The sequence below is a fragment of the Luteibacter sp. 9135 genome (assembly GCF_000745005.1).
Lineage (GTDB): Bacteria > Pseudomonadota > Gammaproteobacteria > Xanthomonadales > Rhodanobacteraceae > Luteibacter.
In genome coordinates this window covers 2,243,182-2,300,852 of sequence record NZ_JQNB01000001.1, presented here as the reverse complement: position 1 = coordinate 2,300,852, position 57,671 = coordinate 2,243,182, and the positions used below count along the sequence as shown (strand labels likewise).

The following is a 57,671-nucleotide window of genomic DNA, read 5'->3' as shown; positions in this document are numbered from 1 at the left end:
ATCCATCTTCGCGCGACATCGCTATCGCGCGTTCAAAGCGGATTACGCAGCCAGACTGGCCTTGGCCTTCTCTGCGATCACGCCAAATGCCTTGATGTCGTGCACGGCGAGGTCGGCGAGGACCTTGCGGTCGACGGCGATCTCGGCCTTGGTCAGACCGTTGATCAGGCGGCTGTACGACAGACCGAACTGACGGGCAGCAGCGTTGATACGGACGATCCACAGGGCGCGGAACTGGCGCTTGCGCTGCTTGCGGCCGATATAGGCGTACTGGCCAGCCTTGATGACGGCCTGGTTGGCTACGCGGAATACCTTGCGACGGGCGTTGTAGTAGCCCTTCGCACGGCCGAGGATTTTTTTGTGACGACGACGGGCGGTAACGCCACGCTTAACACGAGCCATGGTTCAACCCTCCCTTAGAGATACGGCAACATGCGAGCTACACCCTTGGTGTCGCAAGCTTTGACGTGATTGGGAGCGCGCAGGCCGCGCTTACGCTTGGTCGACTTCTTGGTCAGGATATGTGACTTGAAGGCATGACCGGCTTTGAACTTGCCGGATGCGGTCTTGCGAAAACGCTTCGCTGCCGCCCGGTTGGTCTTGATCTTGGGCATCGGAATGCTCCGTATTCGGTTGCTGACTGATCCGGCGGCAAGCCCTTGCGGGACAAGCACTTTCCTTCCTGCCGGGTACGGTGGTACGGCCCATCCATGCGGGCCGAGCCGGCGATGATACACGAAGAACGTGTAGGAGCGCACGTTGTGCGCGAAAAGCCGACAACGCGGGGATGAGGAAGAGGTGGGGCGAGCCCGGATCGCGCACAGCGTGCGCTCCTACACACCCCCCGTCTGGTTCGCAAAAAAAGGCGCCCTGGGGCGCCTTTCTGGGTTCAGATCTTCTTCTTCGGGCCGATCATCATGACCATCTGGCGGCCTTCGAGACGGGGGAAGGACTCCACCACGCCATCTTCGCCGATGTCCGTCTGGACCCGGCGCGCCAGGTTCTGGCCGAGGTCCTGGTGGGACATTTCGCGGCCGCGGAAGCGGATGGTGACCTTGACCTTGTCGCCTTCTTCCAGGAACTCGCGCATCTTGCGCAGCTTGATCTGGTAGTCGCCCTCGTCGGTGACGGGGCGGAACTTCACTTCCTTGATCTCGACCTGCTTCTGCTTCTTCTTCGCAGCCGAGGCCTTCTTCTGGGCCTCGAACTTGAACTTGCCGTAATCCATGATCTTGCAGACCGGCGGATCGCCGTTCGGCTGGATTTCGACCAGATCCATGCCCAGCTCTTCGGCGGCCTTGATGGCGTCTTCCGTCCGCATGATGCCGAGCTGCTCGCCTTCCGCGCCAAGCACGCGGACCTGCGGGACACGAATGTCTCTGTTCTTGCGATTGCCCTTGTTATCGGTCGTAGCGATACCGCTATCCTCCAGAAGATTGATCCCAATACCGGACCCGTGGCGTCAGCGACGGGTCTCGGCTTCCAAACGTTCGACGAACTGGGCCAACGGCATGCTGCCGAGGTCCTCGCCGCCGCGGGTACGTACGGAGATGGTACCTGTTTCTTTCTCGCGGTCACCGACCACGATCAGATAAGGCACCTTCTGCAACGTGTGCTCGCGGATTTTATATCCGACTTTTTCGTTGCGCAAATCGGAGTTTACCCTGAACCCTTGTCCGACAAGGGCTTGGGTTACCTCTTGCACGTAATCGGCCTGAGCGTCGGTAATGCTGAACGCAACCGCCTGAATGGGGGCAAGCCACGTCGGAAGCAAGCCCGCGTGGTGCTCGATCAGGATACCGATGAACCGCTCCATCGAGCCGACGATGGCCCGATGGAGCATGACCGGGTGCTGCCGCTGGCTGTTTTCGTCGACATATTCCGCACCCAGGCGCTCGGGCATCATGAAATCGACCTGCATCGTGCCCACCTGCCAGGCGCGGCCGATGGAATCCTTCATGTGGTACTCGATCTTGGGGCCGTAGAAGGCACCCTCGCCCGGCAGCTCCTCCCAGGCCACGCCGGCCGCCTGGAGGGCGGCGCGCAGGGCGTGCTCGGCCTTGTCCCAGACCTCGTCGGCGCCGATGCGCTTGTCCGGGCGCAGGGCGATCTTCATGGCGATCTCGTTGAAGCCGAAATCCTCGTAGACCTTCATGGCCTGGGCGTGGAACGCCGCGACCTCGCCTTCGATCTGCGCCGGGGTGCAGAAGATATGGCCGTCGTCCTGGGTGAAGGCGCGCACCCGCATGATGCCGTGCAGGGCACCGGAGGGCTCGTTGCGGTGGCAGCCGCCGAACTCGCCGTAGCGGACCGGCAGGTCGCGGTAGCTGTGCAGGCTGGTGTTGAAGATCTGGATGTGGCCCGGGCAGTTCATGGGCTTCAGGGCGTACGTGCGCTTCTCCGACTCGGTGAAGAACATGTTTTCCTGGTAGTTGTCCCAGTGGCCGGACTTCTTCCACAGGCTGACGTCCATGATCTGCGGACCGCGCACCTCCTGGTAGCCGCTGCTCTTGTAGACGCCGCGCACGTATTGCTCCACCGCCTGCCAGATGGCCCAGCCCTTGGGGTGCCAGAAGATCATGCCCGGCGCTTCTTCCTGCATGTGGAAGAGGTCGAGCTGCTTGCCGATGCGGCGGTGGTCGCGCTTCTCGGCCTCCTCCAGCTGGTGCAGGTAGGCCTTGAGGTCCTTGTCGTTGAGCCAGGACGTGCCGTAGATGCGGGTCAGCATCTCGTTGTTGGAATCGCCGCGCCAGTAGGCGCCGGCCACCTTCATCAGCTTGAAGGCGCGCAGCTTGCCCGTGTTGGGCACGTGCGGGCCGCGGCAGAGGTCGGTGAACTCACCCTGCGTGTAGAGCGACAGCGTCTCGCCCGCGGGGATGCTCTCGATGATCTGGGCCTTGTACTCCTCGCCCAGGCCACGGAAGAAGTCGATCGCCTCGTCGCGGCTCTTGACCGAGCGCGTCACCGGGATCTGTTCCTTGACGATCTTTTCCATCTCCGCCTGGATGGCCTCGAGGTCGTCCGGGGTGAAGGGACGTTCGTAGGCGAAGTCGTAGTAGAAACCGTTGTCGATCACCGGGCCGATGGTGACCTGCGCGCCGGGGAACAGGCGCTGGACGGCCTGTCCTAGCAGGTGGGCCGTGGAGTGGCGCAGGATGTCCAGCGCCTCGGGGCTCTTGTCGGTGACGATCTCGAGCGCGGCATCGTGGTCGATCGTGAAGCTGGCATCCACCAGCGTGCCGTCCACCTTGCCAGCGAGCGTGGCCTTGGCAAGGCCCGCACCGATGGAGGCGGCGACGTCCTGCACGGACACCGGGTGATCGAACGGGCGCTGGCTGCCGTCGGGTAGCGTGATCTGGATCATGAATGCGAATTCCGGACAAACAAAAAGGGCGCCATGCGCCCTTCGAAGATGACGAAGACGTGGCGTGGAGTCAGAGGGAGGGGCGCGTAGTCCGCATGTCGCACACTCGGCCAGCGTTACCGCGGGCCACCTTCGTCGGCTGGATACCCGCAAAAGCTAGATCAGGCACGCGGCCGTGTCAATCCGGGCGTCCGTTACACTGTGTCATTCGCTAGAGAACAGGTCTTCCCCATGCGTATCCTAGTCACCGGCACCGCCGGTTTCGTCGGCTCGGCCCTCACCGAGCGCCTGCTGGCCCGCGGCGACACCGTGCTGGGCTTCGACAACCACAACGATTACTACGACCCCGCGTTGAAAGAAGCACGCGTGGCCCGCTTCATCGGCCACCCGAACTACAGCCATGTGCGCGCCGATCTTGCCGAGCAGGCCGCAGTGGACAAGGCTTTCGCCGATTTCCAGCCGGAGCGCGTGGTCAACCTCGCCGCCCAGGCCGGCGTGCGTTATTCGCTGACCCACCCGCACGCGTACGTGCAAAGCAATCTGGTCGGCTTCGTCAATATCCTGGAGGCATGCCGCCGGCACGCGGTCGGCCACCTGGTTTACGCGTCGTCCAGCTCGGTCTACGGCGCGAACCGGAAAATGCCCTTCGCCGTCGAGGATGCCGTGGACCACCCGGTCAGCCTGTATGCGGCGACCAAGAAGTCCAACGAGCTGATGGCGCACACCTACAGCCACCTGTTCGGGCTGCCCACCACGGGGCTACGCTTTTTCACGGTGTACGGCCCGTGGGGCCGGCCGGACATGTCGCCGATCCTGTTCGCCCGCCGCATCGTGCAGGGCGAGGCCATCGACGTGTTCAACCACGGCAACCACAGCCGCGACTTCACCTATATCGACGACATCGTCGAGGGCGTGGTCCGCACGCTGGATCACCCGGCCCAGCCAGACCCGGGCTACGACCCGGTGGCGCCGCATGCCGGCAGTTCGTCGGCGCCGTATCGCGTGTACAACATCGGCAACGACGAACCCGTCCAGCTACTCGACTTCATCGGCCTGCTCGAGAAACACCTGGGCCGCACGGTCGAAAAGCGCCTGCTACCGATGCAGCCGGGCGACGTGCCGGATACCTGGGCCGACGTCTCGGCGATCCGCCGGGACGTCGGTTACGCACCCAGCACGTCGATCGACGCGGGGCTGGCGAAGTTCGCCGAGTGGTACAAGGCGTACTACCGGGTGGACTGACACCTCGCTGGCTCGCCGCCTTCAGACCAGGCGGCGGAGCAGTCCCGAAGCGCGATGGGTCTTGCGACCCACCGCGTAGGCAACGATGTCTGGCGAGGCCAGCAGGGTGAACGCGGCGCGGGCGCGCGTCACGCCGGTGTAGACCAGCTCGCGCGTGAGCACGGGCGACGGTTCGGCCGGCAGCGCCAACGCCGTGTGTTCGAATTCGGACCCCTGCGACTTGTGCACCGTCATCGCGAACACGGTATCCACCGCGGAGAGACGACTGGGCACCACGAAACGGATGCGTTCCCCACCCTGCTCGTGCATGACGGCGAACGCCACGCGCAAGGCCATGCCGCCCTGCCCGTCCGGCACCCACAGGGTCAGGCCGACGTCGCCGTTCATCAGGCCCAGCGCGTAGTCGTTACGCGTCACCATCACCGGCCGCCCTTCGTACCAACCGCCAATGGCCTCGACCAGCCCGCGCTCGAGCAGGCCTTTGGCGATGCGTTCGTTCTGCGCGTCAACCCCGGCATCGCCATGACGCGTGGCGCACAGCAACTGGAATCGCGCATAAGCCGTCAGCGCACCCGCCGCCCATGCCTCGAAGGCCGCGAGGTTAGCGCCGAGCGGGGGCCGGTTCGCCTCCAGCCAGTCCAGGTAATGCCTATAGCCCGGGGCCTGGTCGCGCCCGTCGATCGCCAAGGCGGCAATGGACGCGGCCGACGCCGGCAGCAAGGCCAATTCGCCGCTCGACGTGGAAAACGCTGCTGTCACGGCGGTCATGTCGCCGTGGTTGATGCCCAGCGCCAGCGCGCCGATGCCGCTGTGCTCGCCGAAGCGGCGGCTACGCCGCAGCATGGTCACCTGCTGGTCCAGCGGCCGTGCCTCGTCGTCCGTCGCGGACCAGGGACCTACGTCGACACCGAGCGTTCCGGACAGCCAGGCCCGCGTGCCGGCATCGTAGTAGCCCCGGTCGGCCCGCGCGCACAGGTCGCCGAGGACGGCCCCGGCTTCCACGGAGGACAACTGATCCTTGTCGCCCAGCAGCACCAGCCGTGCCTGCGGCGGCAGCGCGTCGAGGGTGGCCGCCATCATTTCGAGGTCGATCATGGAGGCCTCGTCGATGACCAGGACATCCAGGTGCAGCGGATGGTCGGCATCGTGGCGGAAGCGGCGGCTGTCGGGACGGCTGCCCAGCAGGCGGTGCAGCGTAGTGACTTCCGCGGGTATCGCCTGCTTGACGGAGGCATCCACCTGCAGCCGATCGATCTGCACGGCGATGGACGCGTTGAGTCGCGCAGCCGCCTTGCCGGTGGGCGCGGCGAGGCGTATGCGCAGGCGCGGCTGGCCGGCACGCTGCGCCATCGTCTGCAACAGCCCCAGCAGGCGAATGACCGTTGTGGTCTTGCCCGTGCCCGGGCCGCCCGTGATGACGGCGAACGCGCCCCGCGCCGCGATGGCACAGGCGATCTTCTGCCAGTCGGGTCCGCTCTCCACGACAGGAAACAGGCGATCCAGCTCCGCGGCCAGGTCGTCCGGCACCGGCAGCGGCGCCAACCGGCCGAGCACGGCCTCGGCCACGCGTGCCTCGTCACGCCAGAAACGGCGCAGGTAGAGCAGATCGCCATCGAGGACCAGCGGCGCGGCGGCGTCCCCCGTGGGACCGGCCACCAGCGGCGAGGCTGCGAGGACAGGCCGGATATCCGCCAGCGCGGCGTCGGCGGCGGTGTTCCAGGTGCCGATGTCGACGCAGATATGTCCATCGCCCAGCTCGCGGCTGGCCTGCGCCGCCGCCAGCAGGACCCGCGGATCACCCTGGGGATCGAGGCTGCCGAGGAAGCGCGCGAACGCGCGATCGACCGGACGAAGACGATCCTCCGCCACCGCGTTGTCCATCCAGCGATCGAGGTCGTCGCGTGTCGGCACGGTGTTCATGCGTCCGCTCCCCGGAACAAGGTGTCCAGCGCGTCGATCATCGCCCGCGGCGGACGCTCGGCATGCACGCCGTGACCGCGACCGTCCACGCCACGCAGGTAAAGATAGATGGCGCCGCCGATATGGGTGTCGTAGTCGTAGGCGTCGCCCAGGCGTGTACGCAGCTGGCGATGCAGCGCAAGCAGGTAGAGCGCGTATTGCAACTCGTAGCGGGCGTCGAGGATGGAGCGGCGCATGGCCTCCGGCGTGTAGGCGTGCTGGTCGGCGCCCAGCCAGTTGGACTTGTAGTCCACGACGTACCAGCGTCCTTCGTGCTCGATGATGAGATCGATGAAGCCCTTGAGCATGCCGTTGACGCGATCGGACGCAAGCGCCGGCCTTGCCGCGCCGTCCAGCGTGTGGGTGCGGACGATGCGGTCCAGCGCAAGCGTATCGACACCCTTCGCTTCGAACAGGAATTCCAGCTCCGCGCGATAGCGGCGGGGATCGTCCAGTGCACCGAGCGCAAGCGTGCGGCCGTCAGGCAAGGACAGCGGCGTGGACAGCAACCCGAGCAGCCAGATCGTCAGCAGGTCGATCGCATGCGCCCAGCCGCGACGCTCGCAGCGGCGTGCCACGGTATCGCGCAGGCGCTGCGGATCGCGGGCGACCGCCGCAAAGCCTTCCTCCGCCATCCACTCGAGCAGGTCGTGCAGGAAGGTGCCGGCCTCCGCGCCACGCTCGAACGCATGGATGCTGCCGGCCTCCGCCAGCGCCGCTGGACGCTCGCTCGCGTATTCGACGATCACGTCGTCGGTGGCGGTCTCCGGCGCGACGATGTCGTCCTCCGCATGGCGCAGTGCGCTGTAGCTGGCGATCCACCAGGGCTCGGCACGCGCGATGTACGCACGGCGCGCCGGCGCGGGATGTTCCTGCTGCACCGGGGGTTCGTAGCGGTTGTCTTCCGGCGCGGGCATGTAGTCCACGGCGATGCAGGCATGACCGTCCGCAAGGCGCCGCAGAAGACCCTCTATCGCGCCGTTGTCTATCTCCGCGCCACCGGTCAGCAGGTGACCCAACGCCGCCTTGTGCAGCTGCGGTTTTTTCGCGGACGCATGACTGACCGGCGCGACACCGATCCAGCACGCGTGACGCGCACGGGTCAGGGCGACGTAGAGCAGGCGCAGGTCTTCCTGCAACACCGCGCGCTCGGCGGCCTCCTTCGCGTCACGCACGGCATCGCCCGCACCCTGGTGGCTGGCCGCGACCAGTTCCAGCTGTGCCCCGTTGCCGTCGTGGTAGCGATACCCCTGCCCCGGGCGCATGCCTGCCACGGCGGCCGCGAAGGGCAGGAAGACCAGGGGATATTCCAGGCCCTTCGACTTGTGGATGGTCACCACCTTGACCAGGTCGTCGTCGCTTTCCAGGCGGACGATCTGGTCGTCGCCCGTGTGACCGGCGGTGTCGGCGATACGCTCGGCCAGATGACGGATGAGCGCCTGCTCACCCTCGATCGTGGACGCGGCCTGCTGCAGCAGCTCGGCCAGGTGCAGCAGGTTGGTCAGGCTGCGTTCGCCGCCGCGCTGCGCCAGCAACCGCGCCGGCAGGTCGAACAGGTGCAGGAAACGGTGCAGCATGGCCAGCACCCCACCCCGGCGCCACGTCTCGCGCAGTTCGAATAGCTCCTGCCCACGCCGCTCCCAGTGCCGCTCGTCCACATTGAGGCGCTCCAGTTCGCCATAGCCCAGATCGAGGCTGCGGGTGGCCAGCGCGGCACGCATGGCCGTGTCGGAGGATGGCTCGGCCACGGCACGCAGCCAGAGCAGGATGTCGTGGGCCTCGATGCTTTCGAGCACCGAGTCGCGATCGGACAGGAACACGCTGCGCACGTGGCGCTGCGCCAGCGCATCGCGTATCTGGGTCGCCTCGCTGTGGCTACGGACCAGGACGGCGATATCCGCCGGCTTCAACGCCGTGAAGTGGCCTTCGACCGAAACGAAACCGCAGCGGCCACGACCCGCGGCATTCAGCAGTTCGACGATGTGCGTGGCGCAGGCGCCTGCCATCTGCTCGCGATAGATACGCACGCCCACCGGCTGTTCGTCGTCGAGCAGCCAGACCTGCAAGGCCGCGGGCACAGCGTCGTCGATAACGAGGCGTTCGCTGCGACCACGGGACCGCACCGGTGCGAAGGGTAGCCCGCGGTCGGCGAAGTGGAACGCACCCGTGGCGTGGCCTTCGGCATGCCCGAACAGCGCATTGACCGCCGCCACCATGGCCTCACTGGAACGATGGTTGGTATCCAGGCTGTAATGCGGGGCGAGGGCTTCCGCCCTGGCCCCGAGGTAGGTCTGGATATCGGCCCCGCGGAAGGCATAGATGGCCTGCTTGGGGTCGCCGATCAACAACAGTCCGGTACCTTCCGCCGCGGCGTAGATCGCGCGGAAAATCCGATATTGCAAGGGGTCGGTGTCCTGGAACTCGTCGATAAGGGCGAGCGGGTATTGCTGGGCAATGGTCTGCGCCAGTCCCGTTCCGGTATCGGCGGCGAGCGCGCGGTCCAGGCGCAGCAGGAGGTCGTCGAACCCGATCTGCGCGCGACGCAGCTTCTGCGCGGCGAACCGCTCGCGCACCCAAGCCAGGGCGTCGGCCAGCACCACATGGCGAATGCCTACCTTTCCCGCCTGCCAGGCCTGCCAGTGTTCCAGTGCCGCGAACGCCGGATGCTCGGGCCGATGCTTGCCCTTGCCGGTGGCCTTGCCCAGCCGCGTCACGGAATACCGCGCGATATCGAAGTCGACGCGCTCCGCACGTTCCGCCCAGTAACGCATGGCGGCAAGATCGGCGGGAATACGGTCCGGTTTGTACCAGCCGTTGTGCAGGGTCTTGTCGCCTACCGCGGCGGTGACGATCGCCTCGATGCGATCGATATCGGCGAGCCATGTGCGCGCCGCATCCGCGTGGCGTCGCTCATCCTCCTCGTCCCATGCGGCACGATCGAGCAGGGCCGCATCGAGATCGCCGCCGGAGGCCAATACCTCGCCGTTGACGCGCAACGTGGCCTCGCCGCCGAACAGCAAGGGGCGCAGTGCGCGCGCAAGCGCATCGGGCGTCTGCCATTCCTCGAGGATGGGTGCGAGACGCGCCTCGTCGAGCAGGTAGAACGCCTTGCGCCAGTAGTCGCGTACGCACTCGGCGAGCAGTTCGCTCTCGTCCGGCTCCAGCGTCTGGGCGAAGGCGTGGCCACTGCCGAAGGCATGCTGGATCAGCATCCGCTGGCTCCAGCCATGGATGGTGAAGATGGCCGCCTCGTCCATCCATTGCGCGGCGAGTTCGAGCCGGCGCGCGCATGCGCCATGGCGATCCGCCTCGCAGGCATCCATCAGCGCGGCGAGGAAGGGCTCTTTCGTCGTGCCGGCCCGGAACGCGGCAGCCGCCTCGACGAGACGCGCCCGCACGCGTTCGCGCAGTTCCTGCGTGGCCGCCTCGGTAAACGTCACTACAAGGATCTGCGGCGGCAGCAAGGGCTGCGCCACGCCGTGGCCCAACACAGCGCGCACGTAAAGCGCAGCGATCGTCCACGTCTTGCCCGTGCCGGCACTGGCCTCGATCAGGCGCACGCCGTCCAGCGGCATGGTCAGTGGGTCCAGCGTCTGGAAGTCGAGGGTCATGCGCGCTCCACGTGAAGCGCGCCCAGCAGGTCGCGATAGGGCTGCAGCCAGCGGGTGAAGCCGGCGCGCTCGAGCGCATCGAACTCCGGCCACGCGCGCATCAGGTACGGATCGCCGTCCACTTCGCCCCGTACGCGGTCGTGGACGCCCTCGTAGGCGCTTCGTGCCGCCTGCATTGATGATTCCTCCGGGGCCAGGAGCGCCGAAAGCGCGGTGCGCGCGGCCACCGGCAGCGGCGCACGCATGCCCTCGCGCCACGCCAGCAGCAGTGTCTCCAGCATGGACGTGGCGCGGTCGGTCGGAATCGGAGCAAGCACGATCGTGGCGTCCGGCCCGACATACCGGGTCTGCACGGCAAGCCCGGCGGCCTGGGCCACCAGGTGATCGATCCATGGCATCACCAGCCGGTGCGTACGTGGCGAGCCGTCCGGCTCCAGCACGTTCGCGGGCGAAAGCAGGAAAGCGGCGAGGTTGCCTTCCGTGTCGGACCGGAGTTCGGCCAGCCAGTCCTCGACGACCACACCCGCGGCCTCGACACGCACTTCCCGCTTGCCGGCATCGATCGGCCAGCGGCGGCGCTCGGTCACGAACCGGGCGAAGATGGCCGACGCCGTGGCCGTCAGTTCACGGCGCACCGGCGCAGCGAACCCGCCCATGGGCAGCAGGCCGCTGCGTTGCAGCCGCGACGCCGCCATATCGATCGCGCCCGCGGCGTCATCGCCGCTGTGGACGGCGGCACGCAGCAAGGCGTCGGTCATGCCGAACCGACCCAGCGCATCGACCGCGAACGGCTCCTGGTCGTCGCCCGCGATGTCGCCCAGTTCGAACCGCACGCCGAGCCGTGCCTGGAAAAACTCCCGCACCGGATGACGCAGGAAACGCCGCAGCACGGCAAGCCCGATGGGCCGTTCGACGAGCAGCGCCGGCAAGGTCGACGCGTCGGCGGACGGGGTGATGTCGTGTGCCTGGCGCCACTCGCTGGCATAGGTGAACAACCGGGTGTCGCCCTCACGAAAGTAAGCACGACTGAAGGGCTGCAACGGGTGCTCCACCGAAAGACGTGCCAGGAGCGGCTTATCGTCGGCGCACCGCCATGCCGATGCCAGGTAATCCCGCAGCTGACCCACCAGCACCGATGGCGCGCGCTCGCTGTTGTCGCGGGCGCTGCGCGCGACCCAGCCGATATGCAGTGCATCGCGCGCGGACAGCAGGGCCTCGAGGAAAAGGTAGCGATCGTCCTCGCGACGCGAGCGGTCGCCCGGCCGCCACGCACCCGACCGCGACATCAGGTCGAAATCCATGGGCGGACGGGCACGCGGGTAGTCGCCGTCGTTCATGCCCAGCAGGCAGACCACCCGGAACGGGATGGCCCGCATGGGCATCAGCGTACCGAAGCTGACTGCACCGGCGAGGAATCGCTTGGAGAGTCCCGCGTCGTCGAACTGACCCAGCCAGGCCTCGCGCACCACATCGACCGGCAAGGGCTCGTCGAACCGGGCTTCGGCGCAAGCGCCTTCCCAGGTATCGAGGGCATCCAGGAGGCGTTCCAACTGCTTGGCATCCTCGGCGTCCGAACGATCGAAGAAATCGTCGATCAGCCGGCGCAGGCGTGCCCCCCATACCGCTGCCGGCGCCGGGTCGGCCATATCTTGCCAGTGGCGACCGAGTGCGGCGAGGAGGTCGGACAACGGGCCGACCAGCGCCGCATCGAGCCCCCCCACCTCGTCGAAGGGCTCGATATCGCCCCATGCCTCCCCTTCCCCCACGGCATAGCCCAGCAACATGCGCCGCAGACCGAACGCCCAGGTGTTCTGCTCCAGGGCCGGCAGCCCCAGCGAACCGCGCTGCGTGGCATCCAGCCCCCAGCGGATACCAGCGCCGCCGATCCAGCGATGCAGCAAGGGCAGGTCGTCCTCGGCCAGGCCGAAACGCGTGCGCACCGCCGGGACATCGAGCAGATCGGCCATCTCGCCGGCCGTGAACCGCGACTCGGTCATGCCCATCAGCATGTCCAGCGCCATGACCAGCGGAACGGTGCCACGCGCCGCACGATCCGCCACGCTGAACGGAATGAATCGCGGGTCGTCGCGCGGCACGCGGCCGAAGACGGCGTCGATGTGCGGGCCGTAGGTTTCGATATCGGGCACCATCACGATCACGTCGCGAGGCAGGATGGGATGGCCGTCGCGGGCTGATGCCTCGAACCGGGCAAGCAGCTGGTCGTGCAGGATCTCCACCTCGCGCTGCGGCCCGTGCGCGAGATGGAAGACGATGGAGGTGTCGTCCGCCGCCACCGGCCGCGGTTCTTCCGGCAGGGGCTCCAGGTCGAGGATGGCCGCCTGCACCTGCCCGAGCAGCGTGTTGCCGGTCGGCTCGGCGAACAGGTCGATGCGCTGGTCCCACGCGGTGAAATGCTCGCGATAGGTATCCGGATGGTCGAACTCGTCGAGCAGGCGGATGTAGTCGCGACCCTGCTTGCCCCAGGCGGCCAGCAGGGGGTTGGCGTAGAGGTGCATGTCCTCGTCGGAAGGCAGCAGGGGCATGCCGGGCTTGCTTTCCTGACGCCTCCGCTCGGCCCGCAGCAACTCGCGGTCGTCGACAATGTCCGCCCAGTAGTGGCGACAGGGATTCATCACCACCAGCACCACCTGCGACCAGCGTGCCAGCGCGGACAGGGCCTCCAGCGTTTGCCGCGGGAGCGAGGACATGCCGAACACCACGATGCGACGCGACAGGGCCGCCGGGCGCTCCGACACGGAGGCCACGGCCCGCAGGAAGCGCTCGTGCACCGCGGCACGGTGACCGTCGGCCTCGTCCGGGCCGACATCGTCCAGTAAGCGACGCCACAGGCGCGCCTGCCAGCAATCGTCTTCCGCCATGTCGGGCGCCGCACCGCGGGCGTCCCGCAGCACGTCGCGCCCTGCCGCCCAATCGTCAAGCCAGTCGGCACGGTATACCTGGTACTGGTCGTAGAGGTCGGCAAGCCGCTCGGCCAGCTGGTGGCACTTTCGCGCGTCGTCGTCCTTGCCGAGGAACGCGCTCAGCGATGCGAAGCCCTCTTCGGCCGCCACGGATGGCAACAGGCGCATCAGGCGCCAGACCAGACGGGACTTGTCGAAAGGCGACTCCGGCGGCACGGCATCCTTGCCGAGCACAGCGCGGTAGGCGATCCAGAGAAAACGCCCCGGCAATTGCACATCGACGGCCGCGGCGATACCCATGCCGCCGTCGGCCTCCGAGCGTGCCAGCGCCAGGCGGAACCACTGCGCGATGCCGTTGGACTGCACCAGGATCGACTCGTCTTCCAGGGGCTGCAAGGGCGCACGGCGAAGCCACGCCACCAGGACGTCACGCAGTTCTTCCAGGCGGTTGCCATGCAGGACCATGAGCCCAGGCGCGATGTCGTTCGCTGTGGTCACCACGGAGCTCCAGCGGACTCGGGAATCATGCGGTTGATGATGACGGCCCCATGTCGCACGGATCGAGACGTCAGAACGGCTTCCCGACAACGAGATAGACGATGGCCAGCAGGACCAGTACCGGCAACTCGTTGCAAAGCCGCAGGGCCTTGGACGACGGCAGCGAACCGCCTGCCTCGCTGCGTTTCAGCAGGCGGCCCGTCCAGATGTAGTAGGCGAGCATCGCGGCAACCAGTGCCAGCTTCACGTGCAGCCAACCGCCGGCGATGTGGAAATAGAGCCAGAGGACCAGACCGAAAACGAGCGCCACCCCGAACATGATGTGCCCGAACCGGTAGAGACGACGACCCATCAGGATCAGCCGTGCGCGGACCGCGGCCTCGTTGCCAGCTTCCACGATATTGATCAGTATCCGCGGCAGGTAAAAGACCGCTGCCATCCAGGCGATGACGAAGACGATGTGCAGGGACTTGATCAGCAGGTAACCCACGGGATATCGCTCCACCGGGAAAGCACTGAGTGTAGCGACTCTGCGGCACGCTGGCGGACCTTGGGCCACCATGCGGCCTCATGGCGGCTACCGCGAGATGCCCAGCAGACGAAACGCGGCATCGGCCACGACGCTTGCAACACCACCGGCCACGCCGGCGGCCACCACCGCACCCACGACGCGGTGTTTCCAGGCGATCAGCTGTTCCAGCCTGGTTTCCACGCCATCCAGTCGCAAGCCGAGGCGCGCTGTTTCGGCCGTGGCATGCTCGTCGCTCGCATCCAGACGCTTTACGAGTCGGGCTTCGGTTGCCGCAAGACGCTGATCGGATCGCGCTTCCGATGCGATTACGCGCTGCTCCGACCTGGCTTCAGCGTCGGCAAAACGCTGCTCCACCTCCGAAAAACGCTGCTCCGTACGGACCTCTGCCGCCGCCAAACGGGCACCGTTTGCGTCCTGACACTGCATCATCCGGTCAAGGAGCACACTCATACTGGCCGTGCGCTCGTCGAGCCGGCCCAATCGCTCCTGCATACCGCCGAGGATGCCCGCCAGGTCGGCACCTGAGGGATGCACGCAGCCGGCGTAGCCCGCGGGCCGGCCTGGTCCCGGGTATCGCGTCTTCTTCATGACGTACTCCATCGCGCTGATCCTCCTCAGTGTGCCGGGACGCGAGGCGATGGGTCGTGAGAATCCGGACCGATTCGCGTCAGGGCCTCCAGTCTGGCAAGCGCGCGCCCTGCTTGCACCGGGTCGCCGATCATCATCAAGCGTAAGTGGTGATCGCTCTGGATGTCGTCCAAATGCCGGGCACAAAAAAAGGAGCCGCAGGCTCCTTTTTTCAGCTTCTTCGTGCCACCGCCCGGTGAGGGAAAGTGGTGGGCGGTACAAGGATCGAACTTGTGACCCCTACCATGTCAAGGTAGTGCTCTACCGCTGAGCTAACCGCCCGAAGAGCTGCGCAGTTTACCGGCGCCCGATCCCCGCTGCAAGAGCCCGGCCGGATTTTTTTCCGGGCCGGCCCGTGTCAGCGCAGGGCCCGGTCCCGCAGCCGGTGGATCTCGTCGCGGAGCTTGCCCGCCTCCTCGAACTCGAGGTTCTGGGCGTGCTTGTACATGCGCGTCTCCAGCTTCTTGATCGTGGAGCCGACCTGCTCCGGGGTCAGGGAGCCGTAATCGGCCTGCTCTTCCTGAGCCTTCTTCGCTTCCTTGCCCTTGCGCCCCTTGCCCCCGCGGGAACCCACGTCGGCGCGGGCGCCTTCCATGATGTCCGCAATGCGACGCACGACCGTGGTGGGCGTGATGCCATGGAGCGTGTTGTACTCGACCTGCTTCTCGCGGCGTCGCGCCGTCTCGTCCATGGCGTCCTTCATGGAGCCGGTAATGGTGTCGCCGTACAGGATCGCCTTGCCACGTACGTTTCGGGCGGCGCGGCCAATGGTCTGGATCAGGGAGCGCGTGGAGCGCAAGAACCCCTCCTTGTCCGCATCGAGGATGGCCACCAGCGACACCTCGGGCATGTCCAGGCCCTCGCGCAGCAGGTTGATACCCACCAGCACGTCGAATTCGCCCAGCCGCAGGTCGCGGATGATCTCCGTACGCTCCACCGTGTCGATGTCCGCATGCAGGTAGCGTACCCGCACGTCGTGCTCGGACAGGTAATCCGTCAGGTTCTCCGCCATGCGCTTTGTAAGTGTAGTGACCAGCACGCGGTCGCCTATCGCCACGCGCTTGTGGATCTCGCCTAGCAGATCGTCGACCTGGGTACGCACCGGCCGCACCTCCACCTCGGGATCGATCAGGCCCGTGGGACGCACGACCAGCTCGACCACGTTGTCGATGGAACGCTCGAGTTCGTACTTCGCCGGCGTGGCCGACACGTAGATCGCACGTGGCGCACGGCGCTCCCATTCCTCGAAGCGAAGGGGACGGTTGTCCATGGCCGACGGCAGGCGGAAACCAAATTCCACCAGTGTCTCCTTGCGCGAACGGTCACCCTTGTACATGGCGCCCAGCTGGGGAACGGTCACGTGCGACTCGTCCACCACCATCAATGCGTCCGGCGGCAGGTAGTCGAAAAGCGTCGGCGGCGGCTCGCCCGGGCCGCGGCGGGTCATGTGCCGCGAATAATTCTCGATGCCCTGGCAGAACCCCACCTCCGCCATCATTTCCAGGTCGAAACGGGTGCGCTGCTCCAGGCGCTGCGCCTCGACGAGCTTGTTGTCCCGGTACAGCTGCTCCAGCCGTTCCGACAGCTCGACCTTGATCGTCTCCATCGCGTTGAGAACGCTCTGGCGCGTGCTGGCGTAGTGGGTTTTCGGGTACACGGTGTAGCGGGGCACCTTGCGCAGCACTTCGCCAGTGAGCGGATCGAACAGCGAAAGGTTTTCCACTTCCCCGTCGAACAGCTCGATGCGCAGCGCCTCGGACTCCGACTCCGCCGGGAACACATCGACCACTTCGCCACGTACGCGGTACGTACCGCGCCGCAGATCCATTTCGTTGCGCACGTACTGCAGTTCGGTCAGCTGACGGATCAGCGCGCGCTGCTGGATATGCTCCCCGCGCGACAGGATAAGGCGGAGGCTCATGTAGTCCTCCGGATCACCCAGTCCGTAGATCGCGGATACGGTGGCCACGATCAGGGAGTCGCGCCGCGACAACAGCGCCTTGGTGGCCGCGAGACGCATCTGCTCGATGTGATCGTTGATGCTGGAATCCTTCTCGATGAAGGTATCCGAGGCCACCACGTAGGCTTCCGGCTGGTAGTAGTCGTAGTAGCTGACGAAGTATTCCACCGCGTTGTGCGGAAAAAACTCCTTGAATTCGCCGTAGAGCTGCGCGGCCAGCGTCTTGTTCGGCGCCAGCACGATGGTCGGCTTCTGGATCTGCTCCACCACGTTGGCGATGGTGAAGGTCTTTCCGGACCCGGTTACCCCGAGCAGGGTCTGGGCGGCCAGGCCGGATTCGAAGCCCTCGCTCAGGCGGCGAATGGCCTCCGACTGGTCACCGGCGGGCTTGTAGGGCGAAACGAGCTGGAAGCGATCGGTCATGGTTGACCATATGCTGGCTGAAAGGACGATTTTAAACGGCGGCCGCCTACAGGGCGTGAGGTCCCAACCCGACAGTGGATGGCGCTCGCCCGAGTCAGGATGGTCGAGGACTTTCCTGCCCCGGTCGCTCCCCCATGCCCACACGCCAACGGCTCCCAGGCGGCTTCACCCTGCCCGACCTGACCGCCACCCTGGTCATCACCGGCATGCTGGTGCTGATGGCCCTGCCGGCCCTTGCCGGGACACTGGCCCGATATCAGTTGAAAGCCACCGGGGAAGCACTCTTCACATCGCTGAACAAGGCCCGCGCCACGGCAATTCGCCGAGGCCACCCTACTTATGTGTGCCCCAGCGAAGACGGACGGCTGTGCTCCGCAACCGTCGACTGGAGCCTGGGCTGGATCGCCCGCGACCAACAGGCCAAAGCCCTGTTCGATGTGTCGGATACCGTGCCCCGCGCCATCAACATCGTTCACTCGGCCGGGCGATCCGCGGTGAACTTCCAGGCCGATGGCACCGCCAACCACGATAACCAGCGGATCAGCCTGTGCCTTCGGGGCAAAGCCCATACGGCTGTCAGCATCGTGTTGGCGCGGTCGGGCCGTATCCGTCGCGAAACAGCCCCTGCCGACATCGCGGCGGCGTGTGCCCGGCACCGCGCAAAAAATGCCTAGAGCCGCTTGACAGCCCCCATCGACATCAACACAATACGTGGCTCCCCGCCCGAATAGCTCAGCCGGTTAGAGCACTTGACTGTTAATCAGGGGGTCGTTGGTTCGAGTCCAACTTCGGGCGCCAGGTTTTGAAAGGGTCTGCAGCGATGCAGGCCCTTTTCTTTTGGGCGGTAACCCGCCCATCCATACACTCAGTGAGCGCCGGTATCCAGTGAGGCGCCTTCCCGGTGGTGGGTACCCAGGCGCTGCACCAGTTCGTGGCTAGCGGCGTTCAGGCCCACGACGTCCACCGTGACGCCTGCCTGGCGGAACTTGAGTACCACGCGATCCAGCGCGCCGATCGCGGTCAGGTCCCAGAAATGGGCCGCGGTGACATCGATCACCACGCCGCTCAGGTCCTCTTCCTTCACGTCGAAGAAGTCACCGAACGTATCCGCCGATGCAAAGAACACCTGGCCGGAGACGACATAGGTGCGCACGCCTTCCTCGGAGAGGGAGCTGTCCACGTCGAGCATGCGACCGACCTTGCGGGCAAAGAACACCGCGGAGAGGATCACGCCGGTCAACACGCCACGTGCGAGGTCATGCGTCCAGACGGTCACCACGACCGTGCCCAGCATGACGATGCTGGAGGACGTGGGGTGCATGCGTAGCGCCGCGAGGGATCGCCAGTTGAACGTGCTGAGCGAGACCATGATCATCACCGCCACCAGGGCCGCCATGGGGATCTGACTGACCCACGGTGCGCCGAACACCACCAGCATCAGCAGCACCACGCCGGCCACAAGCGTCGATAGCCGGCCGCGACCGCCGGAGCGTACGTTGATGACCGACTGGCCGATCATGGCGCAGCCCGCCATGCCACCGATGAAGCCGGTCGCGATATTGGCGAAGCCCTGCCCCATGCACTCGCGGTTCTTGTCCGACCGCGTATCGGTCATGTCGTTGACGATCTGCAAGGTCATCATCGATTCGAGTAGCCCCACCACCGCCAGCGTCGCCGCCGTGGGCAACACGATCTTCGCGGTCTCCCAGTTCAGCGGCACGTCCGGCAGCAGGAAATGCGGCAGCGAATCGGGCAATGCGCCCATGTCGCCTACACGATGGATATCGATGCGGAAGACGATGGCGATGACCGTCATCACCACGATGGCCACCAATGGCGATGGCACAGCGCGCGTGACGTAGGGAAACAGGTAGATGATAGCCAGCGCGCCGGCGGTCATCGGATAGACCATCCACGATACGCCGATAAGCTCGGGCAATTGCGCCATGAAGATAAGGATGGCCAATGCGTTGACGAAGCCGGTGACCACGGACCGCGAAACGAAACGCATGAGGCCGCCGAGCCGTAGCGCGCCTGCCAGCACCTGGAACAGGCCCGTCGCGATGGTCGTCAGCAGCAGGTACTGCAAGCCATGGGTCTTGACCATACTCACCATCAGCAGGGCCATCGCCCCGGTGGCGGCGGAAATCATGGCGGGCCGGCCGCCCGTGAAAGCGATTACCACCGCCATCGAGAACGATGCGTAGAGACCCACCTTGGGGTCCACGCCGGCGATGACGGAAAACGCGATGGCTTCGGGAATGAGCGCGAGCGCGACGACAAGGCCCGAGAGCACGTCGCCACGCACGTTGAAGAACCACTGCTGGCTCCAACGAGTAGAGGTATTCATGAATTGTCCTGGTAAACGGATAGGCGGTCGGTAAGGAACCGACACGCGATCGTCCTGCGGTAGCTACCGCAGCCTGTGAACACAAGGGTGACGATCAGGGTGGCGTAAGCACCGGGGGAATCCAGGACATGGGGTTGAGAGGTCGATGATAACCCATCGACGTTCGCGAGTCAGTTTTGCAGTTGCGTGATCGAGCGAATGCGCCCGTCGACGATCTCGATCTGCACGGATTTACCGTGATCGAAATACTCCAGCCGATACCCCTCCAGGCCGCCACGCGGTGTTTCGATCGGCGTTTCACGATCGGGCTTGCCGGCGATCTGGCGGAGGCGGCCTTCGCTGTCGCCCGTGGTCACGACCTGGGAGCCGAAGCGATAGGTATCCGCGGAGGCGAAGCCAACGGAAAGGGCGGTAAGAACAAAAGCGGTGACGATGCGCTTCATGCGAGCCTCCATGTCGGGTATGCGCGAGAGGTTATGCCACATGGAACGGTAAAGCCAATCTGCCCTCCCCGCGAAGCACACGGGACTCAGGCGCGTGAGACGTGGGGATTGCCTGCCACGAACCATCGCCACAGGAGGTCGGTGCCTTCCCGGATGCCGATACGCGCGGAGCCGACCACCTCATCGGGGGGCGGCATGCCGTCATCAAGGATGGTGTAGCCATCCCGCGCCCGCACCAGGTCGATGCCATTCTGTGCGCCTGTGATACCCATGGCCTGGGTCAGCCGGGCCGGACCGCTGCACAGATCGCGGTCTTTCCGGATACGTGGCCGTGCTGCACGCATCGTTTCGATACCCGCGACAGGTTCCAGCGCGCGCATGAGGACGCCGGAACCTTCGCCTTCGTGACCGCACACCGTGTTCGCACACCAGTGCATGCCGTAGGTAAAGTACACATACATGTGCCCGGGAGGCCCGAACATCACCGCATTGCGTTTGGTCTTGCCACGGAACGTGTGTGCGGCAGGATCGATGGCGCCGACATAAGCCTCGACTTCCACGATGCGCCCTACCCGTCCGTCAGCCGATGCCAGCAACTTGTTCAGCAGCTGCGGGGCCACATCGCGCGCGTCGCGATGAAAGAAGCTGCGGGGAACGATATCGCCCGGCCATTCAACACGCGCCAACTCAGGTCTCCACGGGATCGCCGTCGGTGTCCGGATCGGGGCCGGGTCGATTCACTGGCGACTCGTCGAGAGGCACGGGCTCGGTGCCTGTCGGCACCTTGTCGGTCGCGGGAACGGGACGATGCGGTCGGGTCATGGTGGGCTCCATTCCCGGTGCGCCTGAGCGTCACCGGGAACGTGGATAAATCAGAATACGCCGAGCAGCCAGCAGATCAGCACGATGGCGAGGACCACGCCGATACCGCCGCTGGGACCGTAACCCCACGAGCTGGAATAGCCCCAGGTGGGCAGGCCGCCGATGAGCGCGAGGACGAGGATGACGAGCAGGATGGTGACGAGCATGGAAACTCTCCGGACGGGATGCGTGGGCGCCATCCTCGCTTGTGGAGCCGTCTAGACGGTGTGACGCATCGTGCGTGTTTGCGCGTGGCGTTCAGCTAATGGCGAGCCGGACCGGGCTACCCGATCCGGCCGCCATTACTTAAGTAAGCTGCTCAGGTACGCACCACGTAGCACGGCTCGTACGCCGTGCCGCCGGGCAGCTTCATGCGGTGTTGCGCAACGAAGGCTTTCAGCATCTCGTCGAGGGCGCGCATGATCTCCGGCTCGCCGTCGATCACGAACGGGCCGGACTGTTCGATGGCGCGCACGCCCTCCTCCTTGACGTTGCCGGCAACGATGCCCGAGAACGCACGGCGAAGATCGGCCGCCAGTTCGTGCTTCGGGCGATCGCGATGCAGCGCCAGGCCGGCCATGGCTTCGTGCGTGGGACGGAACGGCTGCTGGAACGGCAGCGGGATGTCCAGGGCCCAGTTGAAGAAGAAGGCATCCTTGTTGTCGAGCCGGTGATTGCGCACCTTCTCGATGCCCGCGACCATGGCGTGCGCGACCGCCGCCGGATCGTCGACGATGATCTTGTAGTGTTTGGCTACGTCGTCGCCGAGCGTCAGGCGGAGGAAACGGTCGATCTGCTCGAAGTACGCGGCCGACTGCTGCGGCCCGGTGAAGATCAACGGGAACGGAATGCCCTTGTTCTTCGGCAACAGCAGGATGCCGAGCATGTAGAGGATTTCTTCCGCAGTGCCGACGCCGCCTGGGAAGACGATGATGCCGTGGCCCAGCCGCACGAACGCCTCGAGACGCTTCTCGATGTCCGGCATGATGACCAGGTTGTTGACGATCGGGTTGGGCGACTCCGCGGCGATGATGCCCGGCTCGGTCACACCGATATAGCGATTGCCCTTGCGACGCTGCTTGGCGTGGGCGATGGTCGCGCCCTTCATGGGGCCCTTCATCGCACCCGGGCCACACCCCGTGCAGATATCCAGGCCACGCAGGCCGAGCTGGTAACCGACCCGCTTGGTGTACTCGTATTCGTCGCGAGAGATGGAATGACCACCCCAGCAGACCACCAGGTTGGGGTCCACCTGCGGACGCAGGATGCGGGAATTGCGCAGGATCTCGAACACGGCGTGCGTGATGCCCACGGTGTCGTCGAGATCGAAGGCGCCGGCTTCCAGCTGGGTGGATACGTAGACGATGTCACGCACCACTGCGACCAGCAGTTCATTGATGCCGCGGATGATGCGGCCGTCGACGAAGGCCTGCTCCGGTGCATTCTTCAGTTCGATCTTGATGCCGCGATCTTCCTGCAGCACCTGGATGTCGAAATCGGGATATTGCTCGAACAGCGTGCCGGGATCGTCCGAGAGGTTGCCCGAGGTCAGCACCGCCAGCGCGCAACGGCGCAGCAACTGGTGCAGGCCCGACCCGCTGGCGTCGCGCAGGCGCGCCACTTCGTTGCGGGAGAGGATGTCGAGGCCGCCGGCCGGCGATACGCGGGCACTCACGGTCTTGCCGTTGACCGGGTCCCCGAAATGGATGGCATTCATGGAGTTACTCGTCCTTTACGACCGCGGATTAGCGGCGAACCCCGCTCCGGATCGGGAGCGGACCGCCTAGGATCACGCGGACGGCGCCGGGGGGTCAAGACCGGCGCCGGCCGTGGCAAAAAGAAGGCCGGCACCCTCACGGATGCCGGCCTTCGGATAAAACAGCGAATCCTTCGCTTAGAACGTGTAGCGAACCGTCAGCATGGCGGACCAACGCGAGACCGGGTTGATCTTGGTCGCGCTGTTGTCGGTCGGGGCGTCGTAGATGCCCTTCAGGCCCGGCTGGAAGTTGCCGTTGGCATCCGTCGGCAGGTTGTAGATGTACTCGCCCTGCGCGTTGACGCCACCGAAGTTGGCCAGGGTACGGGTGTACGGGAAGCCGACATACGACTGCTGGCCCCACTTCTTGTTCACGAGGTTCAGGAAGTTGTACACGTCCAGGCGGATCTCGCCCTTGTTGCCCTTGAAGATGCCGGGAATTTCCTGGCTCATGCTCAGGTCGATCTGGTTGACCCAGGCGGACGTGGCACCGTTACGCTTGGCAATCTTGCCCTGCTGCTTGCGCAGGTAGCTGTCACCATTGATGTAGTCGTAGAACTGGTTCACCAGCTGCTGCGAGGCCGCTGCCGTACCGGCGGCATTGCGGAACACGGTGCCGTCATTGCGGGTCGGGATGTACGCCAGGTCCTTCGAGTAGCTGTCGCCGTTCGAATCGTTGCCGAAGATCCAGCTGTACGGCACGCCGGAGTGACCGTCATAGAACGCGCTGATCGTCGTGGCGTAGTCGCCGAAGAAGTTGTGCTGCCACGTAAGCGAGGCGTTCAGGCGCTTCGCGATGTTCGTATTGGCCGTGGATGCGACATCTTCGTTCGGGTTGGTCCAGGCACTGTTCGAATAGTTCGACGTGGCCTGGCTCGAGGTGCCCGGGTTCACTTCGGTCGAATGACCGCCGGTGGCCGCGACGCTCCACGACCAGCCATCCGCCATCGGCTTCGAGAACGACAGCGTGACGGTGTCAGCCCCACCCTTCGAGGTGTTGGTCAGGTAGGTGACACCCTGGGCGAAGCGGTTGTCGCGGCGAGCGCGAGCAAGCGTGCCGGCCGTGCTGGAACCGGTGAGGTTCGCACCCGTACAGGTGACCCCCGTCGGGCCACCGACCGGGATCGAGCCACCGATGCAGCCGTTATACGTGTAGCGACCGTCCGGCATGATGCCGGTGGGACCGCCAAGATTCAGGTTCTGGTAGAGGATGCCGTCCTGCACGTCGAGGTGCTGGTACTCGATGCTGGCGATGATGCCCTGCCACGGCAGTTCACGATCGAAGGCGATCGAGGACTTCCACACGCTCGGCAGCTTGAAGTTCTTGTCGACCGTATCGACAGCCTGCTGCGGAATGGTCCCGGCGCCCGTGGTGGGCTGGTTGAGCGGATTGGGACTGAACAGCGGGCAGGCAACCGGTGTCCCGCCCAGCACGCAGCTGCCGTTTGCCTGGCGGTCGTAAGAGTACGTGGCGACGTTGATACCGTTGTTCTGGTACGGGTTGGTCATCCACACGGTCGGGGGATCGGACTGGAACAGGCCAACGCCACCGCGCAGCTGCGTCTTGTACTCGCTGTCGAAGGTGTAGTTGAACGACAGGCGCGGCTCGACCAGCTGGCTACCATTGATCGTGTTGGCATTGCTGAAGCCGTACTTCGACTGGAACGTCGCGTTGTACAGCGGCTTGTCGTCGGTCAGGTACTTGTTGACGCGGAAACCGAACTGCACCGACAGGTTGTCCGATGCCTGCCAGGTGTCCTGCAGGAAGAAGGTGTGACGACGCAGCTCCCACTGGGCGGCGATATCGTCCAGCGAGTAACCCGCGGCCGGCTGGTATAGCGAATAGTTGCTGTACAGACCCCGGCCAATGTTGTTAACGCCGTCGTTGCCGAAGGTGTACGAACCGAACTGGGTACGACCGAACAGGTTGTAGATACGGTTACGCTCCCACTCGAAGCCACCCTTGATGGTGTGGTCGCCGAGGTAGAGGGTGCCGGCCCACATGGCGTTGAGCGTCTTCACCGAAGCCACGTTGTAATGGCTGAACTGGTCTTCGCCGAGGTTGACGGTCGGGCCGGTGGCGCTGGTGCCGAAGGCCGTGTTGTTCGCGCGAACGGTCAGCATCGGCTGCTGCGTATCGACCGAACGGTTCAGCGAATAATCGCTGTAACCGATCTTGGTTTCCGACGAGAAGATGTCGTTCCAGTCGTCGAACGACTGCAGCGTGTAGTTCTTGATGTCGGAATTGACGGTGTACCAGTAGCTCGACAGGCCGACGGACGACGTGCCGTTACCCTGCGGATTGGGCTTCACTTCCTTGGTACGCGAGTACGCAAGGTTCATGCGGTGGCCGTCCGTGATGTTCCAGTCCAGCTTGGCGATGTAGCGCTTGTCGGTCAGCGTGCCGGCGTTGGCACCGGTGCTGCCCGGCACGATGCCGAGAGCGTTCGCGCCGTTGATGATGCGCTGAAGATCGGCCGGCGAGATCTTGTTGACCGTCGAGGTGGTCAGCGAAGGATCGAGGCCGTTCACGGCGCCCGAGCTCAGGCCGGTCACTTCTTCCTTCTCGTAACCGGCGAAGAAGAACAGCTTGTCCTTGATGATCGGACCGCCGACAGTCGCGCCAGCCACCCAGTTACGATCGAACTCGGTGTAGTCACGGCCCTGGTCGAGCCAGCCGGCCTTGCCGACCATGCTGCTGGCGTTCTTGAAGCCGTAGTAAGCCGAACCATGGAACTCGTTCGTACCCGACTTGGTGACGGCATTGATATCCGCGCCGATCGTGTCGGAGCTGACATCGTAATTAGCCGTCGAAATGTTGAACGAATCGATCGTATCCATCGAGACCGGCGAGCCGACGGTCGGCATGCCCGTGCCGTTCAGGCCGAACGGGTCGCCGACGCCCAGGCCGTCGACCTTGATGCTGTTCATACGGGCATTCTGGCCGTTGGCCGAGATCGCGCCGGTGCCGTGGTCGACGTTGACGCGCGGGTCGAGACGGGCGATGTCCGCGATGTTGCGGCTCGGGGCCGGCGTGGCCTTCAGCTGCGCCTGCGAAATGGTAGTGCCCAGGCCCTTGTTCTCCGACGAGAACTGGCCGGAGACGGCCGACACGGTGACCGCATTCAGCGCGGTGGCATCGGCGGCATTGGCGGCGGCGCCGGAGCTCAGGTTGACCGCGGTGTCCGCGCCCAGCTGCAGGTAGACGTTGTCCTGGCGAGCCGACGGGGCGCCATCCTTGGTCGCGGTCACGTCGAACGGACCGCCGACGCGCAGGCCCTGGGCCGAGTAACGGCCGCTGGCATCGGTGGTGGTGGTCTTCGTCGTGCCCGACGGCTCATGCACGATCACGACGGTGGCATTGGCCACCGGCTGGCCGGCGGCGTCGAGGACGCGGCCGCTGATCGTGGACGAGGTTTCCTGCGCGAACGCAGGTGCCGTCAGCAGCGAGGCGATCGCCAGCGGCAGGAGTTTGGCGCGGATGCGGCTATTCATCTAGTGGTCGACCCTGTGGCTTGCATACGAAAATTTTTTCCAGACGAAGGTCTACCTGGCGCGGGGCCGGGTGGAGCGTCGCATCTGGACTTTCCCCAAATCGCTGGCTGTGTCGTCTCATGTGACCCGGCTCACATCCTTGCGACCGGTGGCGACAGTTGTTAAGCCAACTTTAACGGCATTGTATGACAGATTTGTAACGTTTTCACGCCAGTTTGATAAATACCACTTCCGTGACGGTTGGTGGTTTTGTCGATTAATCCATTGATTTTAAAGTATATATTTTGCCGATAACGCCCGTGTCACCGGATCCTGTAAGAGCCACCCCTACCGGCGATGTCGACGAGCGGCATGGCGGGCCGCAAGCCTGTGTTGCCTATACTGCGCATACCTGCGCGGCCGACACAAAAAAAGGCCCCTCGCGAGGAGGGGCCTGAAGATCATGCGCATGGGCAGGGCCGACCGAGAGGGCCTCCCCTACCGTGACCGGACAAGACTCAGAAGAACGAGGCTCCGAAGGTCACCATGAACGTCCGTTCCTCCAGCACCGAGTAGTAAGGCGCCGATGTGAACAGGGTCACCCCGTTGGCGTCCTTGATCTTGCCGGGGTTGCTCGCCAGGAAGGCCGAGGTGTTGTTCGCATTGGTCAGCGCCTTGCGATCGGTGAGGTTGAACACGTTGACCTTGATGTACGGCTTGCGGAAGGTCGACGAGAAGTCCGGGAAATCCCAGCCCGCATTGAGGTTCAGCGTGGTGTAGCCGCCGACACGCTCCGTATTCGACCAGTCGCCCCAGATGGAACCCTGGTACTTGGCGTTCAGTCCGGCCCAGAACGGCCCGTTCTTGTAGCTGAGTTCCACATATCCCGAGTTGCGCGGTGCGTTGAGCAGGGTCTTGCCGCGGGTGTTGTAGATGCCGTCGCCGAGGGAATCGAGGTTGTCCTCCATGCGCGACTGCAAGTAGGTGTAGTTGCCGTACACCGACCACTGGGGGTCGAAGCTGAAGCTGCCCTCGGCACTCATGCCGCGGTTATGCACCTTGCCCAGCTGCGTATACACGCTCAGGCCGGTGGCCTCGTCGTAGCCGGAAACCTGCTTGTTGTTGAAGTTGGCCGCGAACGCATCGACGCTGAGCGACGCGCGCTCGCCGTAGTAGCGCCAGCCCAGGTCGGCACTGGTCGAGGTTTCCGGCTTGTTCGGCAGCGCGCCGGCCTGGGCCGTGCCGTAGCCGTACAGGGCGTTGCTCAGCACCGCGCCGTTGATCGGGGCACGGAACGTCTTGCCGATCCCGAAGTAGATCTGGTTCTCGGCATCCAGCTGGTACTTCGCACCCGCCGTGGGCGTCCACTTGTGGTACGTGTCCACCGGTGAGGCGCCGTAGCCGATGTTGGTCGGCGTCACCGTCACCTTGCCGGCCGCATTGATCGCGCCGGCGGAATCCGGGTATTCGGCGACCTCGCCATCACGCTTGGACCAGACATAGGCGACGCTGCCCGTAAGGGTGAGCTTGTCGGTCGGGTTCCAGTTGTCGGTGACGAACGCCTTGGCATTGGTGGTCGTGGTGTACTGGCTGTAAGCCTTCTGCGATGTGCCGTCCGGATAGGCGATGCGCGAGCCCTTGGCGGCCCACGTATCGATGGGCACGCCGGTGGCGTAATCCACGGGCACGAACGCCTGGCCCTGCTGCTGGCGGGGGCGCTCGGCCCACACCCCGTATTCCAGGCTGTTGCTGTCGCTCAAGTCCTGGTTGAACTTGGCGATGATGCCGGGCCGGTAGGTCGTCGAGTAGCTGTACGAGTTGACCAGCTGGGTGCCGCCGATCTTGCCGTCGCCGTTGAGGTCGTACGCCACCGTCCTGTAGTAGTTGCCGTTGGCCTTCGCGTTCTCGGTGAAGGTGCTGCCCGAGCCGCCACCGCCGTAGCCGTACTGGAAATACGGCACCACCGACAGGCGCAGGTTGTCGGACAGCGTGAACTCGCCGTCCATGCTGGCCAGGTAGTTGCGGAACGGGTTCTGGTGCAGCGCGTAGTAGTTGCTGCTGGTGCTGCCGGGCGTGTATGTGCCCAGGTAGCTCTGGTCGTATTGCTGGGCCGCCTGGGCCTTGGTCAGCGACTCGTAGTTGGTCTTGATCAAGCGGTTGTACTGCACCGAGAACGCGACCGAGTTCTTGTCGTCGATCTGCCAGACGGTTTTCTCGTCGACCTTGGTGACCTTGGCCTTGCCGCGGCCGCGCCACAGGTTGGTCTCGTTGTTGGAATAGGAAATCCACGAGCGGACCGGGCCGGTGTCACCGGTGTTCAAGCGAAAGAACGTGCGGTGATAACTGTTGCCGCCGCCGGACTGGCTGACGTCCAGACCGGCGGTGTGCGACGGATCGACCGTGACCCACGCGATGGAACCGCCCGCGGCGCCGGAGATCGGCGTGCCGTTCTCGGGGAACCCGGGCTGCACGGTCACGTCGCCCATGTTCTCGCTGTCACCGTATTCGGTCGCGTAGATCTTGTAGTTGCCGCTGTCGTTGATCGGGGCGCCATTCACCGTCACGCCGATCTCGTCGAGGCTGAAGCCGCGGATCGAGGCGTTGCCGTCGTTGAGGCCCGTGTAGTCGTCGGTCGACGCCGTGACGCCGGGGATCGAGTCGATCGCCTGGGTGAAATTGATGCCGGGCGCGGCGCGGATGATGGCCTCGCGCGACACGGTGGACACGGCCTTGGGCGCGTCCTGGACGGACATCAGGCCCGCGCCGAGCGACAGCGAATCCGCCTTCACCTGCACCGATTCCATCTGCTGGGTAGCGCGGCGGGTGGCGTTGTCGTTCGTGGTATTCGAGGTGCTGGCGGCGGCACTGCGGACGCGCTGCGCCTCGGCGGCCTGCGTGCCCTGGCTATCCTGCGCCGACACGACACTGGCGGCCGCGAAGAGGGTCAAGGCGATGGCGCCCGAGAGGGAGTTGCGGATCATGGAGGTTTTCCTGAAACACTGGGTTGAGGTCATGCCAAAGCCGTCCGTGGCCGGCCTCTTTCGAGGCAGCTATTTATTCTTTTGAATCGGCTTTTAATACCCTTCCCGCAATTGATATCGATTATCTGCAAACCGATATTTATTACGTTCTACGCAAGAAAAAACGTTATCTCCGGGCACGGCGAATGACCCGCAAATGCAGGTGGGTCAATACGTTGGGAAACAGATGAACGGTCCAGCAGACAAGGGGCAACCTTATCGCCGCGTTATGACAGTTTAACGATGAGGGCGCGGGTTTGGGAAGGCTACAGGCCTCACGCCATTACCGGAAACGGACACGCCAGCGATACCCGCTGGCGTGTCCGTGTATGGGCGTAAGCGGCAATCCGCGCAAGAGCAGACTTCCGTGGCGCTGTCACCCCTTGCCCAGGTAACGCGACCGCTTGGACGGCTTCAACGCGGCCAGGTCGAGCAGCACCAGGCCATCCACGCAACCGGAGAAATCCGGATCTTCGCCGAAGGCCAGGAACTGCACGCCGGTCGGCTCCACCAGGTCCACGTACTGCCGGTAGAGCACCGGCAGCGTCACGCCCAGCGCGTCCAGGCGATGCTTCAGCCGGCCCAGGCCACTGGCCGCGTCCAGCCCTTCCAGTTCGGCGCGTACGGAGGCGATGGTGGCATCCGGGATGACGAACGGCTGGCGTGCCGCCGCAAGACCCTGCACGCCGAAGAAATGCTGGTGCGCCGCTGCGATCCATTCGCGTGCTTCGCGGGGCATGCTGACGGACATGCTGACCGGACCGAACAGGTAACGCACATCCGCGTTGCGCTGCAGGTAGAGGCCGATGCCCTGCCAGAGCTGGTCGAGTGCGCGGGAACGCCAGTAGGCGGGGGTAATGAAGCTGCGACCGAGTTCCAACCCCTGGGCCAGTCGCGACTCGAGCGCCGGCGAATAGTCGAACAGGCTGGACGTGTAAAGGGACGCCATGCCGCGTGCGGCGATCAGCCGGCCGCCATGACCGAAACGATAGGCGCCCACGATGCGCAGGGCCTTGGCGTCCCACAGCACGAGGTGCTCGTAATGGGGATCGTAGGCGTCCAGGTCGCGGCGTTTGCCGGTGCCCTCGCCCACGCGACGGAAAGTCAGTTCGCGCAGCCGGCCGATCTCGCGCATCGCATAGCTGTCCTGCGAGCCTTGCAGCAGCACGATGCGCTTGCCGTCCGGCAGCGAGGCCAGCAACTCGGCCTGGTCAAGCTCCGCGGAAACACGCTCCACGGGTTCGGGGTGCGCAAGCGGCGTCTGGCCACCGAACACCAGGTCGCGACCACGGCCCACACGGTAGACATGGCGGCGCATCAGGCGTGCGGCCTGCTCCGCGGAACCACCGCTGACCTGTTTCAGTTCGTCGGCGTCCACCAGCTTGCCGATGCGGAAACCGACGCGCTGGCGGCCGGACGTGGCCTCGCGCGGCAGCATGGCCGTGCTGAGCGGCTTGGCCAGCATCGACAGGCCATAGAAGGCGACCGAATTACGCGCGGCGATGTGCACGGGTAGCACCGGCACGCCGGCTTTCATGGCGATGCGGGCGAAACCGTCGGACCACTTGCCGTCGCGCACGCCCGAGGGCCCCACGCGGGACACTTCACCTGCGGGGAACATGACCAGCACTTCGCCGGCCTGGATGGCGCGGAAGATGTTGCGCATGCGCGAGGCAGCACCCTTGCCAAACACGTCCACGGGCAGCAGCAACGGCCCCAGCTGGGGCACGGCGGCCAGCACGTCGTTGCCCAGGATGCGGACATCCCGGCGCACCGTGCCGATCATCTGCAGCAGGGCGATCGCGTCCACCATGCCCAAGGGGTGATTGGCCACGACGATGAGCGGCCCTTCGACCGGAATGTTCTCGCGCTCGCGCTCGGTGATCCGGCAGCTGACGCCCAGGTAATCCAGGGTGCGCTCGCAGAAATCGAAGCCCAGCGCCGTTCCGGCGTGATCCAGCGTCTGGTTGAAGCGGGTCTCGTGGGCCAGCTTTTCCAGCATGCCGACCAGCGGCTTGCGGATCAGCGGGTGCTGCGCCAGCCAGGGCAGGCGCTCCATCAGTGTCTGATCGATGCTGAGCATGGTTCAGGCTCCCCTTGACGTCGAACGGTTCAAACCGAACGGGGCCGGTACGGAGTCGTGGTTTCTCATAAGCCTTCGAACATCCTCAAGTGCCCCTCGCCGGGCATCGGACACATGCACCGGACGGACGGTGTCCGCCCGGTGCATGCTCGCCGTCAATTATGACAGCAACCCTACCGTTGCGTACGTTCCTGCGGGCGGAGACCCGAAAGACTGGGTCAGACCGCGATATGGAGGTAGGCCGAGAGCCCGGTGAGGAACATCTGCACCGACAGGGCGATCAGCAGCATGCCCATCAGGCGCTCCAGCGCGGTCAGTACGCTCTCACCCAGCCATTTGAACAGGAAGGTGGAACTGAGCAGGATCACCGCGGTGGCCAGCCAGGCCAGGAACAGGGCGATGCCCCATTCGGCGGTACGACCCGGCTGGGAGTTGGTCAGCAGGAGCAGTGCCGCCATGGCCGACGGGCCCGCCACGCCGGGAATGGCCATGGGCACGATGAAGGGCTCGCCCTCCCCCGGCTTGCCGAATACGCCGCCCTCGACGGGCGGAAAAACCATGCGGATGCCGATCAGGAACAGCACGATGCCGCCGGCGATGCTCACCGACTCCTGGCGCAGCTGCAGCACCTTGAGGATGTACTGGCCGCCCAGCAGGAACCCGACCAGCACGCCCAGGGCGATCAGCAGCTCGCGAATCATGACCTTGCGCCGCCGCTGCGGCGGCACGTCCTTGAGCAAGGCCAGGAACAGCGGGATGTTGCCCAGCGGGTCCATGATGAGGAACAGCAGGATGCCTGCCGACAACGTCGTCATCTGCGCTTCCATGGATAACTCCTATACGACGTTCAAGGGGCGGGACGAAGGTCGAGCACGCTGCCGCGCGCGGCAGACCCCGCGTCTGAAAGCAGGTAGACGACGGCCTCGGCCGTTGCCGCGGGCAGCGGCCGGTCGAGCGTGTTCTCGCCGTAATACGCCGAGCGGCGCAGGGCCGTGCGCATCGGCGCCGGCAGCAACGCGTGGACGCGCAGGGGGCCGCGGCCGTTTTCGGCGTGCAGCACGGTGGCAAGGCGCTCCAGGGCCGCCTTGGATACCCCGTAGCCGCCCCAGTGCGCACGCGAGAGCAGGTCGGGATCGTCCAGGACGAAGACCACCGCGCTGTCCGCGGCCTTGCCCATCAAGGGCATGCAGGCCTGGGTCAGTGCGAACGGCGCCGACACGTTGACCTGCATGGCGCGCAGCCAGTCATCCGGCTTGTGCATGGCCAGCGGTGTCAATTCGTTGAAGTGCGCCGCGGCGTGCACGAGGCCGTCGAGGCGACCGAATTCCTTTTCGATGCCCTCGGCCAGCGCCGTGTAGTCGTTCGGGGTGGCGCTTTCCAGGTCCAGCGGATGGATCACCGGCTGGGCACCGCCCAGCGCCACCAGCTCGTCGTAGTATTTTTCCAGAACGCGCACCTTGCGCCCTGTGATGACCACCGTAGCGCCGGCACGCACCGCCGCCTTCGCCGTCTCGCCGCCCAGGCCGCCCGTGACCCCGGTGACCACCACTACCCGCCCGTCGAGCAGGCCGGGGGTGGAGGTCCAGGAGGCAGGCAGGCGCGCCGACGGCAGGGAGCTCACGAATTGGCCTCCGCCACATCGGCGGCCATGCGCTTCAGCTCACCGGCCGAGTGCAGGTCTTCGACGATATCGCAGCCACCGATGAACTCACCCAGTAGGAACAACTGGGGAAAGGTGGGCCAGTTGGAATAGTGCGGCAGGCCCGCCCGGACGCGCGGATCGGCCAGGACGTTGACGGTGAAGAAGGTGGCGCCCGCCGCTGCCAGCGCCTTGACCGCGCGATCGGAGAATCCGCAGGTGGGGTAGTCCGGCGTGCCTTTCATGAAAAGCACGATCGGATGGGCCGCCACGATGGCCTTGATCTCGTCTACGACGTCCATAGGTCGGGTTTCATCATTAGAATGCGATTAGTTGCGTAGTGTAACAGCGTGGGCCGCCGCGCCCTCTGTTGACGCCCTTCCCCCCAGCCACCGCTAAGGAGCTCCCTCATGGCGTTCGAACTTCCCCCGCTTCCGTACGAAAAGAATGCACTCGAGCCGCACATCTCCGCCGAAACGCTGGAGTTTCACTACGGCAAGCACCACCAGACCTACGTGACCAACCTCAATAACCTGGTCAAGGGTACGGAATTCGAGGACAAGAGCCTTGAGGATATCGTCAAGTCGTCCTCGGGCGGTATCTTCAACAACGCCGCCCAGATCTGGAACCACACCTTCTACTGGCACTCCATGCGTGCCCCGGGCGGCGCCGAGCCGCCGGCCAAGCTCGCCGACGCGCTGACCAAAGCCTTCGGTGGCGTGGACAAGTTCAAGGAAGAATTCGCCAAGCAGGCCGCCGCCAACTTCGGCTCCGGCTGGACCTGGCTGGTGCAGCGCCCGGATGGCTCGCTCGCCATCGTCAACACATCCAACGCCGCCACGCCGATCACCGGCAGCGACAAGCCGCTGTTCACTGCGGACGTGTGGGAACACGCTTACTACATCGACTACCGCAACGCCCGCCCGAAGTACCTGGAAGCTTTCTGGAACCTGGTCAACTGGGATTTTGCGGCGAAGAACCTCGCCTGAGGTTTGTCGGTGCGTTGCACCGCGTTATCGCGCGTTGTGACGCACCGAGATCGCGCACATCGTGCGCTCCTACAACCGACCCGTAGGAGCGCACGATGTGCGCGATATCAGGCCATGTAGGAGCGCACGATGTGCGCGACACCAGGCCCGTGTAGGAGCGCACGATGTGCGCGACATGTGTTGGGGCCGAGCGCCTGGCCTCGCGCGCCAGGTTGCGGATTGCCGCGAAAAGATGTCGCGCGCATCGCGCGCTCCTACGCGGGTAGCGGAGTGGCGTCAGCCCAGCAACTCGACAGCCGGCGCCACCTGGTCATCACGACCCAGCGATGCACCCACCTCGGCAAGCTTCGCACGCAGGCTGCCGGCATCGGCGGCGCAGATCGTCGCGTGGCCGACCTTGCGACCCGCGCGCGCTTCCTTTCCGTAATCGTGCCAATGACCGTCGGCCACCGATAACACCGGCGCCGGGTCCGGCAGGTCGCCGATCCAGTTGAGCATGGCGCTGGCACCACGGACACCCGTGTCGCCCAACGCCAGGCCCAGCACGGCGCGGATATGGTTCTCGAACTGGCTGGTGTACGCGCCCTCGATGGTCCAGTGACCGGAGTTGTGCACGCGCGGGGCCATTTCGTTGCCGAGCAGGTCGCCGCCGCGGACGAACAGCTCCAGCGCGAACACACCCACGTAATCCAGTTTTTCCGCGATGGTGCGCGCATGCGCGATGGCGGCGCGATCCATGTCGTCGGACGTGCCCGGCGCGGGGGCGAGGCTGAGCGACAGCACGCCGTCGACATGCCAGTTACGCGTCAGCGGCCAGGCCCGAAAGGCACCGTCGCGACCTCGCACGGCCACGACCGACAACTCCCTGTCGAACGGCACGAAGGCTTCCAGGATCAGCCCGTGCTGGCCGGCGGCATCGCCGAGCGCCGCCCAGGCCGCGTCGATATCGCCGTCCGACTTCAGGCGGAACTGCCCCTTGCCGTCGTAGCCGAGCCGCCGCGTCTTCAGGATGGCCGGGGTGCCGATCCGGCCGACCGCGCGAACCAGGTCGTCGCGTGTGTCCACGGTCTCGAAGTCGGGCGTATCCAGGCCCGCCTCGCGGAACAGGGTTTTCTCGCTGAGACGATCCTGCGCCACGGCCAGGGCCCGCGGATTCGGGAACACGTCGACCTGCCCGGCCAGGCGCTCGGCGACGGCGGCGGGCACGTTCTCGAAGTCGAAGGTGACCACGTCCACCCGGGCGGCAAACGCGGCCAGCGCGGCCTCGTCGGACCAGTCGGCCACCACCAGCTCGGCCACCTGGCCGGCGCAGGCGTCGGGCGACGCATCCACCACGAGGGTGCGAATGCCCAGCGGCGCCGCAGCCAGGGTCAGCATGCGCGCCAGCTGGCCGCCGCCCAGGATGCCTACGGTGGGGAGCGTGCGGCTCACGTACGCGGGTCCGGGTTGTCAAGGACGTTGCGGGTCTGCTCGGCGCGGAAGGCATCCAGCGCGCTGGCCACGGCGGGATCGTGCAAGGCGAGCACGGAGGCGGCCAGCAAGGCGGCGTTGGTCGCACCGGCGCGGCCGATCGCCAGGGTGCCCACGGGGATGCCCGCAGGCATCTGCGCGATGGAAAGCAGGGAATCCATGCCGTTCAGGGCCTTGGACTGCACGGGTACGCCGAACACCGGCAGGGCCGTTTTCGCCGCGATCATGCCCGGCAGGTGGGCCGCGCCGCCGGCGCCGGCGATGATCACCTGGATACCGCGGCCGCGCGCGCCGTCGGCATAGCCGAACAAGAGATCGGGCGTGCGGTGGGCCGAAACCACCTGCACCTCGTGGACGATGCCAAGGCGGGTCAGCGTGGCGGAGGCATGCTCCATCGTTTCCCAGTCCGATCGCGAGCCCATCACCACGCCCACGCGCGCGGCGCCCGCTCCGTTACCTTCGTTGGAAATCATGGCCCGGCCACCCAAAAGTCGCTATTGTAAGTGCATTCCCGATCTACAGGTTGGCCGGCACGGCCGCTCTCCATGGACAAGCGACTTCTCGACATCCTCTGCTGCCCTGTCAGCAAGCGCCCCCTGCGCCCCTTGACGGCGGCCGAGCGCGACACCCTCAACAGTGCCATCCGCGCGGGCTCGGTCGACACCGTAGCCGGCGATAAAGTCACCGATGTCCTGGCCGAAGGCCTGATCACCACCGACGGCCAGCTGGTCTATCGCGTCGAGGACGGCATCCCCGTGATGCTGCCGGAAGCCGGCATCGGCACGCTGCAGCTCACCGGCTTTACGCCGGAAAGCGGTCTCGCGCAGAATCCGTGACCCGAGTCACACTTTAAAGCATTCGATCCCGCACAATGGCCCCTCAGGCGGGGGCCGGTGAATCCAGAGATGCGCGATGAATAACGCGAACGAGCCGTCGAACGTCGTCGATCTCAGCCATCGAATGGACCCTCGCATCGAAAGTGTGGGTGCGCTCCTCGTCACGGTGCGCGGGCTGGCCACCAAGCGGCTGCACGCGCTGGCCACCAACATGTTCGAGAACATCGACGACGCCCTGTTCGACCTGGCCGAGAAGGCCGAGAACAACGCCGCGCAAACCCAGTTCTTCGACGGCATGCGCGAGGTGCGCAAGAAGCGCGCGATCGTCGAACGCAGTTTCCTGGGCCAGGTGGCCCGCGACCTGGCCGACTTCTCCGCCGGCCGCACGCGCGCGCCCGAGGCCGACGCGCACGCCCGCCCCCTGGCGAACATCGAACTCAGCCTCGTCGGCGAGAACGAACTGGAAGAATCGCTGGCGATCACCAGCATGATCGGCAAGAACGAGCAACGCCTCGCCCGCGCCCTGTTCGCCGTGAACCAGCGCCTGTCGGTGATCTGCGGCGGCGCCCGCATGGACGACGCCTCCAACCCGGTCGGCCCCGCCTCGCTGGCCGGGGCCTTCCGCCAGGCCATGCGCGAGCTGGTGGTGGAGGTCCGGGTCAAGCTGATCATCTACAAGCTTTTCGACCGCTATGTGCTCGCCGGCATCGACGAGCTGTACGACGACATCAACAACGAACTGGCCGCGGCCGGCGTGCTCCCGCAGTTGCGCCACGAGATCGCCACGCGCCGCAGCGACGCGCCCGCCCCTACCGGCCCGGCGTCCTCGGCCACGACAACGGCGCAGACGACGGCCCCGGTCACCGACGCGGCCGCCGCGGAGTTCATGCAGTCGTTGCACGCCATGTTCTCCGCGCGTCGCGGCGCGATCTCCGCCCTGGCGGGCACGGCCACCGGCGGCGGCCAGGCGCTGCCGATCGGTCCGTTGCCCAGCGCGGCGGAAATGCTCGGTGCGCTGACCTTGCTGCAAAGCCAGATCGCCAGCCTGCCCAGCCATACCGCACCGCTGGCGACACAGGCCGACGTCACCCGCGACGTGGCCCAGCTGAAGGAACAGTTGCTCGTCCAGATCGGCCAGCTGCGCGGGCAACAGACCGCGCACGTGTCGGGCGTGGACGAGGACACGATCGATCTCGTGGGCATGTTGTTCGAGTTCATCCTCGAAGACCGCAACCTGCCCGCCGAGATGCAGGTGATGCTGGCGCGCCTGCAGATTCCCTACCTGAAGGTCGCCCTGCTCGACCGGCGCCTGTTCGCGCACAAGTCCCACCCGGCGCGCCAGCTGCTGGATGCCATGGCCGATGCGGCCAAGGGCTGGTCGGCCGAATCCGACCGCGACGGCCGCCTGTTCGACAAGACCCGGACCATCGTCGAACGGCTGCTGCGCGATTTCGACGACGACGTGGATCTCTTCAACCGCCTGGCGACGGAGTTGCAGGATTTCCTCGACATCAGCCGCAAGCGTGCGGAGCTGGCCGAGCAGCGCGTGGCCGAATCCACCCGCGGCCGAGAAAAACTGGAGCACGCCCGTCGGCGCGCCGCGGAGGAAATCGTCAGCCGGGTCGGCGGTGCCGCGTTGCCGCCGCTGATCCATGGCGTGCTGACCCGGGCCTGGGCCAACTACATCGTGCTCACCCTGCTGCGCCAAGGCGAGGAATCGCCCGAATTCCGCGAATCGCTGCGCTTCGTCGACGATTTCATCGCCAGCGCCCGTCCGGTCTACGACCTCAACGGGCGACGCGACCTGCGTGCTTTGCTGCCCTCGGTGGAGCAGACGCTGCGCCGCGGACTGGCCGCCGTGGCGTTCCAGGATGCCGACACCGAACAGTTGCTGGCACAGTTGCACGCGTTCTACCGGCAGCAGCTGGGCGAGTTGGTACCGGAGACCGGATCGGGCACGCTCATCGCCAGCGTGACGCCGCTGCCCGACGCCATCCAGGCGATCGACGAACCGATCGTCGAGCCGGTGCCCGAGGACGAATCCCTGCCGGACGAGGCCTTCGACGAGCGCAACCTCGCCCAGGCCCGCGAGCTGAGGGTCGGCCAGTGGCTGGAATTCACCAGCGAGGACGGCAGCACCGACCGCGCCAAGCTCTCCTGGATCAGCCCGATCAGCGGTCGCTACCTGTTCGTGAACCGTCGCGGCCTCAAGGTGGCCGACCATAGTCTTGCCGGCCTGGCCCAGGGCTTTGCCAACGGCACGGCGCGGCTGCTCGATTCCGCACTGCTGTTCGACCGCGCCATGGACGCCATCGTGGAACGCCTGCGCACACCGGATCCGGGTGCCTGAGGTTTGCTAAGGTAGCGCCCTCTTCCCTGGGCGCATCCCCACGATGACTTCCAACGAGTCGCAATCCCTGGCCGACGCGCTGCCGCCGGCCGTCGAGATACAAGCCGATGTCGATCGCGCCCTGAACGAGGACATCGGCCCGGGCGACGCCACCGCCGACCTGCTCGATGCAGCCGCCACCGCCACCGCCGTGCTCACCTGTCGCGAGGATGCCGTACTTTGCGGCACGGCCTGGTTCGACGCGGCGTTCCGCACGCTGGACCCGAACGTGGACATCGCATGGTCGCTCCACGATGGCGACCGCGTCGCCGCCGGCAGCGCCATCTGCCGTCTCGCCGGCAAGGCGCGCGCCCTGGTCACCGCCGAACGTACCGCGCTCAACTTCCTGCAGCTGCTGTCGTCCACCGCCACCGTTACCGCATGTTATGCCGATGCCCTGACGGGCACGCGCACGCGCATCCTCGACACGCGCAAGACCCTGCCGGGCCTGCGCCGCGCGCAGAAGTACGCCGTGCGCTGCGGTGGCGGCACCAACCATCGCATCGGCCTGTTCGACGCCATGATGCTCAAGGAAAACCACATCATCGCCGCGGGCGGCATTCGTCCGGCCGTGAAGGCGGCGCGGCGTATCCATCCGGCGCTGCCATTGATCGTGGAAGTGGAGACGATGGCCGAACTGGCCGAGGCGATCGACGCCGGGGCGGACCGCGCGCTGCTCGACAACTTCACCCCGGCGATGCTGGCCGAGGCCGTGAGCTATACCGACGGCAGGATGTCGCTCGAAGTGTCGGGCAATGTGGAACTGGCCACGCTCCGCGACATCGCCGAGACAGGCGTAGATTTTATTTCCAGCGGCGCGCTGACCAAGCATGTACGTGCCATCGATCTTTCCCTGCGGCTCGACGTGCAGCCGGGGGGCGCTTAGTGCAGGCGGCGCCGGTCGGCCAGTGAGATGACGTTGCTGCCGTGAATCAAGGGATCGGTGGCCACCACGGTTTCCAGGTCGGGCGCGTCGGCTCCCGGCAGGGAATAACTGGCGATGTCGTGCCCCGCCATCCACAGGCGTGCCGACTGGCGTGACTGGCCATCCAGGCTCACTTCGAAGCCGTAGCAGCGCTCCAGCCGACGCACGCCATCCACGCCCTGGAGGCGCATGGCGCGCAGGCCGACCGACTGATCCAGCAACTGGAGGCCATAGCGCTTGCACAGCCCCGCGGCGGCGCGTGCGGCAACCTCGCGCGCACGCGTCAGCCTGTACCAACTCGCGATACCGCCGGCGAGGACAAGGAGCCAGAAAAGATCGCTGAAGGATGCCATGGTGGCAGTGTGTGGCCGATCCGGGACGTCCACAAGCCCCCGAAGGGGCGGCGGGAGCCTACTTGACGACGCGCAGGTGCGGTGCGCCGCGCTTCGGGCGGTCGTCATCACCACCGGCCGAGGGCGGTGGGGGCTCGCTGTTTTCCACCACTTCCATCGGACCGGACGAGGGCGATGGCTCGGAACCGTCGTTTTCGTCGGCCGGGAACATCATGCCCTGCCCGTTTTCCTGCGCGTACAGCGCCAGCACGGCCGGCACGGGGATCACGATCTGCTGGCTGACACCCGAGAAACGGGCCTGGAAGCCGATCTTTTCGTTGCCCAGGTCGAGGTTGGCCACCGCGCGCATGGCCAGGTTGAGCACCACCTGGCCGTTCTTCACCACATGGGCGGGCACCTTGACCCCGGGCTGGGCGGCGTCCACCAGCACGTAGGGGGTCAGGCCGTTGTCGCTGATCCAGTCGTAGATGGCGCGGAGCAGGTACGGGCGATTGGAAGTCATGCCCGCGCTTTCGTTCGTATCCATGGATGCTGTCCTCGTCGTTCCCGCCGGTAGGTCGGGGATCACCAAAGCCCCGGCTGGGCAAGGTCGAAAGGACAGTTTAAGGGATAGGCGGCATCCGACGCTAACCGGGGCTGAAATTGAAATCCGGGCGCATGTCGCGCTCCTCGGGGGTGAGGCTGCGGGCAAAGCCCTGGCTGTGAAACAGGCGCTCGCCGTAATCGACGATGGCCTTGCCGTCCCGACCCAGGTCCACGCCCAGGTGTGGCAGCCGCCAGACCACGGGGGCCACCAGGCAGTCGATCAGGCTCATCTCCGGATTGAGGAAGAAACGCGACGCCCGGAACAGCGGCTCGGACAACAACAGCTGCTCGCGCAGGCGCTTGCGGGCACCGGCAGCCTCCTTGCCGCCCTCTGCAATCGCCTCGATCTCAGGTAGCCAGTCGTTTTCGACGCGCCAGGTGGCCAGGCGCAGGCGCGCCCGTGACAGCGGGTCGATGGGCATCAACGGCGGATGCGGATAACGCTCATCGAGGTATTCGACCACCACGAGGGGGTCGTAGAGACAGAGGTCGCGATCGACCAGGGTCGGCAGGGTGCCGTAGGGGTTGAGGTCGAGCAGATCGGCCGTTGGGCGATCCGGCTTGAGGATGATCCGGTCATAGGCCACCCCCTTCGCCGCCAGCACCAGGCGCGTCCGGTGGCAATGGATATCGTCGGCGCTGGTGTAAAGCGTCAGCCCCGCACGCGAACGAGCACTCTGGACCATGCGTCGATCTCCCTGTTTACGGTGTTCGGAACTCTAACCCCACCCGTCCCCGAAACGAAACGGGCGGCCGTGGGCCGCCCGCGGGGCATCGGTCAGTGCTCGTCGTGTTGTTCGTGCACGTCCTTCCAGTACTCCTGCTTCACGAGGTACAGCAGGAAGGTCAGGCCGGCCAGGAACAGGATGACCCATACGCCCACCGACTGGCGCTCGAGGGCGGCCGGCTCGGCCGTGTACTCGAGGAAGGTGGTGATGTCGCGCGTGGCCGCCTTGAACTCCTCGGGCGTCATCCGGCCCGGGCGCTGCAACTCGAGCTTCTCCACCGTGGCTTCCTGGCCCGGCTTGGCCTCGCCGTGCACGGCCACCTGCAGGCCCTGCAGTTCCCACAGGGGATTGGGCATGGAGGCGTTGGGGAACACCGTGTTGTTCCAGCCGACCGGCCGTGTGGGGTCGAGGTAGAACGAGTTCAGGTAATTGAAGATGAAATCCACGCCCTTGGCCCGCGCCTCGAGCGACAGGTCGGGTGGATCCTTGCCGAACCAGGCCTTGGCCCCGTCGACCGGCATGTGCGAGATCACCGGCTCGCCGAACTTGGCACCCGTGAAGTTGAGGTTGGTCATCACCTCGTCTTCGGACAGGCCCAGGTCGGAAGCCAGGCGCGAGTAGCGCACGTACTTCAGCGAATGACAGCCGACGCAGTAGTTGAAGAACAGCTTGGCGCCGCGCTGCAGCGCGGCCTGGTCGTTCACGTTGGTACCGGCGGACGGAAGTCCCTCGCCACCTTCGGCGGCCATGGCGGGCAACGCGGCGACGAACAGGCCCAGCGCGAGGGCGGCGGAATAAAGATAGCGCTTAATCATGCGTCGTCACCCGTTCCGGAACCGGCTTGGTCTTCTCGAAACCGAAGCGCGTGTAGACCCATACGAATACGAAGAAGCCGAAGTAACACAGCGTCATCAACCGGCCGAAGGCGTTCTCCCAGGTGGTGACGTCCGCATGCGGGAACCATTCGGGGATCAGCTCGGCGGTGACGCCGGCGCCCACCGCGCCCAGCGACAGGAAGGACACCACCAGCACGCCGAGGGCGATGCGGTAGCCCATGCCACGGTACCGCACCGAACGCACGGCGCCCTGGTCCAGCCACGGCAGCAGCGCCAGCAGCAGGATGGAACCGAACATGCCGATGACACCCCAGATCGCCGTGCCGAAGAACGATGGGATCATGCGCAGGATCGCGTAGAAGGGGGTGAAGTACCACGACGGCTTGATGTGGCTCGGCGTCACCAGGTTGTTGGCCGGGGTGAAGTTGTCGTGCTCCAGGAACCAGCCGCCGAAGGTGGGCGCGAAGAAGATGATGAACGCGGCGATGGTCATGAAGAAGCCGACGCCCACCAGGTCCTTCACCGTGTAGTACGGGTGGAACGGGATGGCGTCGATGGGCTTGCTCGCATCCCAGCGGTTGCCCTTCGGGCCGTGCTTGACGTCGACGCCGTCGGGGTTGTTCGAGCCCACTTCGTGCAGGGCCGCCAGGTGCAGCACCACCAGCAGCAGGAGCACCAGCGGCAGCGCGATGACGTGCAGCGCGAAGAAGCGGTTCAGCGTGGCGTCGGCGGGCAGGAAGTCGCCCATGATCCACTCCACCAGCGACGAGCCGATGTAGGGGATGGTGCCGAACAGCGAGATGATCACCTTCGCGCCCCAGAACGACATGTTGCCCCACGGCAGCACGTAGCCCATGAACGCCTCGGCCATCAGCACGAGGAAGATCAGCATGCCCAGGATCCAGACCAGCTCGCGCGGACGCTTGAACGAGCCGTACATGATGCCGCGGAACATGTGCAGGAACACCACCACGAAGAACAGCGAGGCGCCCGTGGAGTGCATGTAGCGGATCAGCCAGCCCCACTCCACGTCGCGCATGATGTACTCGACCGAGTTGAACGCTTCCAGCGCACTCGTCTTGTAGTTCATGGTGAGGAAGATGCCGGTCACGATCTGGTTGACCAGGACCAGCAGGGCGAGCGAACCGAAGTAGTACCAGAGGTTGAAGTTCTTCGGCGCGTAGTACTCGGTCATGTGCTTGCGGAACGTCGGCGCCAGGTTCGGCGCGCGTTCGTTGACCCAATCGAAGATGCTGGCCATCAGCCTTTCCCCTCCGGATCGACACCGATCTGGATGTGCGAGTCATCCAGGAAGTGGTACTGCGGCACGGCCAGGTTCTTCGGCGCGGGCACGCCGGCGAAGACGCGCCCGGACAGGTCGTAGCGCGACTTGTGACAGGGGCAGTAGAAACCGCCCTTCCAGTTGGCGTCGAACGGCTCGGGCTTGATGTCGGGCACGAAGTCCGGCACGCAGCCCAGGTGGGTGCACAGGCCAATGACGACCAGCCACTCGGGCTTGATCGAGCGGTTCTCGTTGGTGGCGTACTTCGGCTGCTGGCCTGCGTCCGAGGACTGCGGATCCAGCAGGCGGGGCTCGAGGCCCTTCAGCTGGGCCAGCTGGTCCTTGGTCCGGTTGACCACGAAGACCGGCAGACTGCGCCAGGCGAAGGTGACCTTCTGGCCCGCCTCGATGGTGCTGATGTCGACCGTGACAGGCGCTCCCGCTGCCTTTGCCCTTGCGCTCGGTTCCCACGACTTGATGAAGGGCACGACCGCCGTGACCACTCCGACACCGCCCACGACCGCGGTCGTGGTGGTGAGGAAGCGACGGCGCCCGTGATCGACGACTTCGTTCGCCATCAGGCTCTCCGGAACTTATGCCATTGAGAATGCGGACCCCTATCGCCGGTTCGTTCGGAAATCGGCTTCCGCTATATCAAGTCAGTGTAACGGCAGGCACCACCCACGTACAATAAACTGAACCACCCCCTGTGCTCCATGACGGGTGGGACGGTCACGAATCCGCCAGGAAGCGGAAAATCCGGCACCACCGGCTGCCCGGATTCCCCCGGGCAAGGCGACGCGACGACGACAGGACCCCTCGTTAATCCATGAACCACGCCGCACGCACGCTCGCCTTCGTTGCCCGCTTCGTCGTGCTCGGCCTGGCCGTCGCCTTCGTGGTGGGCCTGTTCTGGCCGGGCAGCGGCGCTTTCCTGCGCCAGCGCTTCACCCCCCCGGCCACCCAGCCTGCCGCCGCCAGCGCCGACAACGAGGCCCCGGCCGCCGGCGCGCCCGCCTCCTACGCGGATGCCGTGGCCAAGGCCGCGCCGGCCGTGGTCAACATCTACGCCAACAAGATGGTGACCGAGCAGCCGCGCGAACTGTATTCGGACCCGGTGCTACAACGCATCTTCAGCGTGCCCACCGGCCCGGCCCGTACCCGCCGCCAGCAGAACCTGGGCTCGGGCGTGATCGTTCGCGAAGACGGCTACGTCCTGACCAACAACCACGTGATCGCCAACGCCGACGACATCCAGCTGCTGCTCTACGACGGCCGCGTCGCCAAGGCCCGCGTGGTGGGCTCGGACGATGAAACCGACCTGGCCGTGCTCAAGGTGGATGCGGGCAACCTGCCCGCCATCCACATGACCGACGCCGAAAGCCGGCCCCGGGTCGGCGACGTGGTGCTGGCCATCGGCAACCCCTTCGGCATCGGCCAGACCGTGACCATGGGTATCGTCAGCGCCATCGGTCGCCAGCTCAACCTGTCCAGCCTGGAGAACTTCATCCAGACGGACGCCGCGATCAACTTCGGCAATTCCGGCGGCGCGCTGGTCAACGCGCACGGCGAACTGGTCGGCATCAACACCTCGCTGATCGGTCAGGCCGTGGGCGCCGAGGGCATCGGCTTCGCCATTCCCGTGCAGAGCGCCCGCGAGGTGCTGGACCAGATCATCCAGACAGGCCACGTGGTGCGCGGCTGGATCGGCGCGGATTACGGTGCGGTGCCCATCTCCGCCGACAGCGGCCTGCCCTCCGCGGCCCGCGGGGTGGTGGTGAACGAGGTCTCGCCCGGCGGCCCCGCCGCGCTGGCCGGCATCCAGCAACGCGACGTACTGCTGCGCATCGGCGACGAGGACATCCTCGACCCGTCCGATTTACGGCGGCACGAGGCCTCGCTGAAGCCGGGCGTGGCGGTGAAGGTGTCCGGGCTGCGTAATGGGGCGGCGTTCGCGACCACGGTAACGCCAACGCAGCGGCCGCCTACGGCGCCTATGCAGGCGTTGAGGTAGCACGATTCGCGCACGTGCGTGCGCTCCTACACGCGGCGTGACGTTGGGCGCGGTACGGCCGTTACAGCGCGGCGTGGGGCTTCAGGAGGTCGTTGTAGCGTTTGCGGAGGACGCCGACGCGTTCGACGTAGACCTGGGTTTCGTCGTAGGGGGGCACGCCGTTGTACTTCTGCACGGCGCCGGGGCCGGCGTTGTAGGCCGCTGCGGCCAGGCGCTCGTTGCCGTTGAAGGTGCGCAGCAGCAGGGCCAGGTAGCGGGCGCCGCCGCGGATGTTCTGGCCGGCGTCGAACGCATCCATGACACCCATGTCCCGTGCGGTGCCGGGGATCAACTGCATCAGGCCCTGGGCGCCGGCCACCGACAGTGCCCGCGGATTGAACGCACTTTCGGCATGGATAACGGCCCGCAGCAGGGCCTCGTCCACGCTGAACTCGCTGCTGGCCGCGCGGATCGCGTCGCCATAGGCGGCCACGTTGAGGGTGACGCTGTTCCAGTCGACCTTCGAATGGACATCGCAGGCGGCGCAGGTGGCGATATAGGTAAAGAGCATCTTGACGGTGCCGCCCTTCCCGCCGCCACCGCCCTGCGGGATGTTGGTGTATTCCACCCCGCCGTCCGCCCGCGTGATGCGATAGACCGCCCCGCGTAGCACCCGTGAACCCTTCGGCGTCTCGGGTGCAACGGCGGCCATCAGGTCCGAGCTGGCCGATTCCTTGTAATCCCATTGCCCCTTCGGCACCGCGGGGGACGGGGTCGCCGCCGTCACGGCAGGCAGGACCAGCGGCTCCTGGGCATTACCTTCCATTCCGCCGACCACGCCCCCCGTGATGCCGGCCAGCGAGGGGCCGGCTACGGTGGGGGCCAGGGCCACGGACCCGATCACCCCCTTGAGCGAGGGCGGCCCGGCGACCGGCTCGAACACGGCGGCCGGGGCGGAAGACGACTGGCCGTTGTTGGAACGGGTCTGGCCGGACGGCGACGCGGGCAACCGTGCCTGGGCGGCGGGAGCGACTGTCGCGATCGAGCGGGCCGGACGCGAGGGCCCGGTGCTGCCGATGCGCTTGCAGTCCTTGTAGCCGGCCGTGGTACCCGAAAACACCGTCTCGCCCGTGGAACCGGTGCAGCGATACAGCGAGCCCGCGGCGGCCGGGCCGGCCATCAGGCCTATCAAAAGGAGCGCGCACGTACCCGCGGCCCTGCGCAGAGCCGTGCCGGAAGGATGAAAACGGCGGGCGCGATGGCCGGCGCTTTCCCCTGGCGTCGCGTCGTGAACCATGGGCGCGAGTGTGCCCGAGCCCCCTTTTCCTGCCAAGGGCTCGATGCCGACGATCGTCACGCAAGTCATTGATCCGCTGCGGGCAACTGGCACGCACCCCGGCGGGGGCGTAAACTGCGCGGTTCGGCAACTCCCACGAATCACGGTACCCCGGCGCATGAGCGGCAAGCTTTTCATCAAGACCCACGGCTGCCAGATGAACGAGTACGACTCGGCCAAGATGGCCGACGTGCTGCTCGCCTCCCATGGCCTGGAGCTGACGCAGAACGAGGACGACGCGGACGTCATCCTGGTCAACACCTGCTCCATCCGCGAAAAAGCCCAGGAAAAGGTCTTCAGCCAGCTCGGCCGCTGGAAGGCCCACAAGGCCAACGGCAAGCCGGTGCTGATCGGCGTGGGCGGTTGCGTCGCCTCGCAGGAGGGCGACGCCATCCTCAAGCGCGCCCCGCATGTGGACCTGGTGTTCGGTCCGCAGACACTGCACCGCCTGCCGCAGATGATCGAAGCCCAGCGCGCCACGGGCAAGTCGCAGGTGGACATCAGCTTTCCGGAGATCGAGAAGTTCGACCGCATGCCGGAGCCGCGCGCCGAAGGCCCCACCGCCTTCGTCTCGATCATGGAAGGCTGTTCGAAATACTGCTCCTACTGCGTGGTGCCCTACACTCGTGGCGAGGAAATCAGCCGCCCGTTCGACGACGTGATCGTCGAGGTGGCGCAGCTCGCCGAACAGGGCGTGCGCGAGGTCAACCTGCTTGGCCAGAACGTCAACGCGTACCGCGGTCCGATGCACGATGGCGACGTGGCCGACCTATCGGTGCTGATCCACGCCATCGCGCAGATCGACGGTATCGGTCGCATCCGTTTCACCACCTCGCATCCGCTGGAGTTTTCCGACTCGCTGATCGAGGCCTACGCCAATGTGCCGCAGCTGGCCAACTACCTGCACCTGCCCGTGCAGGCGGGCTCGGACCGCATCCTGGCGGCCATGAAGCGTGGCTACACCGCCCTGGAATTCAAGCAGCGCATCCGCAAGCTGCGCGCCGTGCGTCCGGACATCTGCGTGTCGTCGGATTTCATCGTCGGCTTCCCCGGCGAGACCGACGACGACTTTGAAAAGACCATGAAACTGATCGACGACATCGGTTTCGACCAGAGTTTCTCGTTCGTGTTTTCCTCGCGGCCCGGCACCCCGGCCGCCAGCCTGGCCGACGACACGCCGGCCGAGGTGAAGAACGCCCGGCTTGCCCGCTTGCAGGCGGCTATCAACGAGAACGCGCGCCGGATCAACCAGGCCATGGTCGGCAGCGTGCAGCGCGTGCTGGTGGAAAAACCCAGCCGCCGCGACCCCAACGAGATGAGCGGCCGCACCGAAAACATGCGGTACGTCAATTTCCCCGGCCACGCCCGCATGATCGGCCAGTTCGTCGACGTCACGATCACCGAAGCCATGAGCAACTCGCTGCGTGGCCGCGTGCGCCTGGCCGACGAGGTCGCGCTGGCGTCGTGAGCCCTCGCCCCTAACGTGACGCACCGAACCCTATGACCACAGGCCCTATCCAACGCGATTTCGCCCTCGATCCCGAGGACAACACCCGTCTCGCCAACCTGTGCGGTCCGCTGGACGAACATGTCCGGCAGATCGAACTGCGCCTGGGCGTGGAAGTGGATCATCGCGGCGCCATCTTCCGCGTCATCGGTGACGAGGCCTCGGCACGCGCCGGCGAGCAGGTGATCCGCGCGCTGTATGCCGCCACCGAGACGGAGATCCTCAACGGCCAGGCCATTCACCTGCGCCTGGCGGAATCGGGTATCGACGCGCTCAACGACCAGGCTGCCGAATCCGCACAGGAAGTGGTGATCAAGGTGAAGCGCGGCGTGATCAAGGGCCGCGGCGCCAACCAGGCCCGCTACCTGCACGCCATCACCACCCACGACATCAACTTCGGCGTGGGCCCGGCCGGCACCGGCAAGACCTACCTCGCGGTGGCCAGCGCCATCGAGGCCCTGGAAGCCAACCGCGTGCAGCGCGTGCTGCTGGTGCGTCCGGCGGTGGAAGCCGGCGAGAAACTGGGTTTCCTGCCCGGCGACCTCAGCCAAAAGATCGACCCCTACCTGCGCCCGCTGTACGACGCGCTGTACGAGATGGTCGGCTTCGAGAAGGTCGGCAAGCTGATCGAGCGCAACGTCATAGAGATCGCCCCGCTGGCCTACATGCGCGGCCGCACGCTCAACGATTCGTACGTGATCCTCGACGAGGCGCAGAACACCACCGTCGAGCAGATGAAGATGTTCCTGACCCGCATCGGCTTCGGCTCGGTGGCGGTCATCACCGGCGACGTCTCGCAGGTGGACCTGCCACGCCACATTCGCTCGGGCCTGCGCCACGCGATCGAGGTGCTGCGCGGCGTGGACGGTATCAGCTTCACCTTCTTCACCTCGCGCGACGTAGTCCGCCACCCGCTGGTGGCCAAGATCGTGCGGGCCTACGAGGCGTTCGAGGACAAGCAGGACCCGCCGCGTTGATCCCCGTGGATGTCGCGGTCGGCTACGCGGCCGCTTCACGCAAGGGCGTGCCCGCCTCCGCCAGCTTCCGCCGCTGGGTGGAGGCCGCGCTGAAGGGCGCACGCCGCCGCAAGGCCGCCGAGGTGTCGATCCGCATCGTCGATGCCGAGGAAGGCCAGACGCTGAACCTGCAATACCGCGGCCGCGACTACGCCACCAACGTGCTCTCCTTCCCCGTGGAACTGCCACCCGGCGTGACCCTGCCCCTGATCGGCGACCTGGTCATCTGCGCCCCCGTGGTCGCCCGCGAGGCCGCCGAACAGGGCAAGAAGCCCGCCGACCACTGGGCCCACCTCACGGTGCACGGCATCCTGCACCTGCTGGGCTACGACCACATCGACGACGGCGAAGCCGACGCGATGGAGGCCCTGGAAACGCGCATCCTGGCGGGGCTGGGCATTGCCAACCCCTACGAACCGGTGGCATAGAGCCGCCACGGCACGACCCCCTGGGTAGGAGCGCACGCCCGTGCGCGACATCTTTTCGCCATGCCTATGGATTCACGCGCCAGCTCCACGCGTCGGCCTCAAGAGATGTCGCGCACGAGCGTGCGCTCCTACGGGTGGGGTCGGCCTGAACCGTCATAAGAATTCCGCTAGACTGGCCGTTCCGCCCTTCCGGGCAGAAACGCAAAGAGTGATGAACGAGGACCCTGGCAGTACCCATGGCCCGACCCACCGATCCTGGTGGGACCGTCTGGGCCATATGTTTTCCGGCGAGCCACGCAACCGCGACGAACTGATCGAGGAACTGCGGACCGCCCAGGCCAACGGCCTGCTCTCCAACGACACCCTGACCATGGTCGAGGGTGCCATCAAGGTGACCGAACTCAGCGTCGACGATGTCATGGTGCCCCGCGCCCAGATCGTCAGCCTGCCGGCCGATGCCTCCCTCCCCGAGATCCTGTCCGCCGTCGTCGAATCCGGCCACTCGCGCTTTCCGGTGCATGGTGAGGACAAGGACGAAGTGCTGGGCATCCTGCTGGCCAAGGACCTGCTGAAATACTACGGCCAGAGCGAAGGGGGCGACGTGCGTGCCCTGCTCCGTCCCGCCGTGCTCATTCCCGAGTCCATGCGCCTGAACGTGCTGCTGGCGGAGTTCCGCCTCACACGCAACCACATGGCGCTGGTGGTGGACGAATACGGCGGCGTGGCCGGCCTGATCACCATCGAGGACGTGCTGGAACAGATCGTCGGCGAGATCGACGACGAGCACGACGACGAGGAAGATCCGGTACTGGTGCAGGCGCTGGAAGACGGCGGTTTCGCCGTGAGCGCGCTGACTCCCATCGCCGATTTCAACGAGATCGCCGGCGCCCATTTCTCCGACGAGGAATTCGACACCGTCGGCGGCATGATCACCTCGGAGTTCGGTCACCTGCCGGCCGCCGGGGAAGAGATCGCCGTGGGCGACTTCCTGTTCCGTGTCACGGAAGCGGACGACCGCCGCGTCCAGCAGTTCCACGTCGCACGCGCCAACCGCGCAGCCTGACGTCTGCCGCCGGCCTCCGGGCCGGCGGTTCCTGACAGCCATGCCTGCGGGCAAGGATTCCAGCCCGACCATGCGCCACGCCCTGATCCTCCTGCTCGCCCTGTGCTTCGCTCCCCTGTCCCGCGCCGGCATCGTCGATGCGCCGGCCTCGGACCTGGACATCTCGCTGATGACCTACGGCCCCGGCGACATCTACTGGGAGCGCTTCGGCCACGATGCGCTGGAGGTACGCGACCGGGTGAGCGGCGAGGCCATTGCCTTCAACTATGGCGTATTCGACTTCGACCAGAAGGGCTTCATCCTCAATTTCGCGCGCGGCATCATGGCCTACCGCATGGATGCCGAAACCACGCAATCGGACGTGGATTTCTACGCGGGTGAGGGGCGCTACGTGCGTCGCCAGCACCTCAGCCTGGACGATGCGCAGAAGGACGACCTGCGTCGCTTCATGCTCTGGAACGTCCGGCCCGAAAACGCCGGCTACCACTACGACTACTACGCGGACAACTGCACCACCCGCGTGCGCGATGCACTGGACGCGGCGCTGGGCGGCGCACTCGGTCGCCAGCTGGGCGCCCGCGAAGGCGGCATGACGTATCGCGAACAGACCGCCCGGTTGATGAGCAACCAGGCCTGGCTGATGCTGGGCATGGACCTGGGCCTGGGGCCCTACGCCGACCAGCCGATGACAGCCTGGAAGGAAGCCTTCCTGCCGATGGTGCTGGAAGACGAGATACGCCACGTGCGTATCGGCGAAGGCGACGACGCCCGGCCGCTGGTGGATGGCGAGACCACCCTCGCGGAAGCCCGCCTCGTGCCGCCCCCGGAACAGGCCCCCGACCTGCGCTGGCCGCTGCTCCTGGCCGGCCTGCTGCTGGCGATCCCGCTCGCCCTGCCCGCCTTCAGCCGGCATCGCGTGGCACGCGGTGTCTTCGTTGCCGCGGGCACGCTTTTCACGGTGTTCGCCGGCCTCGCCGGGCTGTTCATGCTGGGCCTGTGGACCCTGACCCTGCATCGCTCGGCCTGGGGTAACTTCAACCTGCTGGCGTACCAGCCACTGGCCTTCCTGCTGATACCCGGCATCTGGCGCCTGCGCCGTGCTGGCCGCCCCATGGGACGCTTCGCGCCACGCATCGCGGCCCTCTCGTTCGCCGCCGCGGTGATCGGGATGCTGCTGCACCTGTGGCCGGACTTTCCCCAGCGCAACATGCCCTGGCTGCTGTTCGCATTGCCCTGCTGGGCCGCGCTGTTCGTGACGTTCTGTCGCCGGCACGACTGATCCGCACGTTCTTGCGGAGTCGCTCGATGGCCCCCGCGTAACATTGCCCCGTCACACATGGCCCGGCATCATGCCGCCCATGGCCTCTGTCTCGATCCTCCCCGAATCCGCGCCCACCTACGTTGCCTCCGGCGGCATGGTGGTCAACTGCGTCGCTTACCGCACCGACGGTCGCCGGATCGGCGACATCAGCCTCGACGCGATCAGCGATGTCCTCAAGGAACCCGACACCTTCGTCTGGGTAGGGCTGCACGAACCGGACGAGCCGCTGCTGCTGAAACTGCAGGAAGAGTTCAACCTGCACGACCTGGCCATCGAGGATGCACAGCTGGCCCACCAGCGCACCAAGATCGAGACCTACGGCGACTCCCTGTTCATCGTCGCCCAGACCGCGCAACTGGTTGGCGGCAACATTGCTTTCGGCGAGACGCAGATCTTCGTCGGGCAGCGCTACTTCGTGACGGTGCGCCACGGGGCGTCCCTCTCGTACGCACCGGCGCGGCGCACCTGTGAGCAGTCGCCGGAGCTGCTGCGCATGGGGCCCAGCTACGCGCTGTATTCCGTACTGGATTTCATCGTCGACAACTTCCTGCCGATCGTTCGCGACTTCCGCGAGGAACTGCACGAGCTGGAAAACGACATCTTCGCCGAGACGTACAACCGGCTGACCATCAAGCGGCTGTACGACATGCAGCGCGAACTGATGACGCTGCGGCTGGCGGTGGTGCCATTGCAGGACATCGTGGCGCAGCTGGTACGACTGCACCCGCATCTGATCCACGACGAACTGCGCGCGTACTTCCGCGACATCTACGATCACGTGTTCCGTGTCAACGAGTCGATTTCCGCCATGCGCGAGATGCTGGGGGCCGCGATCAGCGTGAACCTGGCGCTGGTGACGTTCGGGCAGAACGAGGTGATGAAGAAGCTGGCCGGCTGGGCGGCCATGCTGGCGGCACCGACATTGATCACCAGCTGGTACGGAATGAACTTCGTGCATATGCCGGAGCTGGACAAGCCCTGGGCGTATCCGGCCATCACCTGTCTGGTGGCGTGTATCGTGGGTGGGATTTTCATTGCCCTGAAGCGGAACAAGTGGTTCTGAGTGGTCGCGCCGACGTGCATGGCCTCGCCCTGCCTCGCGTGATGAGCGGCAGGGACTGACAGACCCGACGGCTCCGCTCGGGCCAAATAGGCGCCCCGTCTCCCCGGAGACACCGACACGGCGCCCCTCTGATGGTCAACCACCCACGCCTTGCCGTCGCCTTACTGCTGATAGCGGGTACCTCATGGCGCCCCGCCGAGGCGGGCACGGTGCAGTTCACCCAGGTCGACACCAGCGATGCCTATGATGCCGGGCAGCGCCTCATCGAGTCATTCAAGTTCAACCTTCGCGGTGCACAGCGCTACGCGGCCACACAAACACGGCTGACGACGCAGGCGGATTTCGATCCGTTCGCGGCGCAGTGGTCACGTGCCAACGTCGCCCAGCTGAAGTACCAGTGGCGCAACGCGACGGGGCAATCACGCACCACGCTGTACCACGCCCTGTCGGGCAAGGCGCCGCCGGCCGCCATGGGCGTCGGTGAAGCGCAAGGCGATGCGGCCTACGTCATGCCGGACTGGCAACGTTATTACCGGGAGCGCAACCCCAGCGTCTATGCGCATGTGGTCGAGAACGAGCCGTCCGTACTGGATGCCATCGAGGATTTTCGACTACCCGGCGAAACGGCGGGTGTGGGACATCGGTTCGACGCGGAAATGCGCGGGCTGCGCACGCTCGAGCGTGACATCGTGCAAAACCAGCTGACGCCGGGCGGCCGCGTGAGCATGTGGACGTCCAGCCCGCCTTGCCCGGTGTGTCGGCGTGCCATGCAGATCGTGGCCGATGCCTACGATCTGGACATCCACGTGTTTCATCTTCCCGCACCTGCGCAGGATTCGCCGCAGGTGTTTCGCCTGCTGCAGATGACGAAAAACAGGATGCTGCGTCATTTCCACCAACGGGTGTCGAACGAGCGGACGGTGCCAGATGCACCGCAGTGCGTTCGCTCCTAGGCCCTCGCCTCGCCTGCGTCGCACGACGCCCCAACCGACTTTATCGGAGAACCACACGACATGGATGCCCATGCTCTCAAGGCGTCGCTATGGCTGCTACTTGCCTTGCCGCGTATCGTGGTTGCGAACGACTTGCCACCCGTCGATTTTCTCAAGGCCTACCTTGCCGAACGCCACGACCATGCCGATAGCCAGGTGCTCAGCGACACCCACTGGTCACAGCTTTTGCAGGTACCCAGTCACCTGCCACCGCACGCGTATACGGAGCCGGCCGCTTATGACAGCCAGCGCATCGACGACACGTTCAGGTCCGCCGCCGCACGACTCGACAGCCCGACACGCCTGATCTACCTGCACGAGGCCTGGAGGATGCTCCAGTGGGACCTGGGTTTCACTAAGGCGCGCCCAGAGGACGTGAGGCTGCCCCACACAACCGACGACTGGGGCAGTGAACAGGCGGCGCTGAACGCGATCAAGGCCGGCGTGGAAGCCGACATCTTCCGGCAGTCGCTCGCACTCTTCGACAATGCACACAGCACGTTTGCCGCCAAATACGCGGTGGCGGCGCAGATCCTGCGCGAACGCATCGCTGCGACACCGGAGGACAAGCGCGAGGTGCGCAACGTCGAACCCGAGGTGCTGGCGCGCTTCATGAGCCTGCCCGAAGGCAGCCCACTGGACGCTTACGATGCCCAGTACCTCGGTGCCTTGCTTGAGTCCGAAATCAATCGACACACCGTGGGACGCGCGTCCTTCCGTGGCATCCGCGAGATCGCCACGCCGTTTCGCATCGCACGCGTGGCGGCGGCATACAGGGACAACCAGTCGTACGTCGCGCCACCTTGCACGGACGATTTCCGCTACCGGGAAGGCGTGGCCAGCCTGGACCCGACGCAGGAGCCGGCGTGCTTCGTCGATGCGAACGACCGCGCTGTATACGCCTGGTACAACGAAGCATTTCGACGACAGGCCGGGCTGGTGCGGGAGAGTCAGGCGGAGACGTCACCGCTGGCGAAGGTGCTCGCGTTGCTGGTGCCGTTCGGCGCGGTGCTGGATGTTTTGGCGGTGGTGGAGTTCACGGAGGCGCTGGCGACGGAGGATCTTGCCGTGTCGGGGGAGGTGGCGGAGGAGGAAGCGGTTGCTGCGGACGAACGGTTAGGTGGGTTGATGTGCCGGGGACTTTGATCAGTTCTCTAACGCTCAAGCCCGCTGATCTTGACTAGATAAGCAAGTTCTCTCATGGCCCCCAGCGCCAACATTATCGTCATCCCGACGCGCATCGTAATGACTCAGCAGAAACTATCGAAACATAGGTGACCGTAGATCGCGGATAGTTTTTATTATCTGGGCTTCAGAAGTTACACAAACGCACATGCAGGTCAAGGCCATCTACTCTTTTTTGGAGTGACGATCGTTCGACGTGGCTGGCGGCCAGCTAAGTGGATCCGTCCTGTCGATACAAATCGAGATGGTCGTGAGACAGCGCACCTTTTGCTGCGAAGGCACATACTCAATTGCCCCTGACGACATAACAGACCGCATCCTATCCGCGACCACCGTTAAAGCGCCTGGCCAAATTGCGAATTCTTAAAATCTCTCGCTCGCCATGAAATTAAACATACTTTTCTCTACGCCCTCGCACCCAAGATTTCTTACACATCAATCATTCGTAATGGATTTCCACAGACCGACAGTTCCGTATGCAAAAATGGCTCCAAAAAAGGCATAAGGAGCCCATCCCAGAAGCACCATGCACAACAGCGAAGATCCAAATTTGACGATGCGAACGTCTCCGCCATTCCATGTGATGAGCAACAAGATTGGGATCGAAATCAAAACCATCGATCCAATAATTCCTTTAGCCCTTGTCCGCAGTTCGACTGGGGCACACCACTTCGGTCGATATGTCAGCATTATGTGCGCGACGCTTCCAGTGAAAGCGGGCAGAACTGCAAAGGCGCTAAAAAGGGCATTCACCAAGCCGGCGGTGCCGAACTCAGAACCACTCGAAAGTCGATGGAGCGGCAGCCATGCAAACGTTGAAATTAGCGGTGACACCCAGAATTCAGCGCCAACCGTAAGCGCGAGCAAACTGAAGACAGCTGCCACAGATGCAAGTGTGACAATCAGGCATATGGATACAAGCCTAACCCATTTCAGCATCAGATAGTTATCGCTACCCGGTTTCATTTGACCCTTCATAATGCTCTTTCATTCATCAATTAATTCCATAAAAAGCTGGGAGTCACTGCCTCAAAGGCATCCAAAGCTTCCCGATTCTGCCGATAACGGAAAAGCCCTGCACTTCGGTTGTGACCGGGCATATGCTCAGGCACTAATCACTTCCAGTCAAAAGGCCCGCAAAACCATGAAGAAGATCATCAACGATCCACGCCATGTCGTCCGCGAGATGCTCGAGGGCGCGGTGTCCCGCTCACCGGGGCAAGCCCTGCTCTCCGACCAGAACGTCGTGGTGCGCAAGCGGAACGATGGTGATTCTACGGTGGCGATCCTTTCCGGTGGCGGCAGCGGGCACGAGCCGGCGCATGCGGGCTATGTCGGCGAAGGACTGCTGGCGGCGGCGATCGCGGGAGACGTCTTCACCTCCCCCAGCGTCGATGCGGTGCTCGCCGCCCTTCGCGTCGTCGGTGGTCCTGCGGGTGCCGTGCTGGTCGTCAAGAACTACACCGGCGACCGACTCAATTTCGGCCTTGCCGCGGAGATCGCGCGGAGCGAGGGCATCCCGGTGGAGGTTGTCACCGTCGCCGACGATGTTGCCTTGCGGGATACGGTGACGCCGGACAAGCGCCGTGGCATCGCAGGCACGGTGTTGATACACAAGGTGGTCGGTGCGGCATCGGCGGCCGGCAAGCCTCTTGCCGAGGTGGCTGCGTCGGGCCGTCGGGCGGCCGCCGGCCTGGGCTCGATGGGCGTGGCGCTCGGCTCGTGTACCGTGCCCGCCGCCGGCCGACCCGGCTTCGAACTGGGCGAGCAGGAGGTCGAATATGGCCTGGGTATCCATGGCGAGCCCGGGGTTCGCAAGGGACCCATCGCGACGGCCGACGGCTTGGCGGATACCGTGCTTGCGGCCATCATCGACGACCTTGCTCTTACTCGCGGCCAGCAGGTTGCGCTGCTGGTGAACGGTTTGGGTGCAACACCGCCGATGGAACTAGACATTCTGCTTCGTAGCGCGCTGCGTTTTCTTGAGGCCAGGGGCATGGAGGTCGCCCGGGCGTGGTGCGGCAATTTCCTCACGGCGCTGGATATGCCGGGCGCATCGCTGTCGCTGATGAAGGTGGACGACGAACTGCTTGCCTTGCTCGATGCGCCGGCGTCGGCGCCCGCATGGCCAGGCGGCGGTAAGCTCAATGATGCGCCCGTATTGCAGGTAGAACATGCACCTGATGAAGCGCTGGCGATAACCGCACCCACGCCGATGGGGGATGCCGTTCGAAAAGCCAGCCATGCTGCGGCACGCGCGTTGCTGGCCGCCGAAGACGAACTGACCGAACTGGATACCAAGGCAGGCGATGGCGATCTGGGGGCCAGCCTGCGGCGTGGCGCCGAGGCGATCCTGGAACTACCCGACCATGCCTGGCACACGCCGGCGATGGCTTTGCGGAACATGGCAGATGCCGTGCGGAAAGCTATCGGGGGAAGCTCAGGGCCGTTCTATGCCACGGGCCTGATGCGCGCGGCCAGGGAGCTTGACGGTGTCGATGACCCGCAGCCGTTGCAGTGGCATGACGCGTTATTGGCGGCTACGAATGCCATCGCGGAACTGGGTGGGGCGAAGGCTGGGGATCGCACGATGCTGGATGCGTTGTATCCG

48 protein-coding genes and 2 tRNA genes (1 of these 50 running past the window's edge) are annotated in these 57,671 nt (G+C 65.4%); 17 read left to right on the top strand and 33 right to left on the bottom strand.

Translation table 11 applies throughout. The features are described 5' to 3' along the window. Positions 1–42: 42 nt before the first annotated feature. The 4 genes from rplT to thrS all read right to left on the bottom strand — a co-directional run bounded on the left by rplT (position 43) and on the right by thrS (position 3,364). Positions 43–402 (bottom strand): 50S ribosomal protein L20, encoded by a 360-nt coding sequence (gene rplT / locus FA89_RS09940; protein ID WP_036140468.1) that lies wholly within the window; start codon positions 400–402, stop codon positions 43–45. Positions 403–416: 14 nt separating this feature from the next. Further along, positions 417–614: a 50S ribosomal protein L35 gene (gene rpmI, locus FA89_RS09935; protein ID WP_036114929.1), complete on the bottom strand. Its 198-nt coding sequence runs from the start codon at positions 612–614 to the stop codon at positions 417–419. A gap of 275 nt (positions 615–889) precedes the next feature. Next, positions 890–1,417, bottom strand: coding sequence for a translation initiation factor IF-3 (infC, locus tag FA89_RS09930; protein WP_343123045.1), 528 nt, complete (start codon positions 1,415–1,417; stop codon positions 890–892). Positions 1,418–1,462: 45 nt separating this feature from the next. After that, the gene (gene thrS / locus FA89_RS09925) at positions 1,463–3,364 is read right to left on the bottom strand and encodes a threonine--tRNA ligase (RefSeq protein ID WP_036140465.1); all 1,902 of its coding nucleotides are present in this window, start codon (positions 3,362–3,364) and stop codon (positions 1,463–1,465) included. Positions 3,365–3,595: 231 nt separating this feature from the next. Between thrS and FA89_RS09920 the strand changes: the two genes are divergently transcribed. Next, complete coding sequence (locus FA89_RS09920; protein WP_036140463.1) at positions 3,596–4,606, top strand: NAD-dependent epimerase; 1,011 nt, start codon at positions 3,596–3,598, stop codon at positions 4,604–4,606. Between the two features lie 21 nt (positions 4,607–4,627). Here the strand turns inward: FA89_RS09920 and recD are convergent, their stop codons facing one another. The 7 genes from recD to uvrB form a co-directional block, all read right to left on the bottom strand. Continuing rightward, on the bottom strand, positions 4,628–6,526 hold the full coding sequence (gene recD / locus FA89_RS09915) for an exodeoxyribonuclease V subunit alpha (RefSeq protein ID WP_036140461.1): 1,899 nt from the start codon (positions 6,524–6,526) through the stop codon (positions 4,628–4,630). Continuing rightward, positions 6,523–10,176, bottom strand: coding sequence for an exodeoxyribonuclease V subunit beta (gene recB / locus FA89_RS09910; protein WP_036140460.1), 3,654 nt, complete (start codon positions 10,174–10,176; stop codon positions 6,523–6,525). The genes recD and recB overlap by 4 nt, the downstream gene beginning before the upstream one ends. Next, positions 10,173–13,595 carry an exodeoxyribonuclease V subunit gamma gene (recC, locus tag FA89_RS09905; protein ID WP_240003878.1) on the bottom strand — a complete coding sequence of 1,141 codons (3,423 nt, stop codon included), beginning with the start codon at positions 13,593–13,595 and terminating at the stop codon, positions 10,173–10,175. The genes recB and recC overlap by 4 nt, the downstream gene beginning before the upstream one ends. Positions 13,596–13,665: 70 nt before the next feature. Further along, positions 13,666–14,085 carry a CopD family protein gene (locus tag FA89_RS09900; RefSeq protein WP_036140459.1) on the bottom strand — a complete coding sequence of 140 codons (420 nt, stop codon included), beginning with the start codon at positions 14,083–14,085 and terminating at the stop codon, positions 13,666–13,668. 87 nt (positions 14,086–14,172) lie between these two features. Continuing rightward, positions 14,173–14,715, bottom strand: a complete 543-nt coding sequence (locus tag FA89_RS09895; protein ID WP_185754297.1) for a hypothetical protein — start codon at positions 14,713–14,715, stop codon at positions 14,173–14,175. Between the two features lie 246 nt (positions 14,716–14,961). After that, positions 14,962–15,036, bottom strand: a tRNA-Val gene (locus tag FA89_RS09890). 76 nt (positions 15,037–15,112) lie between these two features. Next, a complete protein-coding gene (uvrB, locus tag FA89_RS09885) occupies positions 15,113–17,137 on the bottom strand; it encodes an excinuclease ABC subunit UvrB (protein ID WP_036140455.1) in 2,025 nt (674 codons plus the stop codon). Positions 17,138–17,271: 134 nt separating this feature from the next. Here uvrB and FA89_RS19190 point away from each other — a divergent pair, with 134 nt between their 5' ends. Both FA89_RS19190 and FA89_RS09875 read left to right on the top strand, forming a co-directional pair. Then, positions 17,272–17,811 (top strand): GspH/FimT family pseudopilin, encoded by a 540-nt coding sequence (locus FA89_RS19190; RefSeq protein ID WP_051938660.1) that lies wholly within the window; start codon positions 17,272–17,274, stop codon positions 17,809–17,811. 47 nt (positions 17,812–17,858) lie between these two features. After that, positions 17,859–17,935 (top strand) — tRNA-Asn (locus tag FA89_RS09875). A 67-nt stretch (positions 17,936–18,002) separates the two neighbouring features. Here FA89_RS09875 and FA89_RS09870 read toward each other — a convergent pair. The 12 genes from FA89_RS09870 to grxD all read right to left on the bottom strand — a co-directional run bounded on the left by FA89_RS09870 (position 18,003) and on the right by grxD (position 33,065). Continuing rightward, positions 18,003–19,487, bottom strand: a complete 1,485-nt coding sequence (locus FA89_RS09870; RefSeq protein WP_036140453.1) for a SulP family inorganic anion transporter — start codon at positions 19,485–19,487, stop codon at positions 18,003–18,005. 170 nt (positions 19,488–19,657) lie between these two features. After that, a complete protein-coding gene (locus FA89_RS09865; RefSeq protein WP_036140450.1) occupies positions 19,658–19,930 on the bottom strand; it encodes a hypothetical protein in 273 nt (90 codons plus the stop codon). 86 nt (positions 19,931–20,016) lie between these two features. Further along, complete coding sequence (locus FA89_RS09860; RefSeq protein ID WP_036140448.1) at positions 20,017–20,616, bottom strand: DNA-3-methyladenine glycosylase; 600 nt, start codon at positions 20,614–20,616, stop codon at positions 20,017–20,019. Position 20,617: 1 nt separating this feature from the next. Next, positions 20,618–20,752, bottom strand: a complete 135-nt coding sequence (locus FA89_RS20800) for a hypothetical protein (protein WP_255349638.1) — start codon at positions 20,750–20,752, stop codon at positions 20,618–20,620. A gap of 50 nt (positions 20,753–20,802) precedes the next feature. Continuing rightward, positions 20,803–20,958 (bottom strand): DUF3309 family protein, encoded by a 156-nt coding sequence (locus FA89_RS19620; protein ID WP_081916427.1) that lies wholly within the window; start codon positions 20,956–20,958, stop codon positions 20,803–20,805. A 152-nt stretch (positions 20,959–21,110) separates the two neighbouring features. Further along, positions 21,111–22,508, bottom strand: a complete 1,398-nt coding sequence (gene ppnN, locus FA89_RS09855; RefSeq protein WP_051938659.1) for a nucleotide 5'-monophosphate nucleosidase PpnN — start codon at positions 22,506–22,508, stop codon at positions 21,111–21,113. 177 nt (positions 22,509–22,685) lie between these two features. Further along, positions 22,686–26,042 (bottom strand): TonB-dependent receptor, encoded by a 3,357-nt coding sequence (locus FA89_RS09850; protein ID WP_036140447.1) that lies wholly within the window; start codon positions 26,040–26,042, stop codon positions 22,686–22,688. A 497-nt stretch (positions 26,043–26,539) separates the two neighbouring features. After that, positions 26,540–29,002 carry a TonB-dependent receptor gene (locus FA89_RS09845; RefSeq protein ID WP_036140446.1) on the bottom strand — a complete coding sequence of 821 codons (2,463 nt, stop codon included), beginning with the start codon at positions 29,000–29,002 and terminating at the stop codon, positions 26,540–26,542. 415 nt (positions 29,003–29,417) lie between these two features. Further along, positions 29,418–31,124, bottom strand: coding sequence for a lysophospholipid acyltransferase family protein (locus FA89_RS09840; RefSeq protein WP_036140444.1), 1,707 nt, complete (start codon positions 31,122–31,124; stop codon positions 29,418–29,420). Between the two features lie 218 nt (positions 31,125–31,342). Continuing rightward, positions 31,343–31,939, bottom strand: a complete 597-nt coding sequence (locus tag FA89_RS09835) for a YhgN family NAAT transporter (RefSeq protein WP_036144025.1) — start codon at positions 31,937–31,939, stop codon at positions 31,343–31,345. A 32-nt stretch (positions 31,940–31,971) separates the two neighbouring features. Next, positions 31,972–32,745 carry an SDR family NAD(P)-dependent oxidoreductase gene (locus FA89_RS09830; protein WP_036140442.1) on the bottom strand — a complete coding sequence of 258 codons (774 nt, stop codon included), beginning with the start codon at positions 32,743–32,745 and terminating at the stop codon, positions 31,972–31,974. Continuing rightward, a complete protein-coding gene (gene grxD / locus FA89_RS09825; RefSeq protein ID WP_036140439.1) occupies positions 32,742–33,065 on the bottom strand; it encodes a Grx4 family monothiol glutaredoxin in 324 nt (107 codons plus the stop codon). Before grxD ends, FA89_RS09830 begins: the two co-directional genes overlap by 4 nt. 108 nt (positions 33,066–33,173) lie before the next feature. Between grxD and FA89_RS09820 the strand changes: the two genes are divergently transcribed. Continuing rightward, positions 33,174–33,752 carry a superoxide dismutase gene (locus FA89_RS09820; protein WP_036140438.1) on the top strand — a complete coding sequence of 193 codons (579 nt, stop codon included), beginning with the start codon at positions 33,174–33,176 and terminating at the stop codon, positions 33,750–33,752. A 276-nt stretch (positions 33,753–34,028) separates the two neighbouring features. Here FA89_RS09820 and FA89_RS09815 read toward each other — a convergent pair whose 3' ends face one another. Together FA89_RS09815 and purE are read right to left on the bottom strand one after the other, a co-directional pair. Then, entirely contained in the window at positions 34,029–35,183 is a 1,155-nt protein-coding gene (locus FA89_RS09815; protein ID WP_036140437.1) for a 5-(carboxyamino)imidazole ribonucleotide synthase, read from the bottom strand. After that, positions 35,180–35,695 carry a 5-(carboxyamino)imidazole ribonucleotide mutase gene (gene purE / locus FA89_RS09810; RefSeq protein WP_036140436.1) on the bottom strand — a complete coding sequence of 172 codons (516 nt, stop codon included), beginning with the start codon at positions 35,693–35,695 and terminating at the stop codon, positions 35,180–35,182. Before purE ends, FA89_RS09815 begins: the two co-directional genes overlap by 4 nt. A gap of 72 nt (positions 35,696–35,767) precedes the next feature. On the opposite strand from purE, the gene FA89_RS09805 reads away from it, so the two are divergent. The 3 genes from FA89_RS09805 (at position 35,768) to nadC (ending at position 39,333) form a co-directional block, all read left to right on the top strand. Further along, positions 35,768–36,058 (top strand): Trm112 family protein, encoded by a 291-nt coding sequence (locus FA89_RS09805; RefSeq protein ID WP_036140433.1) that lies wholly within the window; start codon positions 35,768–35,770, stop codon positions 36,056–36,058. A 76-nt stretch (positions 36,059–36,134) separates the two neighbouring features. Then, a complete protein-coding gene (locus tag FA89_RS09800) occupies positions 36,135–38,408 on the top strand; it encodes a DUF1631 domain-containing protein (protein ID WP_036140431.1) in 2,274 nt (757 codons plus the stop codon). A 43-nt stretch (positions 38,409–38,451) separates the two neighbouring features. Then, positions 38,452–39,333 carry a carboxylating nicotinate-nucleotide diphosphorylase gene (nadC, locus tag FA89_RS09795; RefSeq protein WP_036140428.1) on the top strand — a complete coding sequence of 294 codons (882 nt, stop codon included), beginning with the start codon at positions 38,452–38,454 and terminating at the stop codon, positions 39,331–39,333. On the opposite strand, the gene FA89_RS09790 is transcribed toward nadC, so the two are convergent. The 6 genes from FA89_RS09790 to petA all read right to left on the bottom strand — a co-directional run bounded on the left by FA89_RS09790 (position 39,330) and on the right by petA (position 43,734). Beyond that, positions 39,330–39,725, bottom strand: coding sequence for a DUF3301 domain-containing protein (locus FA89_RS09790; protein ID WP_036140426.1), 396 nt, complete (start codon positions 39,723–39,725; stop codon positions 39,330–39,332). The two genes, nadC and FA89_RS09790, sit on opposite strands and share 4 nt — an antisense overlap. 58 nt (positions 39,726–39,783) lie before the next feature. Then, positions 39,784–40,227, bottom strand: a complete 444-nt coding sequence (locus FA89_RS09785; RefSeq protein ID WP_081916863.1) for a ClpXP protease specificity-enhancing factor — start codon at positions 40,225–40,227, stop codon at positions 39,784–39,786. A gap of 124 nt (positions 40,228–40,351) precedes the next feature. Beyond that, positions 40,352–40,996 (bottom strand): glutathione S-transferase N-terminal domain-containing protein, encoded by a 645-nt coding sequence (locus tag FA89_RS09780; RefSeq protein WP_036140424.1) that lies wholly within the window; start codon positions 40,994–40,996, stop codon positions 40,352–40,354. Positions 40,997–41,088: 92 nt separating this feature from the next. Beyond that, on the bottom strand, positions 41,089–41,853 hold the full coding sequence (locus FA89_RS09775) for a cytochrome c1 (RefSeq protein ID WP_185754296.1): 765 nt from the start codon (positions 41,851–41,853) through the stop codon (positions 41,089–41,091). Further along, positions 41,846–43,135: a cytochrome b gene (locus FA89_RS09770; RefSeq protein ID WP_036140422.1), complete on the bottom strand. Its 1,290-nt coding sequence runs from the start codon at positions 43,133–43,135 to the stop codon at positions 41,846–41,848. Before FA89_RS09770 ends, FA89_RS09775 begins: the two co-directional genes overlap by 8 nt. Further along, positions 43,135–43,734: a ubiquinol-cytochrome c reductase iron-sulfur subunit gene (gene petA / locus FA89_RS09765; RefSeq protein ID WP_036140421.1), complete on the bottom strand. Its 600-nt coding sequence runs from the start codon at positions 43,732–43,734 to the stop codon at positions 43,135–43,137. The genes FA89_RS09770 and petA overlap by 1 nt, the downstream gene beginning before the upstream one ends. Before the next feature lie 251 nt (positions 43,735–43,985). Here petA and FA89_RS09760 point away from each other — a divergent pair, with 251 nt between their 5' ends. Further along, a complete protein-coding gene (locus FA89_RS09760) occupies positions 43,986–45,170 on the top strand; it encodes a S1C family serine protease (RefSeq protein WP_036140419.1) in 1,185 nt (394 codons plus the stop codon). Between the two features lie 61 nt (positions 45,171–45,231). Here FA89_RS09760 and FA89_RS09755 read toward each other — a convergent pair whose 3' ends face one another. Further along, positions 45,232–46,329, bottom strand: a complete 1,098-nt coding sequence (locus FA89_RS09755; protein ID WP_185754295.1) for a lytic transglycosylase domain-containing protein — start codon at positions 46,327–46,329, stop codon at positions 45,232–45,234. 274 nt (positions 46,330–46,603) lie between these two features. On the opposite strand from FA89_RS09755, the gene miaB reads away from it, so the two are divergent. From miaB to FA89_RS09715, 8 genes are all read left to right on the top strand, one after another. Then, positions 46,604–47,953 (top strand): tRNA (N6-isopentenyl adenosine(37)-C2)-methylthiotransferase MiaB, encoded by a 1,350-nt coding sequence (gene miaB / locus FA89_RS09750; protein ID WP_081916424.1) that lies wholly within the window; start codon positions 46,604–46,606, stop codon positions 47,951–47,953. Between the two features lie 32 nt (positions 47,954–47,985). Further along, the gene (locus tag FA89_RS09745; RefSeq protein ID WP_036140417.1) at positions 47,986–48,969 is read left to right on the top strand and encodes a PhoH family protein; all 984 of its coding nucleotides are present in this window, start codon (positions 47,986–47,988) and stop codon (positions 48,967–48,969) included. After that, a complete protein-coding gene (gene ybeY, locus FA89_RS09740) occupies positions 48,969–49,436 on the top strand; it encodes an rRNA maturation RNase YbeY (RefSeq protein ID WP_036144017.1) in 468 nt (155 codons plus the stop codon). The genes FA89_RS09745 and ybeY overlap by 1 nt, the downstream gene beginning before the upstream one ends. A gap of 211 nt (positions 49,437–49,647) precedes the next feature. After that, complete coding sequence (locus FA89_RS09735) at positions 49,648–50,499, top strand: HlyC/CorC family transporter (protein WP_036140415.1); 852 nt, start codon at positions 49,648–49,650, stop codon at positions 50,497–50,499. Positions 50,500–50,569: 70 nt separating this feature from the next. Continuing rightward, positions 50,570–51,778, top strand: a complete 1,209-nt coding sequence (locus tag FA89_RS09730) for a lipoprotein N-acyltransferase Lnb domain-containing protein (RefSeq protein ID WP_036140413.1) — start codon at positions 50,570–50,572, stop codon at positions 51,776–51,778. Positions 51,779–51,857: 79 nt separating this feature from the next. After that, positions 51,858–52,883 (top strand): magnesium and cobalt transport protein CorA, encoded by a 1,026-nt coding sequence (locus FA89_RS09725; RefSeq protein WP_051939065.1) that lies wholly within the window; start codon positions 51,858–51,860, stop codon positions 52,881–52,883. A 131-nt stretch (positions 52,884–53,014) separates the two neighbouring features. After that, on the top strand, positions 53,015–53,836 hold the full coding sequence (locus tag FA89_RS09720; RefSeq protein ID WP_036140408.1) for a hypothetical protein: 822 nt from the start codon (positions 53,015–53,017) through the stop codon (positions 53,834–53,836). Positions 53,837–53,896: 60 nt separating this feature from the next. Next, a complete protein-coding gene (locus FA89_RS09715; protein ID WP_036140406.1) occupies positions 53,897–55,021 on the top strand; it encodes a hypothetical protein in 1,125 nt (374 codons plus the stop codon). A gap of 474 nt (positions 55,022–55,495) precedes the next feature. On the opposite strand, the gene FA89_RS20155 is transcribed toward FA89_RS09715, so the two are convergent. Further along, positions 55,496–56,026, bottom strand: coding sequence for a hypothetical protein (locus tag FA89_RS20155; protein WP_185754293.1), 531 nt, complete (start codon positions 56,024–56,026; stop codon positions 55,496–55,498). A gap of 178 nt (positions 56,027–56,204) precedes the next feature. Here FA89_RS20155 and FA89_RS09710 point away from each other — a divergent pair, with 178 nt between their 5' ends. Next, on the top strand, positions 56,205–57,671 hold the 5' portion of the coding sequence (locus tag FA89_RS09710; protein ID WP_036140405.1) for a dihydroxyacetone kinase family protein. 222 nt of this gene lie beyond the right edge of the window; the window shows 1,467 of its 1,689 coding nt (coding positions 1–1,467); the start codon lies at positions 56,205–56,207; its stop codon lies off the right edge, out of view.

What these genes read in the sequence shown, in the direction of transcription:
- FA89_RS09780 (WP_036140424.1), bottom strand. Translation starts at nt 40,996, where the DNA reads ATGGTCCAGAGTGCTCGTTCGCGTGCGGGGCTGACGCTTTACACCAGC.
- FA89_RS19620 (WP_081916427.1), bottom strand. Translation starts at nt 20,958, where the DNA reads ATGCTCGTCACCATCCTGCTCGTCATCCTCGTCCTCGCGCTCATCGGC.
- FA89_RS09775 (WP_185754296.1), bottom strand. Translation starts at nt 41,853, where the DNA reads ATGATTAAGCGCTATCTTTATTCCGCCGCCCTCGCGCTGGGCCTGTTC.
- FA89_RS09770 (WP_036140422.1), bottom strand. Translation starts at nt 43,135, where the DNA reads ATGGCCAGCATCTTCGATTGGGTCAACGAACGCGCGCCGAACCTGGCG.
- FA89_RS09800 (WP_036140431.1), top strand. Translation starts at nt 36,135, where the DNA reads ATGAATAACGCGAACGAGCCGTCGAACGTCGTCGATCTCAGCCATCGA.
- FA89_RS09735 (WP_036140415.1), top strand. Translation starts at nt 49,648, where the DNA reads ATGAACGAGGACCCTGGCAGTACCCATGGCCCGACCCACCGATCCTGG.
- FA89_RS09785 (WP_081916863.1), bottom strand. Translation starts at nt 40,227, where the DNA reads ATGACTTCCAATCGCCCGTACCTGCTCCGCGCCATCTACGACTGGATC.
- FA89_RS09835 (WP_036144025.1), bottom strand. Translation starts at nt 31,939, where the DNA reads ATGACGACGTTGTCGGCAGGCATCCTGCTGTTCCTCATCATGGACCCG.
- FA89_RS09730 (WP_036140413.1), top strand. Translation starts at nt 50,570, where the DNA reads ATGCGCCACGCCCTGATCCTCCTGCTCGCCCTGTGCTTCGCTCCCCTG.
- purE (WP_036140436.1), bottom strand. Translation starts at nt 35,695, where the DNA reads ATGATTTCCAACGAAGGTAACGGAGCGGGCGCCGCGCGCGTGGGCGTG.
- uvrB (WP_036140455.1), bottom strand. Translation starts at nt 17,137, where the DNA reads ATGACCGATCGCTTCCAGCTCGTTTCGCCCTACAAGCCCGCCGGTGAC.
- petA (WP_036140421.1), bottom strand. Translation starts at nt 43,734, where the DNA reads ATGGCGAACGAAGTCGTCGATCACGGGCGCCGTCGCTTCCTCACCACC.
- FA89_RS20155 (WP_185754293.1), bottom strand. Translation starts at nt 56,026, where the DNA reads ATGAAACCGGGTAGCGATAACTATCTGATGCTGAAATGGGTTAGGCTT.
- FA89_RS09850 (WP_036140447.1), bottom strand. Translation starts at nt 26,042, where the DNA reads ATGAATAGCCGCATCCGCGCCAAACTCCTGCCGCTGGCGATCGCCTCG.
- FA89_RS09805 (WP_036140433.1), top strand. Translation starts at nt 35,768, where the DNA reads ATGGACAAGCGACTTCTCGACATCCTCTGCTGCCCTGTCAGCAAGCGC.
- thrS (WP_036140465.1), bottom strand. Translation starts at nt 3,364, where the DNA reads ATGATCCAGATCACGCTACCCGACGGCAGCCAGCGCCCGTTCGATCAC.
- recD (WP_036140461.1), bottom strand. Translation starts at nt 6,526, where the DNA reads ATGAACACCGTGCCGACACGCGACGACCTCGATCGCTGGATGGACAAC.
- FA89_RS09840 (WP_036140444.1), bottom strand. Translation starts at nt 31,124, where the DNA reads ATGCTCAGCATCGATCAGACACTGATGGAGCGCCTGCCCTGGCTGGCG.
- FA89_RS09920 (WP_036140463.1), top strand. Translation starts at nt 3,596, where the DNA reads ATGCGTATCCTAGTCACCGGCACCGCCGGTTTCGTCGGCTCGGCCCTC.
- FA89_RS09790 (WP_036140426.1), bottom strand. Translation starts at nt 39,725, where the DNA reads ATGGCATCCTTCAGCGATCTTTTCTGGCTCCTTGTCCTCGCCGGCGGT.
- FA89_RS09895 (WP_185754297.1), bottom strand. Translation starts at nt 14,715, where the DNA reads ATGAAGAAGACGCGATACCCGGGACCAGGCCGGCCCGCGGGCTACGCC.
- FA89_RS09725 (WP_051939065.1), top strand. Translation starts at nt 51,858, where the DNA reads ATGGCCTCTGTCTCGATCCTCCCCGAATCCGCGCCCACCTACGTTGCC.
- nadC (WP_036140428.1), top strand. Translation starts at nt 38,452, where the DNA reads ATGACTTCCAACGAGTCGCAATCCCTGGCCGACGCGCTGCCGCCGGCC.
- grxD (WP_036140439.1), bottom strand. Translation starts at nt 33,065, where the DNA reads ATGGACGTCGTAGACGAGATCAAGGCCATCGTGGCGGCCCATCCGATC.
- ppnN (WP_051938659.1), bottom strand. Translation starts at nt 22,508, where the DNA reads ATGAATGCCATCCATTTCGGGGACCCGGTCAACGGCAAGACCGTGAGT.
- FA89_RS19190 (WP_051938660.1), top strand. Translation starts at nt 17,272, where the DNA reads ATGCCCACACGCCAACGGCTCCCAGGCGGCTTCACCCTGCCCGACCTG.
- recB (WP_036140460.1), bottom strand. Translation starts at nt 10,176, where the DNA reads ATGACCCTCGACTTCCAGACGCTGGACCCACTGACCATGCCGCTGGAC.
- miaB (WP_081916424.1), top strand. Translation starts at nt 46,604, where the DNA reads ATGAGCGGCAAGCTTTTCATCAAGACCCACGGCTGCCAGATGAACGAG.
- FA89_RS09845 (WP_036140446.1), bottom strand. Translation starts at nt 29,002, where the DNA reads ATGATCCGCAACTCCCTCTCGGGCGCCATCGCCTTGACCCTCTTCGCG.
- FA89_RS09870 (WP_036140453.1), bottom strand. Translation starts at nt 19,487, where the DNA reads ATGAATACCTCTACTCGTTGGAGCCAGCAGTGGTTCTTCAACGTGCGT.
- rplT (WP_036140468.1), bottom strand. Translation starts at nt 402, where the DNA reads ATGGCTCGTGTTAAGCGTGGCGTTACCGCCCGTCGTCGTCACAAAAAA.
- FA89_RS09865 (WP_036140450.1), bottom strand. Translation starts at nt 19,930, where the DNA reads ATGAAGCGCATCGTCACCGCTTTTGTTCTTACCGCCCTTTCCGTTGGC.
- FA89_RS09760 (WP_036140419.1), top strand. Translation starts at nt 43,986, where the DNA reads ATGAACCACGCCGCACGCACGCTCGCCTTCGTTGCCCGCTTCGTCGTG.
- FA89_RS09755 (WP_185754295.1), bottom strand. Translation starts at nt 46,329, where the DNA reads ATGGCCGGCCCGGCCGCCGCGGGCTCGCTGTATCGCTGCACCGGTTCC.
- rpmI (WP_036114929.1), bottom strand. Translation starts at nt 614, where the DNA reads ATGCCCAAGATCAAGACCAACCGGGCGGCAGCGAAGCGTTTTCGCAAG.
- FA89_RS20800 (WP_255349638.1), bottom strand. Translation starts at nt 20,752, where the DNA reads ATGACCCGACCGCATCGTCCCGTTCCCGCGACCGACAAGGTGCCGACA.
- FA89_RS09715 (WP_036140406.1), top strand. Translation starts at nt 53,897, where the DNA reads ATGGATGCCCATGCTCTCAAGGCGTCGCTATGGCTGCTACTTGCCTTG.
- FA89_RS09745 (WP_036140417.1), top strand. Translation starts at nt 47,986, where the DNA reads ATGACCACAGGCCCTATCCAACGCGATTTCGCCCTCGATCCCGAGGAC.
- FA89_RS09820 (WP_036140438.1), top strand. Translation starts at nt 33,174, where the DNA reads ATGGCGTTCGAACTTCCCCCGCTTCCGTACGAAAAGAATGCACTCGAG.
- FA89_RS09720 (WP_036140408.1), top strand. Translation starts at nt 53,015, where the DNA reads ATGGTCAACCACCCACGCCTTGCCGTCGCCTTACTGCTGATAGCGGGT.